Genomic DNA, 57,671 nt, shown 5'->3' with positions numbered 1-57,671 from the left:
GCCACGTTGTCCAGCGCGCTGAGGTGCGGGAACAGCAGGTAGTCCTGGAACACCACGCCCACCGGCCGCCGCTCCGGCGGCGTCCACACCCGGCGGTCCGGCCGGTCCAGGTCGGCGCCGCCGAGCGTGAGGTGACCGGCGGTGAGGGGGTGCAGCCCGGCGAGCACCCGCAGCGCTGTGGTCTTGCCGGCGCCGTTGGGGCCGAGCAGCGCCACCACCTCACCGGCGGCGATGCGCAGCCGCACGTCGAGGGTGAACCCGTCCCGCTCGGCGACCAGATGCGCGTCCAGCACACTCATGTCGTCCCGACCCATTTGTCGCGCAGGGCGGCGAGGATGACCACGGAGACGGTGAGCAGGATCAGGCTCAGCACGATCGCGGCCTGCAGGTCGGTCTCCAGCGCCAGGTAGACCGCCAGCGGCATGGTCTGGGTGCGGCCGGGATAGTTGCCGGCGAACGTGATGGTGGCCCCGAACTCCCCGAGCGCGCGAGCCCAGCACAGCACCGCCCCGGCCGCCACGCCCGGGGCGACGAGCGGCAGCGTGACCCGGGTGAAGGTGGTGAAACGCCCGGCGCCGAGCGTGGCGGCGGCCTCCTCGTACCGGGGGTCGGCGCCACGAAGCGCCCCCTCGACGGCGATGACCAGGAACGGCATGGCCACGAACGCCTCGGCCAGCACCACCCCGGCGGTGGTGAACGGCAGCGTCACCCCGAACGTCTCGTCGAGCCACGACCCGACCAGCCCGCGCCGGCCGAAGACCAGCAGCAGCGCCACGCCGCCGACCACCGGCGGCAGCACCAGCGGCACCGTGACCAGCGCCCGGACCAGCCGCCGGCCGGGGAACTCCACCCGCGCCAAGAGCCAGGCCAGGGGTACGCCGAGCGCCACGCAGAGCAGCGTGGCGACGGTGGCGGTCTCCAGCGACAGCCGCAGCGCGGTGAGCACACCCGGCTCGGCCAGCCGCTGGGGCAGCGTGGTCCAGGGCGTCCGGAGCAGCAGGCCGGCGAGCGGCAGGACGAGGAAGGTCAGGCCGAGCCCGGCGGGCACGAGCAGGGCGATCGGCACCCGCTGCCGGCGTACGGTGCGGCTCATGCGCCGGGCGGCGCCTGGAACCCGGCGGCGGTGAGCACGGCGATCCCGGCGTCGGAGCGGACGAAGTCGACGAAGGCGCGGGCGCCGGCCGGGTTCCCGGCGGCGCGCAGCACCACGATCGGGTAGTCGTTCACCGCGCGCGCCGACTCGGGGAACTCGACCGCGTCGAGCCCGGGGGCGGCGCGGACGTCGGTGCGGTAGACCAGTGCCGCGTCGACCTCGCCGAGACGCAGCTTGGCCAGCGCGCCCTTGACGTCCTGTTCGAGCGTGGCGGGGGTGAGCCGCACGCCCGCGGCGTCCAGGGCGGTACGCGCGGCGGCGCCGCAGGGCACCTGCTCGGCGCAGAGCGCCACCTTGACGCCGGGGCGGGCGAGGTCGGCCAGGCCGCCGACCCGGGCCGGGTTACCACGGGGTACGGCGACGACGAGCTGATTGCGGACCAGCACAGCAGGTTCGCCGTCGGCGTCACCGGCGTCGGTGACCGTCTTCATGGTGGCCGGGGAGGCGGCGGCGAACACGTCGGCGGGTGCGCCCTGGGTGATCTGGGTGGCGAGGCCCGAGCTGCCGCCGAAGTTGAACGTGACGCTGCTGCCCGGGTGGGCGGCCTCGTACTCCTTGCCGAGCGTGGTGAACGACTCGGTGAGCGAGGCGGCGGCGAACACGGTCACCGGGCCGGCACCGTCGGGACCGGCCGGTTCGTCCGCGCCGCCACAGGCGGTCAGGCCCAGCGCCCCCACCAGCGCGGCGGCGAGCGCGGCGCGGATCCACCGTACGGTCACGGACTTGTCCTTCCCCTGGGGGTGGTGGCGGGGGCGCGCTCGACCACGACGGTGGTCGACTTGATCACCGCGACGGCGACGGAGCCGACCTGGAGGTCGAGGTCGTCCACGGCCTCGCGGCTCATCAGCGACACCACACGGAACGGCCCGGCCTGGATGTCCACCTGGGCCATCACGGTGTCCTTGACGACGGCGGTGACGATGCCGCGCAGCCGGTTGCGGGCCGAGGACAGCTCGGGGTGGCCGGGGGCGCGGACGAACGCTGCCACGTCGGCGCCGTCGAGCACCCGGTGGCCGTGCTCGTCGCGGGTGGCCGGCAGCTTGCCGGCGTCGATCCAGCGGCGGACCGTGTCCGCGCTGACCCCGAGCAGTTCGGCTGCCTCGCCGATCCGGAACACCGTCACGCGCTCACCCTAGCGGCCCGCAGGTGCGAGCCGGAAGGGGCGTGGTGGCTCGCATCCGCGAACCGTGATGCGCCGCGGGAACCGGGACTGCGGTTCAGTCGGCCGGGGTGATCCGGACCCGCCGCAGCAGCTGGGCGTTGAGCGCCACCACGATCGTCGAGGCGGACATCAGCACCGCGCCCAGCGCCGGACTGAGCGCGATCCCCGCCCAGGCGAGGACACCGGCGGCGAGCGGGATCGCCACCACGTTGTAGCCGGCCGCCCAGGCCAGGTTCTGCCGCATCTTCCGGTACGAGGCGCGGGACAGCCGGATCACGCCGCCGACGCCGCGCGGGTCGGAGCCGGCGAGCACCACCCCGGCGGACTCGATCGCCACGTCGGTGCCCGCGCCGATGGCCAGCCCGACGTCGGCGCGGGCGAGCGCCGGTGCGTCGTTCACGCCGTCGCCGACCATCGCCACCGTCAGTCCCCGGCCGCGCAGCTCGGCCACCGCCTTGTCCTTGTCGGCCGGGAGCACCTCGGCGAAGACCTCGTCGACGCCGGGCCGGAACCCGAGGTCGGCGGCGACCGCCTCGGCGACCGGGCGCGCGTCGCCGGTGATCATCACGATCTTGCGTACGCCGAGGTCGCGCAGCTCGGCCACGGCGGCCCGCGCCTCCGGGCGGACCTGGTCCTCCAGCCCGAACGCGGCGGTCACCTCCGGCGGGCCGCCCTCGGGCAGGCGGACCAGGTGCAGCACCGCGGCGCCCCGGCCCGACCACTCCTGCGCGGCCCGGTCCAGGTCGTCCGGCACCGCGGCGTCGAGTTCGCGCAGCAGCGCCGGCCCGCCGACCGCCCAGTCCACGCCGTCCACAGTGGCGCGCACGCCCCGGCCGGTCAGTGCCCGGAAGCCGCGCGCGGCGGGACGGGCGCCGCGGGCGTCGGCGGCGGCAACCAGCGCCCGGGCCAGCGGGTGCTCGCTGTCGGCCTCCACCGCACCGGCCAGCGCCAGGGCGGCCGTCTCGTCCGTCCCGCCGGTGGTGGCCACCCCGGTCACCGTGTGCCGGCCGGTGGTGAGCGTGCCGGTCTTGTCGAACAGGACCGTGTCGACGGTGCGCATCCGCTCCAGCGCGAGCCGGTCCTTGACCAGGATGCCGGCGCGGGCCGACAGCGCTGTGGACAGCGCCACCACCAGCGGGATGGCCAGGCCGAGCGCGTGCGGGCAGGCGATCACCAGCACGGTCACGGTGCGTACCACCGCCTGGTCGGGGTCGCCGAGCAGCGCCCAGACCGCGAACGTCGCGAGGCCGGCGAACGCCGCCAGGTAGAACAGCAGCGCGGCGAACCGGTCGGCGAGCACCTGCGCTCGCCCGCCGGAGGCCTGCGCCTCGGCCACGAGCCGCCCGATGCCGGCCAGCGCGGTGTCCGCGCCGACCGCCTCCACGCGTACCCGGAGGGTGGAGTCGGTGGCGACGGTGCCGGCGACCACCCGGTCCCCGGCGGCGCGGGCCACCGGCCGCGACTCCCCCGTGATCATCGACTCGTCCAGCTCGGCGGCACCCTCGACGATCCGGCCGTCGGCCGGCACCCGCCCGCCGGGGCGCACCAGCACCAGGTCGTCCACCCGCAGCTCGCCGACCGGCACCGGATGCGGCCGCCCGGCGTCGTCCAGGCGCTCGGCGTCGTCGGGCAGCAGCGCCGCGAGGGCACCGAGCGCGCCGCGCGCCTGCCCGACCGCCCGCATCTCCTGCCAGTGCCCGAGCAGCATGATGGTGACCAGCGCGGCCAGCTCCCACCAGAAGTCGAGGTCGAACAGGCCGAGGCTGGTGGCGGCCGAGGCGAGGTACGCGACGACGATCGCCATCGAGATCAGCAGCATCATGCCCGGGGCACGTTCGCGCAGCTCACGCAGCCCGCCGGTGAGGAACGGCCAGCCGCCGTACGCGAACACCACGGTGCCGAGCACCGGGCCGACCCAGCGCACGCCCGGGAACTCGAGCGAGTAGCCGAACCAGTCCATCACCATGTGGCTGGTGGCGACGATCGGTACCGTCAGCGCCAGGCTGAGCCAGAATCGGCGGCGGAACTGCTCCGGGTCGTGCCCGGCGTGCGCGCCGTGCCCGCCGCCGTGGTCGTCCTGACCGCCGCCGTGGCCGCCGGTGTCGTGGCCTCCGTGGTGGCCGGTTCCGTGCTCCATCGGGCGTCACCTCCACCCGCCACCATACCCCCTGGGGGTAACTGCCGGCGTCCGGTCGGCGCGGTGGTCAGCGCTGGGGGCGGGCGCCGACGCTCGGCCGGTCCGCCGGAGGACGGCCCTGCCAGGGCCAGCGGCCGTCCAGCTCCACCTCCAGCGAGAAACTCAGGAACGTGCGGACCAGCACGATCAGCGCCAGCACGCCGACGCTGGTGAAGGTGGGCGACACCGCCACCGTACGGATGATGTCGCCGCCGACCAGGAACTCCAGGCCGAGCAGGATGGCCCGGCCGACCCCCTGCCGGTACGCCCGGTAGTGCGCGACCACCTGGCGGGTCCGGGCGCAGCGCACCGCGAACACCGCCGTGGCGACCGCGACGCCGACCGCGATGACGAGCACCCCGGCCAGGTCGAGCAGTGCCCCGACGTGCTGGACGATCTCCTTCGTCGGCACCCGGCACCCCCGCACCAGCCTGACCCGTCGGCCACGCCCGCGAGCGGGTTTGCCGGTCGGGCAGCCGGTGGGGGGACGTCCGGCCGGGACGGCGGGGCGGGTGCGCCGCCGTCCCGGCCGGCCCGGTCACTGCCCGATGGCGGCCTGCGGCCCGGCGTACGTGCGCAGCAGTGCGGGAACCTGCGCGGCGGGGTCGAGGCGGTAGGAGTAGAAACTCGACGGGGTGAACGCCGAGCCGCCGGTCTCCCGCTGACCGGTGCAGCCGACGCAGACGCTGCCGCTCTGGCGTAGTTCCGCGGTGTCGTCCCGGTAGTAGGGGTCCTTCACGTTCTCGTAGTAGCTGTTCTCGATCACCAGCTTGGTACGGCCCCGGGAGTAGTTGCCGTACCCCCTGATGTTCTGCAGGTAGTTGTTGAAGAAGTGGGCGTACTGGACGTTGTCGGTGCTGGGATTGCGCACGTTCGTGTCGTGGATCCAGTTGTGGTGCATGGTGATCCGGGCGGTGACGTTGTCCGTCCAGCCGATGCCGAACGCCTTGTTGCCCTCGGCGATGACGTTCCAGGACACGGTCAGGTTCGTGGTGTCCTTCCGGCTGTCGATCAGGCCGTCGTTCATCCGCGTGATCGTGTTGTGGTCGATCCAGATCCGGTTCGCGGTGTCCATCTGGATGCCGTCGTAGTCGAAGTCCTTGTCGTCCGGGTCGTCCGAGGCCACCCGGGTGTCGCGGATGGTCAGGTTGCGGATGATGACGTTGGCGGTGCCGGCGCCGAGGTGGAATCCGCCGTTGACGATCTGCCCGTTCCGCCCGACTCCGACGATCGTCTTGTTCGAGCCGACCGGGATCTCCCGGCCGTACGGGCTGACCGTGATCGCCGCGCCGACCCGGATGACGTACGGCGTGCTGGACGCCGCGTACCGCTCCAGGTCGGCCTGGCTGGTCACGGTGACCGTGGCGCCGGCCGCCCCGCCTGTGGTGCCGGCCGCGCCGGCGAACCCGTCCGGCGCGTTCGAGTACGGCACACCGGCCGGCGGCGCGGTCGGCGTCGGGGACGGCGCGCCGGTCGTCGGGGTGACCCCGCCGGTGCAGGCGGTGCCGTTGAGCGTGAACACCGTGGGCGCCGGGTTCGTGGCGCCGCGCGAGCCGGTGAAGCCGAACGAGACGCTCCCCCCGGCCGGCAGGGCGGCGTTCCAGTCGACGTTCGTCGCGGTGACGCTCGACGTCCCGGCCGTAACGGTGGCGTTCCACGACTGGGTGACCTGCTGGCCGGCCGGGAACGTCCAGGCCAGCCGCCAGCCGTTCACCGCGTCGCCCAGGTTCGTGATCGTCACGTCGGCGTTGAAGCCGCCGCTCCACTCGCTGCTGACCCGGTAGTCGACCCGGCAGCCGGCCGCCGCCTGGGCGGTGACCGCGCCGAGCGCCGCCAGCGCCGCGGTCGTGCCGAGCACCAGCGCGGTACGCCAGGGCCGGCCCTTCTTCGTGACAGTCATGCCGTTCTCCAACATCGTGATCACAACGGGTTCCACCCGTCGGTGCCGGCGAGGTATCTCTGCGGTGTGTAGGTGGCGGCCTGGGCGTCGCTGAGCTGCGGCCGGTTGCCGTTGACCGTCGCGCCGGGGCCGGTGTTGCGGTATTCGGAGAAGCGGGCGTTCTGCCAGGTGGCGTCGCCCATGTTCGTCCACGGCTGGGCGTTGCGGACCGTGCCGCTGAGCGTGGACTCCCGGTAGAGCACCTGCGCGCCCTGGCGCCACGGCCGGCCGAGGGTGGTGTTGTTGTTCCCGGTGCCGGTGATCGTCGACCGGTAGAACAGGAAGCCGTACGTCTTGGCGGCGTCCGTGCTGGCGGCGGTGACGGTGCCGCCGCTGGAACGCTTCTCGTGGATGGTGCAGGCGTGGAAGACGATCGTGCCGCCGCCGAAGATGAAGTCGGTGGTGCCCTCGACGTAGGAGTCGACCACGTACGCCCGGGTGCGGTCGTTGACCAGGAAGGTGTCCTGGTCGCCGAGGAGGCGTACGTTGCGCAGCACCGCACGGTCGGCGTTGAGGTGCAGCGCGACCGCCTGCTGGCCGCTGGTCACCGAGCCCTCGTCGAAGTCGTTGGCGATGGTCAGGTTCTCCGCCACGAAGTCGGACCCGTCGACGAACATGCTGGCGCTGCCGGAGGTGCCGCTGCTGTTCGCCGAGTTGTTGAAGACGATCACGGTGTTCGCCGGTGACGTGCCGAGTCCCCGGAAGGTGATGTGGGGTTTGTTCGACGGCACCCGCACCACCTGGCGGTAGGTGCCCGGCTTGATGGTGACGACCCGCCGTGTGGTGTTGTTCGCCGGCACCGCGTCGACGGCCTCCTGCACGGTGCGGTAGGTGCCGGTGCCGTCGGCCGCCACGGTCGCCGTGCCGGTCGGCGGCGGTGACGTCGGCGCGGCGGTGGGCGTGGGCGAGCCGGACGAGCCGGTGCAGGTGACGCCGTTGAGCGTGAACGTGGCCGGGCTCGGGTTCGTGACGCCGTTCCAGGTGCCGTTGAACCCGGCCTCGACGCTCGCGCCGGTGCCGATGGTGGCGTTCCAGTCGACGTTGGCCGCGACCACTGACGCGCCTGTCGAGCTGGTGGTGAAGCCCCACGCCTGGGTGACTGACTGCCCGGCCGGGAACGTCCAGCCGAGACGCCAGCCGGTGAGGCTGTCGCCGAGATTCCGGATGGTGACGGCGGCGGTGAAGCCGCCGGCCCACTGCGCGGTGACCCGGTAGCCGACCTGGCAGCCCGCGGCGGCCTGGGACGGGCCGGCGGTGGCGACGCCGACGGCGGCGGTCGCGGTGGTGGTGACGAGGACGGCGAACAGGGCCGCCGCCCGTCGTCGGACGAGATGTCTCACGGTTCTCCCCGGGGATCCTGGGTGTGCGGTGTGTCGGCCTCCGCCGTCACCGCCATCGCTGGCGGCGGCCCTCACGGCGGCAGCCGGTGCCCGGTGACGGATGCTGCCCGGCTACCCGTCACCACACAGACGGGGCGGTCCGGCCGCGACAACGCTTTTTCTCGCGCCGGTTTTCCGCCGGGCGCCTCAGCGGGCTGTCAGGTCGGCGCCGAGCCGGGTGCCGGTGCCCAGGTAGCCGGTGGACGGCAACCTCCCGTCGGCGCGCCGGGGCCCCTCGGCCGTCCGCGGATCGGTGGACCGCAGCCGGGCGGCGCTCCAGCCGTCGTCGTCCCACGAGTTTCCGGTGGCGGCGACGCGCTCACCGCCCCGGGCCGGCGTCCGGTTGTCCAGGGCCAGGTTCCATCGGGCCGTGCCGCCGGCGCCGGTCAGGTCGAAGCCGGCGCCACCGTTGCGGAACGCGGTGTTGCCGGTGAGGTCGATCCGGCCGGCGTTGGCCTCCACACCGAATCCGTGCCCCCGGTTGCCCCAGGCGGCGTTGTCCCGCACCCGGTGACCGGCCGGGACCGGTTCCCCGCCACCGAGCGAGAAGCCGTACCCGTTGCTGTCCCAGCCGGTCACGCCCCACCGGTTCTGCCCGTTGCCGTAGGACCAGTTCCGCTCCACGGTGACCGGGTCGGCGAAGCCGCCGAGGTCGATGCCGTCGTCGGCGTTGTGGAAGGTCCGGTTGCCGCGCAGCACGTTGCCCGCGCCGTCGCCGAACTTGACCGCGAGCCCCACGCCGGCGCCGCCCGGGTCCGCCGGGTCGTAGCTGCGGAAGAAGTCGCTGTCGAGCACCTGGTTGCCCACTGTGCCCGGGTCGCGCAGCGTCAGGCCGGAACGGGCGTTGTCGTGCACGGACAGGCGACGGAACACGGTGTGGGAGCAGGCCCGGCAGACCCAGGCGTGGCTGCGGGAGCCGCGTACCTCGATGTCCTGCACGGTCCACCAGGCGGTCCGCTGGGTGACGGCCCAGGCGTCCGCGGGCACCGCGGCGGCGTCGAGCACCGGCCGCTCGCCCCGGTATGCGCTGAGCACGATGCGCCGGTCCGCCGTGCCGTCCGTACCGATGGTCACCGGCTCGGTCATCCGGTACGTGCCACCGCGCAGGGCGATGGTCTGGCCGGGCCGGACCACCTCGGCCGCCCGGTTCAGCGTGGCGTACGGGCGGCGGAGGCTGCCGTCGCCGTCGTCGCTGCCGTCCGGGGCGACGACGATGTCGGCGTCGGTCACGCCGGTGAGCGCACGCGACGGACGCGGCGACGGGACGGCGGACGGGGAAGCGGACGGCGTTGCGGCGGCCGACGGCCCGCCCCGGACCGGGAGCGTCGGCGCGGCGGCCACCACACCGTCCGGGCCGTCCGGCTCGTGGCGCACGGCAAGGGTGAGCGCGGTGACGGCCAGGACCGCGACCGTGCCGGCGGCGACCGCCGCCTTCGACGACAACGCCCGCCGCAGGCCGCCCACCGCGGCCGGCGCCACGGGCGGGACCGCCACCACCGCCGGTTGCGCTTCGAGCGCCGCGCGCAGTCCGGCGGCCAGGCCGGGCGGCACCGCCAGCCCGGCCAGGCCGGGCAGGATCTGCTCCGGCGTGCCGCGGCGTCCGCCCGCGGCGAGGCAGGCCGGGCAGGCCAGGACATGCCGGCTCAGCCGTTTGCGCCACAGCGGCACGAGCGTGCCGTCCCACGCCCGGGCGGCGACGGCCAGGCCGGGGCAGCGCGGCCGGGCCCGCCACGCGGCCAGGACGGTGTACGCCTGCGCGAGCCGGGAGCGCATCCGCTGGATCCGGACCGCCGCGTGGGAGGCTCCGACCCCGAGTGCCTCGCCCACGTCGCCGCGGGTCAGCTCCCCGTCCAGCTCCCGCCACCACAGCGCGAGCACCTCACGGTCGTCGGCGTCGAGCCAGGCGACCGCGGAGAGCACGTCCCGTCGCCGGGCGTCCCGGTCCACCTCGGACAGGGCCGCGCCCGCGGTGTCCGCGTCCGGATCCGGCACCTCCGCGTACGGATCCAGCGGCACCTGGCGGGCCCCGGCCCGGCGGCGGGCGTGCTCGCGGACCTGGCGGATGGCGATGGTGACCAGCCAGGCGCGGAACCGGTCCGGCTCGCGCAGCGTGGGCAGCCGCTCGACGACGCGGAGCATGACCTCCTGCACCACGTCGTCGACGTCGGCGTGCCCGGCCAGCGCGCGTCCGACCACGTTGTACACCAGCGGAAGATGGGCGGCGAGAAGCGCGGTGAGCGCGGCCCGGTCACCCTGGCGTGCCGCCGTCACCAGTTCGACGTCCACCGCCGCCGCCACGGCGCACCGCCCTCCGGCTCCCGGGAGACGTGCCACCGCCGGCGATCGTGGGAGCGCGCCCACGAGGCTGACACAGGGTCACCGGGTTGTAAACCCCGCTCGTGGTCGCGTCCGGGGCGCTCAGTCCTGGGCCTGCCAGCGGTAGAAGACGGTGGCCACCGAGTCCTGCGGGCCCTGCCACCGGTCCGGCCGGTACGGCTCGATGTACGGGCCCAGGTCCTGCATCACCTTGCCGAACGCGGGCTTGTCGCCGTGCTGGTCCCGGGTGGCCTCGGCCGCCGACGACTCCTGTTCGAGCAGGTGCACGTAGACGTCGTCGATCGAGTAGAGCCAGCGCCCGGTGACCCCGAGGTCGGCCGGGAGCGACCCGGCGTCGGACTCGGCGAAGACCCGTGCCACGTCCGGCTCGGCACCCGGCTTGATCCGCCCGACGATCACGGTGAGCGTGGTGTCGGCTGGCGGCTCGCCCTCGGGCGCCCAGTGGTAGAACTCCTTCGCCACCGAGTCCGACGGGTTCTTCCAGTAGCGCGGGTAGGGCGTGACGTACGGGCCGATCTCCTCGGCGATCTTCTGGAAGGCGGGCAGGCCGCGGGTCTGCCCGGAGATCCGCGGGTCCTGCTCCCGCTCGATCACGTGGATGTAGAGGTCGTGGTGCGACAGCAGGTACCGGCCGATGACGCCCAGGTCCTGCGGCCGGGTGGCCTGGTCGTAGTGGCCGAACACGCCGCCGACGATCTGCTCGCTGCCGGGGACCATGTGACAGACGATCACGTTGCGGAAGACCATGACTGCTCCTTGGTGGGTGGGTTCGGACGGCGGCGCCGTCACGCGGTGAAGGTGACAGGCAGTTCCAGCAGGCCGCGGAACGGCGAGGCGGCGGGGAGCCGGCGCACCTCGGCGAGCGGCACGCCGAGACGCAGTCCGGGCAGCCGGCGCAGCAGCGCGCCGAGCGCGAGTTCGACCTCCATCCGGGCCAGTGAGACGCCCAGGCAGTAGTGGACGCCGTGACCGAACCCGAGGTGCGGGCCCCGCACCCGGCGCAGGTCCAGCCGGTCCGGGTCGGCGAAATGCGCCGGGTCGTGGTTGGCCGCGTTGATCGCGACACCGACGATCGCGCCGCGCGGGATGCGTACGTCCTGGTAGTCGACGTCCTCGGTGGCGATGCGCGGGCTGGCCACGGGCAGCGGCCCGTCGAAGCGCAACAGCTCCTCGATCGCGGCGGGCAGCAGACGCGGCGTGGCGCGCAGCAGTTCCATCTGCTCGGGGTGGGTCAGCAGGGCCAGTACGGCGTTGCCGAGGAAGTCGGCGGTGGTCTGGTGCCCGGCGAACAGCAGCAGGAACGTGGTGGTGACCAGTTCCGCCTCGGACAGCGTCCCGTCCTGGTCGACCGCCTTGATCAGCGCGGCGATGATGTCGTCGGCCGGGTCGTCGCGTTTGGCGCGGACCAGCCCGGCCAGGTAGTGGTGCAGCCGGAGCTGGGCCTCCTGCACCGCCGCCCGCTCCTCGGCGGGGGGCCGGCTGGTGGAGCCGGAGGTGCGGATGACCTGGGTCCAGTCGAGCACCCGGCCGTGGTCCGCCGGCGGCACGCCGAGCAGTTCGCAGATGACTGTCATCGGCAGCGGGATGGCGAAGTCGTGCATCAGGTCCGCCTCGCCGTGCGGCGCCATCTTGTCGATGAGCTGGTCGACGATCGACGCCACCCGGGGGCGCAGCGCCTCGATACGCCGGGGCGCGAACGCCTGCGACACCACCCGGCGCAGCCGGGTGTGCTCGGGCGGGTCGGAGTTGAGCATGTTGCGGTTCAGACCCTCGGAGTTCGGGCCGAAGATCTTCAGGTAGTGCTGCTCCGGCCCGTACAGGTCCTTGGACAGGCGCGGGTCGGTCAGCGCAGTGCGGGCGTCGTCGAAGCGGGTGATGAGCCAGGAGTCGAAGCGCGGCGAGCCGACCGGGCAGACCGGCCGCTCGGCGCGCAGCCGGGCCAGGGTGGGGTACGGGTCGGCCGCGAACGCGTCGGTGTAGAGCTCGCTCGCCGGCACCACGTCGTCGGTCATCGCCCCTCCCCCGGCTCGCCGGTCACGCTGTGCAGCACCTGGTAGGTGTGCCGGTCGGCGGACTCCCGCAGCTCACGGATGATGCTCAGCAGCCGGTCCCGGTGCGAGCTGCGCCCGAACGCGTCGAGCCGCTCGCGGTCCGCCCAGTCGCTGATGATCAGATAGCTGCGCGGGTCGTCGGCGTCGCGGACCAGGTCCTGGTGCAGGCAGCCGTCCAGGGTGCGGATCTGTTCGGCGGCGGTGAGCCACTCCGCCTCGAAGCGCTCCTCGCAGCCCTCCCGGGTCCGCATCGACAGCACGGTCCGGACCCGGCTCACCGGGCGCTCCCGAACACCAGGTGCAGGTGCTTGCGCAGCGCGTCGGGGTCGACCGGCGCGCCCCGGAACCCGATGTGCCCGTCCGGGCGGATCAGGTACAGGCCGGTGCCGTCCAGCCCGTACGCGGCGCGGAAGCGGCGCTCGGCGTCGCGCACCACGGGCGGGTCGAGCAGTCGCGGTTCGTCGGCGTCCGGGTCGAGCAGCAGGTACGCCTCGACTTCCCCGCCGGCGAGCCGGCGCGCGTCGGCGCACAGGCCGGTGAACGCGGCCAACTGCCCCGCGTCGGCCGTGCGGTCGGCGTAGAGCAGCAGCGTGTGCCGGGTGCCCCGGGTCAGGTCGCGCAGCCGCAGCGGGTGGCCGACGCCGCGCCGGCGCAGCCCGTCGACGTCGGGCGCGATGTCGCCGGGGCGGGGCGCGTCACCGAGCGCGGCCGGGTCGGCGACGGTCTCCCCGACCAGCGGGCTGCCGGCGTAGCTGAGCAGCATGGACATCTCCTGGAGGAACTGCCGTTCCAGGTCGGCGCGGTCCACCTCCTCGGTGCCGGCCATCCGTACCGCCCGGCCGACGATCTCCTCGCCCTCCGGCCGCCGCTCGGTCTCGTAGCTGTCGAGCAGGCCGGGCGCGGCGAGACCGCGTACCGCCAGGGCGAGCTTCCAGGCGAGGTTCCAGGTGTCCTGGATGCCGGTGTTCATGCCCTGGCCGCCGGCCGGCGGGTGCAGGTGGGCGGCGTCCCCGGCGACGAACACGCGACCGTCGCGGTAGCGGTCGACGATGCCGTGGCTGATCCGGAACACCGACGACCAGCGCAGGTTGCTCGCCCGAGTGCCGGGTGGCGCCAGGCGGTCCAGCGCGGCCTGCACGTCCTCGATCGTCGGTTCGTCGAGTTCCTCGCTGAATCCGGGCGGGGCGTCGCGCCCGCCGGTCTGGGCGAAGAACCGGGGCGGGGCGAGGGTGGCGATGCGGTAGCGGTGCTCGCCGCGCAGCGGTACGCAGACGAGCATCCCGTCCATCTGCCCGTCGGTCATGTGCAGGAACCGCAGCAGGTGCCCGTCCGGCATGTCCCAGTCCACGTCGACGTCCACCAGCATGAACAGTTGCGGGAACCGGCCGAGCCCGCCGGTGAAGGTGAGCCCGAGCCGCTCCCGTACCCGGCTGTGCGCGCCGTCGGCGCCGACCAGGTACGCCGCGCGTACCGTCTCGGTGCCGCCGTCGGCGGTGCGGACTGTGGCGGTCACGCCGTCGGCGTCCTGGGTGAAGTCGACGAGTTCGGCACCGCGCTGCGGGCGGACCCCGAGCGTGGCCAGCCGGGCGGTGAGGATCCGCTCGGTCTCGTACTGCGGCAGGCCGAGGTGGGCGTACGGCAGGCCGGGCAGTTCCCAGCTCATCCGGTGGGTCTGCTCGCCGTTGACGAAGACCGTGTTGCCGGTGAGCCAGATGCCGGCGTCCATGGCCTCGCGGACGACGCCCTGCTCCTCCCAGATCTCCATGGTGCGGCAGTGCACACCGATCGCCTTGTCGGCGTGGCCGGGCGGGGTGGCCTGCTTGTCGATCACCAGGCAGTCGCTGCCCCGCCGGGCCAGTTCGACGGCGGCGGTCAGCCCGGTGGGCCCCGCCCCGACGACGAGTACGTCTGTTGTCCTGTGCACGTCGGCCTCCCAGCCCGTGGTGGGTTGTCGGCGTCCGTCCGCGTCGGGCACGACGTGGAACAGCCGGCGCCGGATGTCGAGAAGGAACGGCGCGATCGGCCCGGCCTGCGCCGAGGCGTGGGCCGGGTCGCCGATCCAGGCGAGGAACGGCGCGGCGCCGTCCCACTCGGCGAAGATGTGGTGGATGTCCGAGCCGGGCTCCCGCAGCAGTTGTTCGCGGCGGTAGCCGGGTATCGCCGCCATCCGCCGGACCACCTCGGGGTAGCCGCTGTGGAACTCGGCGAGCCGGTCGAGCGGCACTGTCAGTTCGACGTCCACGTAGACCGGACCCGTCCCGTCCCCGGTCTCGCGCATCAGCGGGTAGCCGGGGTCGCCGTCCGGCTCGGTCAGCGGCCGGAGCAGGTCGGCCAGGCGGGCCGCCACCGGCCCCCGCCGGTACGCGCGCAGCGCCGCGTCGTCGGCCCACTCGGTGACGACGACGAAGCCGCGCGGGTCGAGGGCGTCGCGCAGCAGCTCGTGCCGCAGGTTGCCGGCCAGCGCGCCGAGCTGCCCGGCGACCGTCTCGAAGGCCGGCCCGACCGCGGGCTCGCAGCCGGTGTGCGCGCGCAGCCGGAGCATCGTCCTGATCATGCAGCCCCCTCGAACGGTGCCGTCGTCGTGCCGCGACCCTGCCGCAGCGCGCGTCACCCGCTCGTCACCGTCGACCCGCCGCACGTCCGGTCCCGGTGACGCCGCCGGGACGGCGGCGCTTATTGCAAAACTTTGGCAACAAGCCTCGACAGGTCCACCGGCGGTAACTATCGTGAGCGGCATGACTCCTTACGATTTGGATGTGCGGGCCTGGCAGGAGAGCTGGGACCGGCAGCAGGAGGCGTACCTGCCCGACCGGGAGCACCGCTTCGCGGCGATGCTCGACGCCGTCGAGGCGGTCGCCGGCGACCGGCCGCCACGCGTCCTCGACCTCGCGGGCGGCACCGGATCGATCAGCCTGCGGACGCTGGCCCGCCGGCCGGACGCCGAGGTGACGGTGCTCGACCTCGACCCGGTGCTGCTCACACTCGCCGAGGCGGCGCTGGCCGGGCGGGCCACTGTGGTGACCGCCGACCTCAACCGGCCCGACTGGGCCGCCGCGCTGCCGCACCGCGACTACGACGCCGTGCTCACCGCGACCGCCCTGCACTGGCTCGACGGCCCGCGCCTCGCGCGGTTGTACGGCGAGATCCGCGACGTGCTGCGCCCCGGCGGGGTGTTCGTCAACGCCGACCACATGCCCGACGAGGGGATGCCGACGCTGACCGACCGGCTGCACACGCGGGCCGGCGAGCAGCGGGCGGCCCGGCACCGCGCGGGCGCGGCGCTGTCCTGGTCGGACTGGTGGGAGCAGGCAGCCGACGATCCGGTGCTCGGGCCGCTGGTGGAGAAGCGGCGGCAGATCTACCCGACCGGGCACAGCCCGGAGTGGAACCCGCCCGCGGCGTGGCACCTGGACGCGCTGCGCGCGGCGGGCTTCACCGAGGCCGGCGTGCTCTGGCGCGGCGGCGCGGACGCCGCGGTGGCCGCACTGCGCTGACCCCGGCGGCGCACCCGGCCCGGCGGCGACCGGCGCCGCGCGGGCGCCCGACGGCGGCGGGCGGTCAGGACAGCAGTCGGGCCAGTTCGGTACGCGAGCGCACGCCCAGCCGGTGGAAGACGTTGCGCAGATGGTGGTCGACGGTCCGGGTGGACAGGCACATGCGGGTGGCGATCTCCCGGTTGGTCGCCCCTTCCGCGACCAGCCGGGCGATGTGCAGTTGCTGCCCGGTCAGCAACTGCTCCGGGCCGTGCCGCACCGGCCCGACCGACTCCCCCGCCGCGCGCAGCTCCTCCCCCGCCCGGTCGGCCCAGACGGCGGCGCCGAGCAGGGTGAACGCCTCCCGGGCCCGGTGCAGGTGCGCGCGGGCGTCCCGCGGCCGGCGCCGGCGGCGCAGCTCGCGGCCGAACAGCAGCTCGGTGCGGGCGCGCTCGAACCGGTCGGTGTCGGCCGGGTGCAGCCGCAGCGCCGCGTGGAACTCCCGTTCGGCCTCCGGACCACCGCGCGGCGAGAGCAGCGCCCGGCAGCGCGCGGCGAGCGCCCGCCGCGACGGGCTCGCCGTACTGCTGGCCCAGTGGTCGAACACGGCGAGCGCGGCGGCCGGCCGCCCGCCGTCGTGGGCGGCGGCCTCCACGAGGTACGGCGTGGCCATCACCTGGACCAGCACCTGCCCCCGGCCGGTGCGGGTACGGGCCAGCGCGGACAGCCGGGCCACCGCGTCGGCGTACCGGCCGTCGATCAGGTCCAGCACGCCGAGCGCCCAGCGGGCGTAGGCGTCCGGCCGGCTCCCCGGCGCGGCCCCGTCACCGATCTCGGCGATCCGGGCCAGCGCGGCGTCCCGGTCGGCGCGGACCGCGGCCAGCACGGCGAGGATGCCGAGGTGCACCTGGGCGCACACGTGCTGGCCCGTGGCGCGGGCCGCGCGCACGCCCTCGCGGGCGGTCTCCGCCGCGGCCTCGTGCCGGCCCAGCCAGTACTCGGCGACCGCCCGCAGCTCCAGCGCCCGGGGCAGCAGGGACAGCTCGCCGCGTGAGCGGGCCACCTCGGCCGCCCGGCCGGCGAGCCGGTGCGCGGGACCGTCCACTGCGACCAGCAGTGCGGCCGCGGCGGCGCAGACGAGCGCGCCGGGGGTGAGCGCGGGCCCGGTCAGCCGGCCGCCGAGGACGACGACCCGGCGCAGCGCCGGGCCGCCGCGCGCGTGGTCGCCGCGCAGCGTCGCCCCGACGCCCGAGGCGAACGTGGCCAGCAGGTCGAGCTCGGGCGGGTCGCCGGGCCGCCGCAGCGCCTCGGCCCGGCGGGCCACCTCGGCGTACCGGTACTGGTCGCCGGTGACGCAGATGGCCTCGCCGGCCCGGACCAGCGCCAGCAGCGCGGCCCGCCGGTCGGCCGGCGCGACCGCGTCGGCGGCGGCCAGCAGCGTGGCGACCGCGGCGGCGGGCGCGTCGCAGCGCAGCTGCATGTCGCCGCGGAGCAGGTCGGCCCGGCCCTCGGCGGGCGACGCGGCGGGCAGGCGTCGCAGCAGCCCTCGGGCCTGGTCCGGGTCGCCTGCTGTCCAGGCGCACCGCGCGGCCGCGACTGTCAGTTCGGCGGCGCGGCCGGGGTCGGGGCTCAGTTCGGCGGCGCGGCGCAGCACGACCGCGGCGGCGGCCCGGTCCGGCACCTCGTCGACAGCCGCGGTCAGCTCGGCGGCGAGCACGTCGGAGGGACAGTCGGCGGCGGTGGCGTGGCGCAGCGCCCGGCCCAGGGTGCCCTCGGCGAGCGTGCCGGCCAGCAGCAGGTGCGCCGCGCGCAGGTCGGCGAGCGGCGCGACGGCGGTGATCATCGTGCGGGCGAGCGGGTGCGGGAACGTCACCCCGCCCGGCCCGGTGCGCAGCAGTCCGGCGGCCTCGGCGGGGGCGAGCGCCTCGACGGTCAGCCCGGCCGCCCACGCGGCGCGGACCAGGGTGCCCGGGTCGTCTCCGGGGTCGAGCGCGGCCAGCAGCACCATCCGCCGGGTCGGCACCGGCAGCCGGTCCAGGCGGGCCCGGTACGCGGCGGCGAGCGCGCCGTCCACGGGCGGCGCGTCGGGCAGCGGCGCCTCGCCCCGCCACTGGGCCGGGGTGAGCGTGCCGGCCAGGTCGGTCAGCGCCGCCGGGCTGCCCCGGCTGAGCGCGGCCAGCGCCGTGGCCACCGCCACGGGCGGCCGCTCCCGCAGGCCGGCGAGCATCGCGTGGCACTCGTGGGCGTCCAGCGGGCGCAGCCGGTGAGGGGGTACGCCGTCGACGGTGGCCGGTGCGGTCGCGGTCAGCAGCATCGCCACCGGCAGCCGACGCAGCCGGCGCGCCACCACGGCGAGCGTCCAGGCGCTCTGCGGATCGCCGGTGTCGAGGTCGTCCACCGTGCACAGCATCGGCCGGTCCGCGGCTACGGCGGCGAGCAGGGAGCGCACCGCCGCGGCCAGGGCCAGCCGCTGCTCGGCCGGGCACCCGTCGCCGCCCAGCGCCCGGCGCAGCAGCCGGCGTTGCCGCACCGGGAGTGCGGTGTCCGCGTCCAGCACCGGGTCGAGCAGGCGGTGCAGCCCGGCGTAGGGCAGTGTCGCCTCGTCGGCCAGGCCGCCGCCGGCGAGCACCGCGCGCTGCCCGGCCCACCTGCGGGCGTACGCCAGCAGCGCGCTGCGCCCGGAGCCGGGCGGCCCGTGGAACAGCAGGGCGCCGCCGTCGTCGCGGTCGAGGAGCCGGCGGATCGCGTCGCACTCGTCGTCCCGGCCCCGCAAGGCTATATGCACTGTCGATGCAGAAACCATGCATGCAGTGTCACAGATGGGCAACCCGTCGGAAAAGAGGCGGACACGCTCCCGGGGTGGCCGCCGTGGCGACCACCCCGGGAGCGGAGGGGATCAGGAGCTGGGGCAGGTGTTGCGGTACTCCTCGATCGCCGACCCGGTCGGACCGGGGCAGAGGAACTGCTCGTAGCGGGTGTCGTCGTCGACGAACCGCTTCAGCCACGCGACCGTCTGCTTCGCCGTCGGCGTGTTCACGGTCTGCGGGAAGAAGTGGCTCGCGCCGTTCAGCTCCAGGTACGCCTTCTCCGAGGACGCCGGGATGCTGTTGTAGAACGGGATCGAGTGGCTCGCCACCGGTGCCACGCTGTCGCTCTCGCCGCCGATGATGAGCGTCGGCACCCGTACGTCGGACCAGGTCTTGTCCAGGTTCCACGGCGCGAGCGGGACGGCGGCCTGCAACGACGGCCGGGCCGCCGCGGCCTCCAGGCTGCCGCCACCACCCATCGAGTGCCCGGCCACTGCCAGCCGGGAGGAGTCGATCCGGCCCCGGACCGAGCTGCGCTGGGTCAGGTAGTCCAGCGCGGCCAGGAGCTGGCGGCCCCGGCTGTCCGGCTGGTCCAGCCGCGTGTTGGTCTCGATGCCGATCACCACGAAGCCGTGCGAGGCGATCCGCGGCCCCAGCCAGCTCAGGCTGGACCACGAGGCGGTGTAGCCGGGCGAGATGGCGACCGCGCCGAAGGTGCCCTCGGCGGTGCTGGTCGGGTAGTAGATGACGCCGCCGCCGAAGCCGGTGACGCTCAACGAGGAGACGTTGATCGAGGAGGTGGCGAACGGCCCGCGACTGGCCTCCAGGATGGCGTTCGTGGGCGCCGGGCCGCGCTCGTAGGGGCTGGCCGCGTTCGCGGCGACCGGGACGGCGAGGGCGCCGCCGGTGGCGAGCAGTGCGGCCACGGCGAGGCGGGCCAGGGCACGGACGGGGGTACGGGAACGGATGGTGGTGGGCACGTCGGTCACTCCTTGCGCCGGAATTACATCGACATGCGTCAGCATCCGCGCCCGGACCGCCGACGCGCATCGGTGAAATCACCGGTCCCCCGGCACCGACGGTGACCCGGCCGTGACATGCACGGCGGACGATTGACTCCATGCATCCGACCCGACGGCGCCTGACCCGGCGGCACCTGCTCGGCGCCACAGCGGCGGCGGGCGTCACCGGCCTGGCCACCGGCTGCGACCCGGACCGCCCGGCGGCCGGGACCGCGGTGTCCGACGACGCGCCCGCCCTGGATCCGGCCAGTTGGGACAGCGTCCGCGCCCAGTTCGCGCTCGACCGCTCCCGGGCGCACCTGGCCACGTTCGTCTTCGCCCCGCACCCGGCCCCGGTACGGGCCGCCGTGGCCACCCACCGCGCCGGCCTCGACCGGGACGCCTCCGGCTACCTGGCCGCGAACGAGGAACGGCTGGACCGGGCGGTGCTCGCCGCGGCGGCCGGGCACCTCGGCGCCCGCTCGGACCACATCGCGCTCACCGACTCCACGACCATGGGCCTCGGCCTGGTCTACAGCGCGATCCGCCTGCGACCGGGCGAGGAGGTGCTGACCACCGAGCACGACTTCTACGCCACCCATGAATCGCTGCGGTTGCGCGCCGAACGCGACGGGGTGACAGTGCGCCGGGCCCGCCTCTACCGCGACGCGGCCACGGCCGGGGCGGACGAGATGGTCGCGGGACTGACCGCGGCGCTCACCCCGCGTACCCGGGTGGTGGCGCTGACCTGGGTGCACTCCAGCACCGGCGTGAAGCTGCCGGTACGCCGGCTGGCCGAGGCGGTCCGCGAGCGCAGCCCGGAGGCGTTGCTCTGCCTCGACGCGGTGCACGGCTTCGGCGCCGACGCGTCCACACCGGAGCAGCTCGGCTGCGACGTGCTCGTCTCCGGCTGCCACAAGTGGCTGCTCGGGCCGCGCGGCACCGGCCTGGTCTGGGCCGCCGAGCGGGCGTGGGCCCGGATGACGCCGGTGATCCCCAGCTTCGACAGGCGCGGCATCGGTCGCTGGCTCGCCGGCGGCACCGGTGGGCAGCCCGTGCCACCGGGCCCGGCGCACACGCCCGGCGGCTACCACAGCTTCGAGCACCGCTGGGCGCTCGCCGACGCGTTCGCGTTCCACCGGCGCATCGGCCCGGCCCGGGTCGCCGGGCGCACCCGGGAACTCGCGGACCTCCTCAAGGAGGGGCTGGCCGGGATCCGGGGCGTCCGGCTGGTCACGCCGCGCGACGCCGACCTGTCCGCCGGGGTGGTCTGCTGCGAGGTGCCGGGCGTGCCGGCGGACCGGGCGGTGGACCGGCTGCGGTCGGCCGGCGTGATCGCCAGCAGCACGCCCTACCGGCCGTCGTACCTGCGCTTCGGCGCGACGATCGCGAACGGCGAGCAGGACGTGGAGGCGGCGCTGCGGGCGGTCCGCACGCTGGTCTGAGCCGCTCCGGCTGTCACTCGGTGAACTCGCAGAAGGACAGCACCCTGTCGAACCGCCGGGCGGCGAGGTCGTCGTGGCGGATCAGGAACCGCGCGTTGACGTACTCCTCGTCCGGTACGCCGAACTGGGCCAGCGGCACCCACTCGCGCATCACCCGCTGCTCCTCCTCGTACAGAGCCACCATCTGCTCCTGGCCGGGTAGCGACCTCGCCTGCCGCTCCCGCTCCATCATGATCACCTCGGGCGGGTCCTGCGCCGAGATGGTTTGACATCCTCTCCGCCCTAAGGGACGGAGATTCCCTCCACGCTGCGCGTGGAACACGCGGCGTCCGGGTGGGTTCCCGCTTCGTTGCGCGCCGCCGGGACGAGCCCCGGTCTTACGTGCGCTCCACGGGCGTTGAAGTCCGCCTGCCCGGCGGCCTTGACGTTCTTCGCGGCGTTCACGTCCCGATCGTGGGCTGCCCCGCAGGGGCAGTCCCACGCTCGGACGTTGAGCGCCATCTTCTCGTTGATTCGGCCACAGTCGGAGCACATGCGGGTGGACGGGAAGAACCGATCCACCCGGCCGAAGGTGCGTCCGTACCGGGCGGCCTTGTACTCCATCATGGCGGTGAAGCTGGCCCAGCCCGCGTCGTGCACGGACTTCGCGAGCCGCGTCCGGCCGAGACCGACGACGCACAGGTCCTCGACGTACACCGCTTGGTTCTCGCGGATGATCGCCGTGGACAGCTTGTGCTGCCAGTCCCGCCGCATGTCGGCCACCCGCCCGTGCGCCCGTGCGACCTTGACGACGGCCTTCTTGCGGTTGGCCGAGCCCTTCTGCTTGCGGGACAGGTCGTGTTGCAACCGCTTGAGCTTGCGCGCGGCCCGGCGCAGGAACGTCGGCGCCGCCACCTTCGTGCCGTCCGAGAGCACCGCGAAGTGGGTCAGGCCCAGGTCGATCCCGACCTCGGAGTCGACCGGCGGTAACGCCTCGTCCTCGCCCGTCTGCACGACGAACGACGCGAAGTACCGTCCGGCCGCATCCCGGATGATCGCCACCGATGACGGGCCTGAGGGCAGCGTCCGGGACCAGCGGACTGCGAGGTCGCCGATCTTCGGCAACCGCAGCCGGTCGTTGTCGAGGACCTTGAACCGGGAGTTCTTCGTGAAGCGGATGGCCTGCCGGTTGTCCTTGCGGGAGCGGAACCGGGGAGGTGCGACCTTGCGGCCCTTGCGCTTGCCCGTGATCGAGTTGAAGAAGTTGCGGTACGCGGTGTTCAGGTCCGCCAGTGCCTGCTGCAACACCACGGTGGAAACCTCTCCCAGCCACGCGCGTTCCGGCGTCGCCTTCGCCTCGGTGATCAGACGCCGGGACAGCTCCCCGTCGGAGATGTACTTCTCCCCCGCCTCCCGGGCCTGCTGACGCAGGCGCAGCCCGTCGTTGAACACAACCCGCGCGCACCCGAACGCCCGCGCCAGCTCGATCTGCTGGCCAGGCGTCGGGTACACGCGGTAGTTGTACCGGAGCTGCACACACACAAGTGTACACAAGGTTACGATGGCGACTATGAGTGACACCCGCGAAAATGAGATCAGCGTCCGCGAGCTGCGCAAGACGCTCGCCGGAGCGCTCAACGGCGTCGCCGTCTACGGCAAGACCCTTTACGTGACCAACCACGGACGCCGGATCGCTGCCATCGTGCCGGTCCCCGTGGCCGAGCAGAACGAGCGGGCGCGAGGTTAAGGCACTGCTCGGGCCTTGGCGGCCCTCCCAGCGCGGGCCTTCCCCCGCCTGAAGGCCGGAGCACTGGCCCGCACTTCGGTAGCCGCCGATGAAGACGTCCTCCGGCAGCCACGACTGCCGCTCCGGCCAGAGCTGCTCGGCCAGTGCACTCATTGAGGTGCGGCATGTCGCGCAGCAGCCGGATCTGGGTGGCGCTGAGCCACTCCTCCGAGCGGTCCAGCCAGTCCGGCAGGTCCGCCTGGACGGCGGCGTACATCTCGTGCTCGGGGGCGAGGAACGGCTCCAGGTCAGGGGCCTTCGCGTGGCCGCACCGCCGGTGACCAGGTCACGTCGTAGCGCTCGGCGGCCACCGCCTCGGCGAACGCGGTCGCCGCCGCCGGTGAACCGGCGATGCGCCAGTCCTTCTCCTTGTCCACCTCGAACCAGATCAGCCCGATGAGGCCCGGGTAGCGGGGCAGGGCGCGGAACGTGTCCCGGATCCACCGGGCCTTGTGCCCGGCGGCGTCGGCGGCGCCGGTCTCGGTGACCACGAGCAGCTTGCCGGTGACCTTGCGGATCTCCGCGATCGTCGGGCCGAAGATCTGGTCGAACGACCAGTACGTCTTGGTGAAGGCGCCGCTGCCGTAGTAGCCGGTGACACCGACCCAGTCGACGTACTCGTCGCCCGGGTAGAGGCCGGTGAGCCCGGCGGTCGTCTTGTCCCAGCGGGCGTTCGGGCTCCACACCCAGGTGACGTTCGTGGCGCCGGCCTCGGCGAAGACGTCGTGCACGTGCCGCCAGGCGCGGACGTAGTCGCCGGGGCGGTTGCCGTTGGCCCGCTCGCACCAGGGGTACCAGTCGCCGTTCATCTCGTGCGCGAAGCGGATCGCCACCGGGTAGCCCAGCGACCGGACGCCGTCGGCCCAGGAGCGCAGGTACGCGTCGAAGTCGCCGCGCGCGATCCGGGACAGCCGGTAGTCCGGCTGGGTGGCGCGCAGCCGGTCGATCTGCCTGTCGGTCAGCTCGGTGCGGCGGGCCGCCTTGTCGATCGTGTGGTCCCACGGCTCCCAGCCGAGCATCGGCATCATGCCCCGCTCGGCGATCCGGTCGAACAGGCTCCGGTCGAACGCGGCCGACGCCCAGTCCGCGCCGAAGAGCATCACCTGCGGCGACCGACCGGCCGCGTCGGCGAACCGGTCGACCGGCGCGAAGTCGTACGGTCCCTTGTCGGTCATCACCCCGAAGAACGCCTGCCCGGCCGGCGGGAACGCGCCGCCGCGCGGGCTCGGCACGACCGCCGCCGGCACGTCGGTGCTCGCCTGCGGCGTCGCCGGGGCGGGCCGCTGCACCGCGGCGTCGGTGCCCGGGTCGCGCCACGCGCCCGGCGCCACCACGAAGGCGTACGCGAGCAGCAGCACCCCGGCCAGCGCCAGGCCCATCCGGGGCAGCGTCGGCCTCAGCACGGCACACCACCCTCGGCCACGGTCCGGGGCACCACCTGGGGCTCCCGGGCCACGCCGGCGACCCGGTCCCGGCGCGCCCGCAGACTCTCCACCCAGGAGATCAACGGCGGCGCGAGCCCGGTCAGCAGCGTCAGCGCCGGCCAGACCCGCAGCAGCGGGTAGTCGTGGTCCAGCGCGAAGCTCGCCGCGAGCAGTCCGGCGGCGGCGAGCGCCCAGCACAGGTGCAGCCGGAACGTACGCGGCGACTCGACGGTGCGCAGCGCGCCCTTGGCGGTGACCACGAAGCCGAGTTTGCGGCGCAGCAGGGCGCCCACCGCCGCGGCCACGTAGACCGGTCCGGCGAACAGCGCGAGCGCCATGCCGGCCATGCCCACCTCCTCCCGCTCGTGCGGGGCGATGTTGAAGCGGCGCAGCCACAGCCAGAGCAGGAACCAGGTGCCGATGGTGGACCCCCACAGCGTCGCCCAGACCTGCGGGTCGAGGCGACCCGCGTCGACGCCGGTCAGCAGGTACAGCGCGGTGGCCGCGTTACCCAGCAGCAGGCTCACCGCCACGCTCGGGTAGTAGAACTGGAGCAGCCGGTACTGCCAGCGACGACGGGACGGCAGGTCGCGCGGTGTGCGCAGCTCGCGCCGGAGCAGGATCTCGCAGATCCCGGCCGCCCAGCGCTTCTGCTGATTGAAGTAGTCCGCCCAGGAGGTCGGTCCCTCGCCGAGCGCCACCACGTCCGGGGTGTAGACGCCCTTCCACCGGTTGCCGGTGGCCGGGTTGACGGCGGCGTGCACGCGGATGCTGGTGAGGTGGTCCTCGATGATCGAGTCCTGGTAGCCGCCGATGGTCCGCCAGGCCGCCGGCCGGTAGAGGTGCCCGGTGCCGGTCAGCAGCGGCGCGTCCAGGCCGTTGCCGCCACGGGCGATCAGCCCGTTGTAGAGGTACTGCTGCACCGAGGCGCCGTGGGCGACGAAGTTCTGGTGCATGTTGCCGTACACCTGGGGGGTCACCACGAACGCGACGTCCGGGTCGCGGAAGTAGCCGAGCGTGCGTTCCAGGAAGTTCGGCAGCGGCACGTGGTCCGGGTCGACGTTGGCGACCACGTCGTAGCGGTGCTCGTGCTCGGCCCGCCAGGCGTTGTGGTTGCCGGACTTGGTGCGGGCCCGGAACTCGCCGCCGGGCCGGTTGTACTCGGGCCGGCCCTTGCGGCTGAAGTGGCGTACGCCCAGCCGCGCGGCCATCGCCCGTACCGCCGGGTCGTCGCCCTCGTCGAGGATCCACACGTCGACGTGACCGCAGTAGACGATCTCCCGCAGCCGGCGCAGCGTCCGCTCGGCGACCTCGATCGGCTCCTTGCTCGGCACGATGGTGGTGAGCAGGGCGACCCGCAGGCCGACCGGCGGGTCGACCGGCACCGGATCCCGGGCGTGGAAGGCGAATACCCAGACCACCACGTTCTGCGCCAGGCGGATCAGCTCGACGCCGACGACGACGCAGAACGCGAGCCGGGCGGCGACTGTCTGCCAGCCGCCGAGCCCGACGACGCCGGGGCCGGGTACGTGCTGGGGCAGCAGCAGCCAGCCGACGAAGACCAGCCCAGCGGCGCTGTTGACGAGCACCAGCAGCGTCAGCACCAGCCGCGCGGCGACCGAGGCGGTGGGCCGGAACTCGACCGCCGCGTCGGGGCGCCGGGGCGGGCGCAGCGGACCGGCGGTGGCCCCGCAGCGCGCGTACGCCAGGCGGGCGCGGACGTTGCGCTGCCGGCGGTCCGGATCCGCCGGCGTCCCGGGCGGGACGGGTGCGATCGGGCGGGCGCCCGGCGGCCCGGCCGTCGTGGCGCGGGACGGGCGTGTATCGGCGGCGACGGCCACGTTTCCCCCATGGTCTGCTTCCGGCTCAGGAGCCGACCGAATGCTAAGCCGACAATCAACCGCAAAAAGGGCGAATCAGGCAGACATCGCCCGTTCGTCGACCGGTCACGCGGTCAGCCGGGAAGCTGGGCCGCCACGGCGAGCAGCGCGACGAGCACCAGCACGGCGACGACCCCGGCGGCACGCGCCCGGGACAGGGCCACCCCGCCGAGCACCGCCCAGGCCGGCACCGTGAACAGCAGGTTCACCGCCGACCAGACCGGCACTGCCTGCGCCAGCGCCAGCAGCCCGAGCGCCGGCACCAGCGCCCAGGCGGTGCAGATCGCGGCGGCGTACCGCAGCGGGAGGCTGAACAGGGCCAGCCCGGCCAGCACGCCGCCGAGCGCGGCGACGCCGAACAGGTCCCCGGGCGTGGCCGCGAGCACTGCGGCACCGGGACGGGCGCCGGACGCCAGGCGCCCGCCGTCACTCAGGCCGGAGGCGAGCAGCCCGGCGACCGGGAGCAGCCCGAGGGCCGCGGCGGCCAGCCACCGGAGAGCACAGCGGCGACGGAACGCCAGCACGACCCAGCCGTGGCCGGCGAGCAGCAGCAACGCCACCGGCTGGCACACGCCCAGCAGCAGCACCGCGCCCGCGTAGGGCACGAGCCGGCGCGCGCCCGGCCGGTCGAGCGCGGGCACCAGCAGCCAGGTGGCGAGCACGGCGGCGAACACCGCCAGGGCGTACGGCTGCGCCTCCTGCGCGTACCGGATCGAGGCCGGCAGCACCGCGAAGATCACGCCGGCGAGCAGGCCGGCGGCGGGCGTGGCGATCCGGGCGGCGAGCGCGCCGACGAGCGCCGCGGCACCGACCATGGCCAGCAGGGACGGTACGCGCAGCGCGAGGTCCGCCACGCCGAACAGCGCCGCCCAGCCGCGCATGAGCAGGTGGTACGGCCCGAGCGCGAGGTCGTCGCCGGTCAGCGTGACGCCGATCCCCGGCCAGGGCGACGTGGCCGCGCGCCGGGTCGCGAGTTCTCCGGCGCTCGCCCCGGATTCCGTGATCCGCGCGGCGCCGAGCGCACCCATCAGGACCGCCGGCACCAGCCACGCCGCGATCCGCCACCGGAGCACGCCGGTCGCGGCGCGGACGGTGACCCGGCGCGGCCGGTCCTCGCCCCACGGATCCTCGACCGTGGCGTCCCCGAGCCGGGGCAGGACCATTGTGTCCGCGTCCATCATCGTGACTCACGCATCCCTGTGGGTGCCGGCGACGGGGATCCAGCCGACCGGGCGGCGAGGCGCGATCCGCGCGTGGCGGGCGGCACCGGAAGCCCCGGGTCACGGGCTGGATGACATCCTGGAGCCTACTGAGTCAAAAACGGCATAACGCCAATATACACTGAAAGGGTCCGCCGGCCGCCCCGTGGACGACCGGCGGACCCGGCTCAGCGAAGGTCGGTCGTCGTCCAGCGGGGCGAGGCGGCGGTGATCGCGGCGGTGTCGCCGGTCAGCGTCGTCCGCGCCTGGGCGTCGCGCCGGGCGCTCGTGCCGACCCAGACGTCGACCTCCCCGGGCTCCACCACCCGGGTGAGCGTGCGGCCGGTGAACGCCAGCCGCGTGGTGGGGACGGTCAGCTCGACGGTCACCGAGGCGCCCGGCTCCAGGCGCACCCGCCGGTAGCCGAGCAGCTGCGCGACCGGCCGGGTCACCGAGGCGACCAGGTCGCGGCCGTAGAGCTGCACCACGTCGTCACCGGCGACCGGGCCGGTGTTCGTCACGCGCACCGACACCCGCAGCGCCCCGTCGGTCGGCACCTCGGCCGGCACGGTCAGATCGGTGTACGCGAACGTGCTGTAGGACAGCCCGTGCCCGAACGGCGCCACCGGAGTCGCCGGCAGGTTGGTCCCGTTCATGCCCTCCCCCAGCTCCGGGTGCAGGTACGAGTACGGCTGCGCGCCGGCCGAGCCGGGCAGGCTGACCGGCAGCCGGCCGGACGGGTTGACCCGCCCGGAGAGCACACCCGCGATCGCCCCGGCGCCCTCCTCGCCCGGGAAGAACGTCTGCACCACCGCCGCGCACCGGGACAGCGCCCAGCCGAGCGCGTACGGGCGGCCGGTGAGCAGCACGAGGACGACCGGGGTGCCGGTGTCCAGCACCGCCTCGACGAGCTGCCGCTGCACGCCGGGCAGCTCCAGGTCGTCCCGGTCGCAGCCCTCGCCGACGGTGCCGCGGCCGAACAGGCTCGCGTGGTCGCCGACCACGAGAACTGCCACGTCGGCGGCGGACGCGGCGGCGACCGCCTCGTCGAACCCGGACCGGTCCGCCGAGTCCACCTCGCAGCCGGCCGCGAAGGTGACCCGGTCGGCGCCGAACTCGGCACGCACCGCCTCCAGCACTGTCGGCACCTCGAAGCCGGTCTCCACGCCCGGGTGGTGGGCCAGCACGTGGTTGAGGAACGAGTAGCAGCCGAACAGCGCGCCCTGCCGGTCGGCGTTCGGGCCGACCACGGCCACCCGCCGGCCCGCCGGCAGCGGGAGCACGCCCCCGTTGGCGACCAGGACGACCGACTCCTCGGCGAGCCGGCGGGCGATCGCCCGGTGCTCCGGCGAGTCGAGGTCGATCGCGCCCGGCGGCTCGTCGTCGAACGTGGCGTCGAGCAGTCCGAGTTCCTGCTTCTGGCGCAGGACCCGCAGCACCGCCCGGTCGACCAGCGCCTCGTCGACCTTGCCGGCCCGCACCGTCTCGGTCAGGGTCAGGTAGGCGTCGCCGGTGGGCAGCTCGATGTCGAGGCCCGCGCTCAGCGCCTGCACGGCCGCGTCCGCGTTGTCGGCCGCGACGTGGTGCAGCAGGTTGAGGAAGGCGACCCCGTAGTAGTCGGCCACCACGGTCCCGTCGAACCCCCACCGGTCCCGCAGCAGGTCGGTGAGCATCGTCGGGTCGGCGGCGACCGGCACGCCGTCGATCTCCGCGTACGAGTGCATGACGCTGCGCGCGTCACCGTCGAGGATCGCCATCTCGAACGGAGGCAGCAGCACGTCGGCGAGTTCCCGGGGACCGGCGTGCACCGGGCCGAAGTTGCGCCCGGCCCGCGAGCCGGAGTAGCCGGCGAAGTGCTTCAGCGTCGCGAGCACGCCCTGCGACTGGAGCCCTCGCACGTACGAGGTGCCGATGGTGCCGACGAGGTACGGGTCCTCGGCGATGCACTCGTCGACCCGGCCCCAGCGGGGATCCCGGATCACGTCGAGCACCGGGGACAGTCCCTGGTGGATGCCGAGCGCGCGCATCGAGGCCCCGATCGCCGCCGCCATCTCGGCGACCAGATCGGGATCGAACGCGGCGCCCCAGGCCAGCGGCGTCGGGAAGGTGGCCGCCTTCCACGCCGACAGGCCGGTCAGGCACTCCTCGTGCACGATCGCCGGGATGCCCAGCCGGGTGCCGGTCACCAGGTCCCGCTGGAACTTCCACAGCCAGGCCGCGCGGGCCGCGGCGTCGACCGGGCGGGTGCCGTAGGCGCGGGTGAGGTGACCCAGCCCGTGCCGGGAGAAGTCCTCGAGCCGGCCGGTGTCGGCGAACTCGCCCTGCAGTGGCGCGACCGCCTCACCGTCCTCCTTCTCCCAGAACCCGACGAGCTGCGCGACCTTCTCCTCGATCGTCATGCGAGCGAGCAGTTCCCGTACGCGCGCCTCGGCGTCGTGCCCGTCCGGCCGGTCGTGGTCCGAACCTGCCTGAGCCGGTACCGGCCCGTCCACCACCGCGTGGACCTCTGTCATGGTGTGCCTTTCCACTGGTTGTGCTGGTACCGCTGCCGCTCAGCCCTTGACCGCGCCCTGGAGGCCGCCCACGATCTGCTTCTCCGCCAGGGTGAAGAACAGCAGCGCCGGCAACATCGCCAGCGACGTGAAGGCGAGGACGCCCGCGGTGTCGGTGGTGTACTGGCTGGAGAAGTTCTGCACGCCCAGCGGCAGGGTGTGCAGGTTGACGTCCCCCAGGACGAGCAGCGGCAGGAGGAACGCGTTCCAGCTCGCCACGAACGCGAGGATGCCGACGGTGACGACCGCGGGCCGCGACAGCGGCAGCACGATCCGCCAGAGGAAGCCGAGCCGGCCGGCGCCGTCGATGGCGGCCGCGTCCTCCAGCTCCCGCGGGATGGCCGACAGGAACGGCCGCAGGATGACGATCGTCAGCGGCAACGAGAAGGCCACCTGCGGGAGGATCACCGCGTAGTAGGAGTTGATCAGGTTCAGGTCGCGCAGCATGAGGTACAGCGGCAGGATCGCCGCGCCGGCCGGGAACAGCAGGCCGAGGGTGAAGAAGGTGTAGAGCCCCTCGCGGCCCCGGAACGTGTACCGGGCGAGCACGAACGCGGCGGCCATGCCGAGCACCACCACGCCGAGCGTGGTGCCGAGGGCGACCACGGCGCTGTTGAACGCCTGTTTCCAGAAGCCGCTCTGCGTCAGCACCCGGTAGTAGTTCTCCCAGACCCACGGGTCCGGCAGGCCGGCCGGGTCGTTCACGATCTGCGGCGTGGTCCGGAAACCGCCGACGACGACGTACACGACGGGTGCGATCGAGACGGCCGCGACCGCGAGCGCGAGCGCGTACGTCAGCGGCGCGCTCCACTGGACCGGCCGGCGCCCGGCCGAGGGGGCGGGTACGGAGTTCACGGCCACTGTCACTTCCCCTTCCGGGTGATGGCGCCCTCGATGTCACGGCGGAGCAGGAAACGCTGGAACAGCAGCGCCGCGACGAAGGAGATGGCGAACAGGATCACGGCCACCGCGTTGCCGTAGCCCCAGAGCCGGGCGAAGAAGCCGTTGTCCACCATGTACGTCGCCATGGTGGCCGAGGCGCCGAGCGAGCGCACGGCCGGCACCGAGGTCACCCAGACCATGTCGAAGACCTGCAACGAGCCGATCATCGACAGGAACATCCAGATCCGGATGGTGGGGCCGAGCAGCGGCAGCGTGACGTGGCGCTGGATCTGCCACCAGCTCGCGCCGTCGATCTCCGCGGCCTCGTTCAACTCCTGCGGCACGTTCGACAGGCCGGCGAGCAGCAGGATGATGGCGAAGCCGACGTACTTCCAGGTGAGGACGAACAGCAGCGTCCAGATCACCACGTCCAGGTCGGCCAGCCACGCCTGCACCAGCCCGCCGAGCCCGATCGACTGCAGCAGCGCGTCGAGCGTGCCGTTCTCGGTCAGGATCAGCTTCCACATGATGCCGACGGTGACCTCGGCCAGCACGTACGGCACGAACACCAGCAGGCGGAACGCCGAGCGCCCGCGGAAGCGGCGGTTGAGCAGGAGGGCGATGCCCAGCGCGACCGGGCCCTGGATCAGCAGCGACCCGAACACGATGATCGCGTTGTTGCGCAGCGCGTCGAGGAAGATCGGGTCCTGGAAGGCGAGCGTGTAGTTGCGGAAGCCGACGTACTCGGTGGGCGGGCCGACGCCGCGCCAGCGGAACAGGCTGTAGTAGAACGCGAAGCCCATCGGCACCAGCACGAACATCACGTAGATGACGATCGCGGGCGTGGTCAGCCCGATGATCTCGTACCACTTGCGACGGGTCTCGGCGCGGCGGGAGGCGGCCCGTGCGCCGGGCCGGAGGCCCGCCGGCGGCGCTTGCGCACCGACGGCGGGCGTACGGGTCTGCGATGCGGACGTCACTTGCTTGCGGCCGCCTTCATGGCCGAGACGACCTTCTCAGGTGTCCCGTTGCCGGCGAAGATCGCGACGATCGCGTCGTTCATCGCGGTGCCGACGGTGCTGCCGTAGGCGGTGTCCAGCCAGAGCTGCACGTAGGTGGCGTCGGACGTGGCCTGGAGGATCGACTTCAGGGCCGGGTCGGTGACGCCGTCGGCCGCGCCCTTGGCGACGGGCAGGCCGGTGCCGGTGGCGGCGTAGCCCTTCTGCACCTCGGGGCTGACGAGGTACTTGAGGAACTCGACGCACTCGGCCGGGGCGTTCTTGGAGCAGGCGAACCCGTCGCCGCCGCCGAGGGCCGCCTTCGGGTCACCGGCGGAGCCGGAGATCGCCGGCACCGGGAACCAGCCGAGGAACTTGCCCAGGGCCGCCTTGTCGGTGGCGACGGTGTCCAGGGTGCCGCGGTTCCAGTCACCCATCAGCTCCATCGCGGCCTTGCCGTTCGCGAGCAGGCCGTTGGCGCTGGTCGGGTCGTTCTGACCCGGCGTGGCGATGAAGTTGTTCTGGAACGGCTTGGTGTCGATGAAGGCCTTGAGGTCCTGGCCGGCCTTGACGAAGCACGGGTCGTCGAAGTTCCGGTCCTTGGTCGCCTTCTTCAGCGTGTCGACCGAGCAGGCACGCAGCGCGAAGTTGTACCACCAGTGCGCGGCGGGCCACTTGTCACCGGCGCCGAGGGCGATCGGGATGACGTTGATGGTCTTGAGCTTGGTGACCGCGGCGTTGAGTTCCTCGAAGGTGGTCGGCGGCGCCGTGATGCCCGCCTTCGCGAACATGTCCTTGTTGTACCAGATGCCCTCGATGCCCATCCGGTACGGCAGGCCGTACTGCTTGCCTTCGACCTGCCAGATCTCGGCGGCGTTGCCGATGTCGGCGACCTCGCCCTTCACCTGGTCGGTGATGTCCTTGAGGTAGTCGGCCTCGACCTGCTCGCGCATCTCGCCGCCGCCCCACGCCTGGAAGATGTCCGGCGGGTCGTTGCTCAGCAGCGCGGCGGGGAGCCGGGTGCGCTGGAGCTGGTTCGTCTCGATCGCCTCGATCTCGATCTTGACGGTCGGGTGGGCCGTGGAGAAGTCCTTGGCGACCTTCTCCCAGTACGTCTTGCCGGGCCCGTCCTGCGACGCGTTGTGCCACCAGGTCAAGGTCACCGGGTTCTTGTACAGCTCGCTCTCGGCGGCCTTCTCCTCGTCGCCACCACCACTGCACGCGGAGGCCAGCAGAGCACTTGTCACAAACAGTGCCAGGACGGCGCCAGCACGGCGCTTCATCACCATAGATGTCTCCTCGACCACTCAGTCGGGTTACCTGCCGGGGAGTTTTACAGGGCCGTAACGTGAAGTCAATCGGTATCGATAACGTTTTCGACATCGTCTTCGATCGACCTGGGAGAGCCCTCTATCATCGTCGGCGTGGTGTTCCAGGAGCGCGTCAAGATGTCGGACGTGGCACGTACGGCCGGCGTCTCGGTGGCAACCGTATCCAAGGTTGTCAATGGCCGGTACGGCGTCGCGCAGGCCACCGTCGAGCGCGTCCAGCAGGTCATCCACGAGCTCGGGTACGAGGCCAGCCTGGGGGCGCAGAGCCTGCGCAGCCACCGCACGAACGTGCTGGGCATCCTGGTCGCCGAGTTCGAGCCGTTCTCCACCGAGCTGCTCAAGGGCGCGTCCCGGGAGGTCGCCGGCAGCGGCTACCAGTTGCTCGCCTACTCCAGCGGTGACGGGGAGGGCGCGGCCATAGGGTGGGAGCGGCGCTCGCTGGCCCGGCTGTCCGGCACACTCATCGACGGCGCGGTGATCGTGACGCCGACAGTGGTCGAGACCAAGCACGGCTTCCACGTGGTGGCCGTCGACCCGCACACCGGCCCGTCCGGTCTGCCCACCGTCGACTCCGACAACTTCGCCGGCGCGGTGCTGGCCACCGACTACCTGCTGTCGCTCGGGCACCGGCGGATCGCGCACATCAGCGGCCGCCCCGACCTGGAGTCGGCCCGCCTGCGCGAGGCCGGGTTCCGCAAGGCGATGGCCGATGCGGGCCTGACGGTGGACGAGCGGCTCGTGCGGGTCGGCGGGTTCCGCACCGAGAGCGCCGCGAGCACGGCCGCCGAGCTGCTCGCGCTCCCCGACCGGCCCACCGCGATCTTCGCCGGCAACGACCTCTCGGCCATCTCCACTGTGGACGTCGCCCGCGGCCTCGGCCTCGGCGTACCGGACGACCTGTCGGTCATCGGCTTCGACAACATCCCGGAGTCGGCGCTCGTCGACCCTCCCCTCACCACGATCCGGCAGCCGCTGCAACGCATGGGCGCCGAGTCGCTGCGTCTGCTGATCGACCTCATCGCGGGCGTCGAGCGGGACACGCACATCCGGCTCCCCACCGAGCTGGTCGTCCGGGCCTCCTGCCGCCCGCTGCGCTGAGGCGCCACCTCACCCTCCCGGCCCGGGTGATTGACGGACGGCTATCGGCGTCCGTAATGTTTCGGGCTACTTCCGGAAGCGAGACCGGAAGTTTCGGAAGCCCGCACCGTCCGTCCACCCGGGCGCCCGCCGGTCCGTTCCACGCCGCGGCGTTCCCGGCACCGCCACCGCCGGCCTCCGGCCGCGCGCACCATCCCGAAAGGAACGACCATGAAGCTGAGACGTTGGCTCGCCGCCGGCGCCGTCGCCGTCGCGACCGCCACCGCCCTCAACGTCGTCCCCGCGACGGCCGGCCGCCCCTACGACCCGGCCGCGCAGAGCCTGCGCGAGCTGGCCAAGCGCCACGGCCTGTACGTGGGCACCGCCGTCGACATGGCCGCCCTCAACGACGCCGCCGAGCCGCGGTACCGCGAGCTGGCCGCGTCCGAGTTCTCCACCGTCACCGCCGAGAACGTCATGAAGTGGGAGAGCCTCGAACCCACCCGGGGCACATACAACTGGGGGCCGGCCGACGAGCTGATCGACTTCGCCCGCAAGAACAACCAGCGGGTCCGGGGCCACGTGCTGGTCTGGCACAACCAGTTGCCGGCGTGGCTGACCAGCGGCGTCGCGGACGGCTCGATCAGCAAGGCCGAGCTGCGCCAGATCCTGCGCAACCACATCACCGCCGTGGTCACCCACTTCAAGGGCAAGATCTGGCAGTGGGACGTGGTGAACGAGGCGGTCAGCGACCCCTGGGACACCCCGTCCACCCTGCACTACAAGGGGTTCTGGGCGCAGAACCTCGGGCCCGGCTACATCGCCGACGCGTTCCGCTGGGCCCGCGCCGCCGACCCGAAGGCGCTGCTGTTCTACAACGACTACAACATCGAGGCGTTCGGCTCCGGCAACCCGGCCGACGACAAGACGCAGTTCGTCTACGACATGGCCCGTGACCTGCGGGCCAAGGGCGTGCCGATCGACGGCGTGGGCGCACAGGGCCACCTCGGCACCCAGTACGGCAACTTCAGCACGCTCCAGGTGGCCGCGGCCCTGCGTAAGTTCGCCGGGCTCGGGCTGGCCACGGCCCTCACCGAGGTGGACGTGCGCAGCCAGATCACCGAGGGGGTGGAGGCCGGCGACTCCGCGGAGATCAACCCGCGTCTGCAGGCGTCCGCGGCGAACTTCAGCGTGCTGATGCAGGCCTGCCTGGCCGAGCGGCACTGCCTGTCGTTCACCCTCTGGGGCTTCACCGACAAGCACTCCTGGGTACCCGGCGCGTTCTCCGACCCGCCGGAGGGCCTGGCCACCGTCTACGACGAGAACTACCAGCCGAAGCGGGCGTACCACGAGCTGAAGGCCGACCTGATCTTCTCCGGTCCGCCGTACGTGCTGCCGCGCATCCCGCAGCACCCGCGCCGCTAGACGACTGGCGCACCACGGCGGGGCCGGTCCGGTGACCGGCCCCGCCGCCTGTGCCCGGCCGGCACACGCTCACGCCGCCCGACGCCGGCCCAGTTCCGACTCCAGCCGCCCGATGAGCGTCTTGCGGGCCTTGCCGCCGCGTTCCCGGCGCAGCGCCGCGTCGAGCTGACGGGTGTCGAGGTCACGGACCAGCTTGACCGCCTCGGTCACCGGCAACTCGTTGATCTGCTCGGCGGCGGTGGCGTCCCGGCGGGCCCGCTTCGCCGGGCCGGTGTTCGGCACGTACTGGCGGCCGGAGCGCGACGCGCGGCGCTTGCGGGTGTCGGTGGCGCGCCGCTCGTTCTCCGACAGCTCCTCCCACGCCTGTTTGGGCAGGTAACGGCGGGTTTCGCCGCCGTTGCGGGCGCGCGTGTCGCCGCTGCGGGTCTGCCACTTCTCGCCGCCCCAGCGTTGCAGCGAGCGCTGCCGTGCGTCCTTCGGGCCCTCGAATCCCCCGCCGGCCTTCTTGTACTCGTTCGTCAGCAGCTGCGACTTGCGGGCCGACCACTGCCCCGGCCGTCCGCCCTTGTCGGAGGCGCGGATCTCGGCCTTCAGGCGCTCCCGCAGTTCCGGCTCGGTGTACTTCGCCATGACGCAGCGTTACCCGGACCGGGAGCGGCCATGCCGGTCAGCCGAGCGCCGGCCGATAGACCAGATCCATCGTGTCGGTGCGGCCCGACCAGTCCAGCCGCAGCCGCCAGCACCCGGCGGCCGGCAGGTCGACGATGGACGGCCCGGGTCCGCCGGGCACCTCCCGGACGGCCCGGGTACCCGTCCCGTCGAGCGTCGCGGTGATCACCAGGGGGCTGAGTTGCGCCGGTTCGGACCGGCCGGGATCGGGGCGGGCCACCCAGAGGATCTTGTTGTTCGCGCCGTCCCCGCGCGCGTGCACCAGCGGGTACGCGAACAGGATCGCCACGATGTCGCCCCCGGTGCCGAAGACGTGCCGCACCCGGGTGTCGCCGGTGAACCCGGCGTCCGCCCAGTCCGGCAGCCGGCCGGTCTCCAGCCGCTCGGCGCAGGCCGACGGCGCGGCCGGGCCGGTGGCGGGCGTGGTGCCCGGGGCCGTGTCGGGCACGCCGGCCGGGCCGGTGCACCCGGCCAGCAGCAGGACCGACACCAGCAGGACTCTTCTCGGAACGGACATTTGGCCTCCCCCGTCGACGACTCTCGTCAACAGGACACCGCCCGGCGCCCCGGGGTTCCCGGCGTCCTCACTCCAACGAGGACGCGACGTCCAGCGCCTGTTCGCGGGTGAGGTCGCCCTCCAGCCGGTAGCTCACCCCGGCCCGCTCCCAGATCAGCGTGGCGGCGGACAACCGCGCGGTGGCGACCCGTTCCGTCCCGGACCGGTCCACGTACGCGAGCGCGTGCGGACCGCCGACCCAGATCGCGAACTCGCCGCCGACCTGGGTGAGCGTCACGTCCGCCCCGACCGACCGCTTGTGGAACACGATGTCGAGCGAGCCGTCGAACGCGTCCAGCCGGACCGTCCCGCCCCGGTAGAGCAGGCTGACGACCCGGTGGGCGCCGGCACCGTCCGGATCGGCGACCAGCACCCGTTCCGGCACGCCGAACCGGGCCGGGACGCGGATCGGGAAGCGGACCTGCCGCTGTGCCTCGGCGAGCGCGACCTGGTGCTGCGCGGGCAACGGCGACGGCGTACCGGCCGGCGGCGGCGCGGGTGCGGTGTCGATGACGACCCCGGAGAACCGCAGCAGCCCGGTCACCGCGTCGGCGACCGCGGCCCGCCCCGGCGGCAGCGCCGCCACCAGCAGGGCGGCGAGCGCGCCGGCCAGCACGTACCGCCACCGGCGGCGCGGCGCGGGCGCGTCGAGCCGGGCCCGGACCCGGGCGGTCAGATCCGGCGTCCGCGCCGGCTCCAGCCAGCCGGTCAGCTCCCGCAGCTCCCGTTCCAGGTCATCCACGGTGCGCCACCTCCCGGTCCAGCAGGGCCCGCAGCTTCGCCAGCGCCCGGTGGGTCCGTGACTTCACGGTGCCCCGGGCCACCCCCAGCACTGTCACCGTCTCGTCCTCGCCGAGGTCGAGCAGGTAGCGGCAGACGATCACCTCGCGGTCGCGGACGGGCAACCGCCGCAGCGCACCCACCAGCGCGGCGCGGCGCTCGGCCGCCAGCACGGCGTCGAGCCCGTCGTCGCCGGTGACCGCCGCGACCGGCTCCGCCGCCGCCGCGCGCAGCGTCAGCCCGTCCCGCCGGGTGCGGGCACGGTGCAGGTTCCGGGTCTCGTTGGCGACGATCGCGAGCAGCCAGGACCGGAACGACGCCTCGGCCCGGTAGCGGGACAGTTTCCGGTACGCCTTCACGAACGCCTCCTGGACCACGTCCTCGGCGTCCGGACCGGCGCCGAGCAGCACCGCCGTCCGGTACGCGGACGCGGTGTGCCGGGCGACCAGGGCGTCGTACGCCTCCCGGTCGCCGGCGCGTACGCGGGTGACGAGTTCGTCGTCGTCCAGGGCAGCCTCCGCCGTCGGTCCGCTTTCATGACACCGCCCGGGGCGGCCGGGTTCCATCAGGCGTTTGACCGGGTGCCGGGCCGGAAAGAGTGGCGGGATGAGCTGGGCGAGAAGAGCCGTACCCGCAGCCGTCGCCGCCGTCGCCGCGCTGGCGGCCCGGGACCTGCTGCAACGCGACCACGCGCTGCGCCGCAACTTCCCCGTGCTGGGCCGGGCGCGGTACCTGATCGAGTCGATCGGCCCGGAGCTGCGGCAGTACATCGTGGCCGGCAACGACGAGGAGCGGCCGTTCACCCGCGACCAGCGGCGCTGGGTGTACGCCTCGGCCAAGCAGGAGAACAACTACTTCGGTTTCGGCACCGACAACGACATCGAGCACACCTCCGGCTATCCGATCATCAAGCACCGTACGTTCGGCCGGGCGGTCCCGCCGTCGACGCCGACCGCCGGGCACGACGTGACGCTGCCCTGCGCCAAGGTGCTCGGCGCGGCGCGCGGCCGGGCGCAGGCTTTCCGGCCGGAGTCGGTGGTGAACATCTCCGGGATGAGCTTCGGTTCGCTGTCCGGCAACGCGGTGGAGGCGCTCAACCGGGGCGCCGCACTGGCCGGCTGCCTGCACAACACCGGCGAGGGCGGGCTGTCGCCGTACCACCGCAACGGCGGTGAGCTGGTCTTCCAGCTCGGCACCGCGTACTTCGGCTGCCGCGACGAGCAGGGCCGGTTCAGCCTGGAACGGCTCAAGGACCTGGTGGCGTCGGCGCCGGTACGCGCGCTGGAGATCAAGCTCAGTCAGGGCGCCAAGCCGAGCCTCGGCGGCCTGCTGCCGGCGGCGAAGGTCTCCGCCGAGATCGCCGCCACCCGGGGCATCCCGGCCGGGCGGGACTGCGTCAGCCCGTCCCGGCACGCCGAGTTCTCCGACTGCGACAGTCTGCTCGACTGGGTGGAGCTGCTCGCCGCCGAGACCGGCCTGCCGGTCGGCATCAAGTCCGCCGTCGGTGACCTCGGGTTCTGGGAGGAGATGGCCACGCTGATGCGCGACACCGGGCGCGGCGTGGACTTCGTGACTGTCGACGGGGGCGAGGGCGGCACCGGCGCCGCGCCGCTGATCTTCAGCGACTCGGTCTCGCTGCCGTTCCAGCAGGGCTTCTCCCGGGTCTACCGCACCTTCGCCGAACGCGACCTGCACGAGAGCGTGGTGTTCGTCGGTGCCGGCAAGCTCGGCCTGCCGGACAACGCGGTGGTGGCGTTCGCGCTCGGCGCCGACATGGTCAACGTCGGGCGGGAGGCGATGCTGGCGATCGGCTGCATCCAGGCGCAGAAGTGCCACACCGACACCTGCCCGACCGGCGTCGCCACCCAGAACGCGTGGCTGGCCCGGGGTCTGGACCCGGCCCGCAAGTCGGTGCGGGCCGCGAACTACATCCGTACGCTGCGCCGCGACCTGGTCAAGGTGGCCGAGGCGTGCGGCGTCGAGCATCCCGGGCTGATCGGCACCGACGCGGTGGAGATCCTCGACGGCCGGACCTCGTCGATCCCGCTGGACCGGGCGTTCGGCTACCGGCCGGAGTGGGGGATGCCGTCGGCAGCCGACCGGGCGGCGATCGTGCGGCTGATGACGGCCGAGGCGCCGCAGGGCGGCAGCGCGCCGCCCTCCCCCACCGCCGTCGGCTAGCCGGTTCCCTCGCCGGTGCGGTGCCGGCCCCGGCGGCGCGGCGGGCGCGGCCGGAGCACGACCGGCGCCACCACCAGGAGCGCTGCCGCACCGAGCAGTCCCCAGGGGTGGCGGCTGGTCTCGACCACGAAGGCCACCGGCCGTTCCGGCAGGTCGACGCGGCCGTGGAGTTCGTGTGCCCCGAGCACGGCGACGTCCACCGGCACCGGGATCTCGTACGTCCGGACCTGCCCTGGGCCGATGGTGCCCAGGGGCGGGGCGGCGACGATGGTGTGCGCCCGTCCGGGCCGGCCGAACAGCAGCGTGAACGTCGGGTCGACCACGTCGGCCGGGCCGGAGTTGCGCAGCGCGACGCGTACGGTGAGCGTCTCGGGCAGCCCGAACCATTCCCGCAGCGGGCGGCGGCCGGCGACGCGCAGCTCGTCGAGGTGCAGTCGCGGCGTGGCGGCCGGCGCGGGCGCCGGGGCGGCGGTCACGCCGCTGACCGGCAGCGCGGCGGTCGCCTGGACGGTGCCGGTCAGGGCATGCGCGCGCAGTACGCAGGGGCAGGCGACGGGCGGCGCCGCCAGCACGATCGGCGCCGCCGTCGTGCCCGCCGGCACCTGGACGGTGGTGGCCTGCTCGTTGGCGCAGTCGAGCGCGCCCCGGCGGGCGTCGTTGCCGCAGACCGTGAGGTGGACCGGGCCGGCCGGCCAGCCGCGCAGCGTGGCGGTGACCCGCTGCCCGACAGTCAGCGGGCCGGACGGCACGACGACAGCGGGCCGCGGCGCCCCGGAGGCCGCAGTGGACGACGGCGCGGCCGGGGCGGCGACGGCGGTGCCGTCCGGGGTGGACGGCGGCGCCGGGACCGGCACGGCCAGCGCGAGGATCGCGGCGGCGGCCGGCAGGACCGGGGTCACCGGGCACCGGCCGCCGCGCCGCCCGCCGGGGGTTCGGCCGTCCCCGCGACGGGGGCCTCGGCCGCTGCCGCCGGCCCGGCGGGAGCGGCCGAGGGCTCGGACACCGACGCCGGCCCGGGCGTGGTGGAGGGCGCGGCCGAGGTGGGACGGCGACGACGGCGACGCAGGTAGAGCCAGGCTCCGGCGGCCGCCAGTGCGGCGATCAGCAGCCAGGGCGGCGCCCACACGCTCGCGGTGCGCTGCACCGGGGGCAGCGCGGTGTCGACGGTGGTGGGTGCGAGGTCGACTGTCGCGGTCAGCCGCAGCGCGGGCGGCACCCCGGTGACCCGCTCGGTGACAGTGAACTCGGCGCCGGGCAGCAGCTCCGGCAGGTCGACCGGGCTGGTCCGGGACAGCGTCCAGCCACCGGGGCCGGCGACGACCACCGCGCCGGTGCCGCCGACGCGGACGTTGCCGCTGTTGCGGATCCGGTAGGTGACTGTGAGGTCGGCGCGGCCGATCGGGTTGAGCGGGGTGTCGTAGCCGACGCGTACCGATTCGACAGTCACGGCGGGGCGGACCTCGCCGGCCACACGGAGGTAGACCCGGGCGGCGATCCGCTGGTCGAGCCGGACCCGCTGCCCGTCGGCGGTCACGCCGTCCTGGGCGACCGCGGCGATCACGCCGCCGGTGTGGTCGCCCGGCGTGGCGTTGCGCGGCACCGTGAGGCGGAACGGGATGTCCGCGCGCCTGCCGGGCTGGACGGTCCAGCTTCGCCGCTCGACGCCGATCCAGGCGCCGACGTCGGTGGCGGCCCGGTCGGAGGGCAGCAGCGCGAAGGCGCCGTCGGTGGTGGTGTACGCGTCGGTGCCGTACACCGCGAAGGTGAGCGGCCGGTCACCGAGGTTGGTGACGCCGACGTGGTCGGTGACGCTGTCGCCGGGCGCCAGGTCGTACGTGAAGTAGTTGCGCCCGGTCGGCCCGCCGGGCCCGGACGGCTGGACCGCCCAGCGGACGGCACCGGGGTCGGCGGACGGTGCGGGCCGGGGGGCGGCCTCGCCGGCGGCCGGCGGCCCGAGCAGCACCGCGAGCAGCGCGGCGGCGAGCGCGGCGCCGAACCGCGCGGCCGGGCCGGGCGTGCGCCGCCGCGGGGTGCGGGTGGAGGGCGTGAGGAGAGGCATTCCGTGCTCCGCTGCGAGGTGGTCGCCGGGAGGCGGCTGGTGGGGCACGGGCGACGTGCCCGCGCCCCACCAGGTCCGACCCGGTCGGTGAATCAGGAGAGGGTCAGGGTGAGCGTGGCGACGTAGTCACCCGCCGCGGCGGACGCCGGCACACCGAGGTTGAGCTCGGCGCCGCAGGCGAAGACGCCGTTGCTGGTCCCGGCTCCGGCCGTGCACAGGGCACGGGCCTCACCGAGACCGGCGCCGGGAGCGGCCACCGCGCCCGGGGCGACGGCACCGGTCGTGCCGCCCAGCGGGTCGTTCACCACGCTCGCCGTCGGCGCCCAGCCGAGGTAGTTCCCGGCGATGACGCCACCGGCGGCGGAGGTGAAGTCGGAGACCTGTCCGACCAGGCTCCAGCCGGTGCCGGCGCCGCGCAGGTCGGCCACCGTGGCCGTGTTCAGCGGCGCCCGGGCGTACTCGCCCTTGCCGACCGGCGGCAGGGCGACTGTCGCGCCGGCGACGCTCAGGCTGAGCGGACCGCCGGTCACGGTGCTGGTGATCCGCTGCTGGGCCGAGTTCCCGCCCGCCCCGGTCCGGGTGAACGTGATCGGGGTGAACGTGTCCTGGCGGCGGTCGGCCGAGCCGCGGGCGGCGAACGTGATGACGTAGCACTGCACCTCGGTGCAGTCCACCTCGTCGCCGTTGCGGTCGGTGTAGACGGCGCTGATCGGCAGCGTCGTGGTGAAGCTGCCGTCGGCGGCCATCCGGTCCCGGGCGTCGGTCGGCTCGTTGGTCTTGTTGACCCACTTGGTGACCTGGAGGACGCCGGCGTTGGCCCAGTGCTCGTCGACCTTCGGTCCGAACGAGACGTAGATGCCGGCCCCGTTGTTGAAGTCCGGGTCGAAGCCGGTGCCGCGTACGGTGACAGTCGCGCCGGCGGGGTCGAGGCCCTGGGCCGGGTCGACTGTCACCGCCGGGGTGGCGGGCGCGGTGCCGCCTGCCGTGGTGAACGTGAACGACACCGGGTCCAGCGCCTCACCGGCGGCGTAGAAGCCGTTGAAGGCGCCGGCTCCCACGCTGGTGAGCGCCGCGGCGAGGTTGCTGCCGGTCACCGTGTTCCCGCTGGCGGCGGGACTGCCGGTGAGGGTGGCGACGGTGGCCTGCTTCACCGAGACCGGCTCGGTCATCGTGGTGGCCAGGTCGACGTCCGCCTTCAGCGAGGCGGTGCCGCCGGAGACGGCGACGGTCGGGTTGGCCAGCGTGATGGTCAGCAGGTGCGCCGGGTACGAGAACACCACTGTGCCGCCGTACGTGGCGTTGGTCGTACCGGCGGCGGCGTCGTGCGTGCCACCGGTCGACGGGAACGTGAACGTGCCGTCGGCGTTGACAGTGGCGCCGTTGCTGACAGCGATCGGCGGATCCCCGTTGCCGGCCTTGACGTAGTTGCGGAAGCTGGCCTTGAAACCCCAGGTCAGGCTGCCACTGGTGATCTCGGCCTCGGCCGCCGAGGCGGGTCCGGCGCCCACGAGCGCACTCGACACGCCGAGGGCGAGCACCGCCGCCCAGCGCATCGACCGGAGGGCTCCGGCTCTGGATCTGAACATGCTGTTCCTCTCGAGAGGGGAAGCGAAGACATTAGGTTAGGCAAACCTAATATGATCGGGTGATCCACGAAGCGTCCCAAGATCTTCAACCGAACGGACCCCTTGCCACCTGCGCTTTTGCCGCTTAGGCTAGCCAAACCTAAGTTGTTGCCCGGTCGGTGCACCCGGCCGGACCTGTCGTGTGAGGAGCCCGATGCGAGCACGGCGCCGCACCATCCTGACCACCGTTCTGCTCACCGCCGCCGTCGTCGCCACGCCCGCGCCGGCCCACGCCGGCACCGCCACCGGCAGCGGCGGTCAGAAGCTCACCGTCACCCCGAGCACCGGCCTGAGCCGCTCGGGCGCCACCGTGTCCGTCTCCGGGCGCGGCTACGACGTCGACAAGGGCATCTACGTCGCGTACTGCGTCGACAACGGACCGGGCGTGGCGGCGACCCCGTGCGGCGGCGGCGCCGACACCACCGGCAGCCTGGGCGCCTCGCAGTGGATCTCGTCGAACCCGCCCGCCTACGCCGAGGGCCTGCCGAAGCCGTACGGCCCGGGCGGCTCCTTCTCGGTGACGGTCAAGGTGACCCCCACCATCGGCGACGTCGACTGCACCGTCCGGCGCTGCGCGGTCGTCACCCGCGCCGACCACACCCGGGCCTCCGACCGGTCCCAGGACGTACGGGTGCCGGTCACGTTCGCCGCCGGCGCCACGAGCGCCCCGCCGAAGGCCGGTCCGGCGCCGAAGGCGACCACGCCCGCCGCCGCGCCCCGGACCACCACCGCGCAGGACGCACCGGCCCCGGCCGCCTCCGGCAGCGCGCCGGCCGCAGCGGGGGCGGCAGGGGTGACGGGCGCCGCGACCGGGGCCGGGGCGCCGTCGCAGGCCGCGGCCTCCGACCTCCACGTCACGCGGGTCAGCGACACCTCCGGGGCCGGACGCGGATGGACCGCCGGGGTGGTGGCCGCCGCGCTGGCCCTGGCCGTCCTGCTCGGCCTCGGCCGGTGGCGGCGCCGTCGCGGTGCCGGCCGGTGAGCCGCCCGCACCGGCGACCAGGCCGGGGACCGCTCGTCGCGCTGCTCGCGGTGACCATGGCGGCGACCGGCTGCGCCGCGCCGGGCCGATCGGGTACGCCGTCCGCCGCCGGCTGCGGGCCGGTCACCGCCACGGTGGACGACGCCGACGTCGACCCGGTCCGCCCGGCGCCCACACCAGCGCTGCCGGCCACCGTACGCTCCGGCGACGGCACGACGGTGACTGTGGACGACGTCAGCCGCATCCTCCCGGTGAACCTGCACGGCTCGATCGCCGAGATCGTCTTCGGCCTCGGCCTGGGCGGCAACGTCATCGGGCGGGACACCTCGACCACGTTCCCCGCCGCCGCGCACCTGCCGGTGGTCACCCCGGGCGGGCACGACCTCTCCGCCGAGGCGGTGCTCGACCTCGACCCGAGCGTCGTGCTCGTCGACGACGGCGTCGGACCGCCCGAGGTGCTGCGCCAGCTCCACGCCGCCGGTGTCCCGGTCGTCCAGGTACGCGCCGAGCCGACCCTCGACGGCGTACCGGCCCACATCCGCGCGGTCGCGGCGGCGCTCGGCGTACCCGGGGCCGGGGAGCGGCTGGTGACCCGCGTGCAGAGCGAGACCGCCGAAGCCCGGCGTACCGCCCCGGCGGGCCGGGCGCCACGGATCGCGTTCCTCTACCTGCGCGGCACCGCCGGGGTGTACCTGATCGGCGGCCGGGGCGCCGGGTCCGACGCGATGATCGAGGCGATCGGCGGCGTCGACGCCGGCAGCGCCGCCGGGCTGTCCAGGTTCCGTCCGCTGACCAGCGAGGGCCTCATCAACGCCGCGCCCGACGTGATCCTGGTGATGAGCGCCGGGCTCGCCTCCGTCGGCGGCGTCGACGGCCTGGTGAAGCTGCCCGGCGTGGCGCAGACGCCGGCCGGGGCGAACCGGCGCGTCGTCGACATGGCCGACGGCACGCTGCTCACCTTCGGCGTCCGCTCCGGCCGGGTCGTCCAGGCGCTGGCCCGCGCCGTCTACTCCTGCGAGGACCCGTCGTGACCACGCTACGGAAGCGGCCCGCGCCCGCCGCCGCCCCGGCGGCAGTCACCGGCGCGCCCCGGTCCCCCGGCCGGCGGGGCACCGTGCTGGTGGCCGGGCTCGGCGTCGCCCTCGTGCTCGTCGCCCTGCTGGCCGCCGGGCGCGGCCAGGTGGCGATCTCCCCCGCCGAGGTGCTCGGCTCCGTGCTGCACCGCCTCGGGCTGGACCTCGGTCCGCTGCCGTCGGCGGCGCAGGGCGAGAACGCGCTCTGGATCGTCCGCTTCCCCCGGGTGCTGCTGGCGGCCGTCGTCGGCGCCGCCCTCGGCTGCGCGGGCGCGGTCATGCAGGGCGTCTTCGGCAACCCGCTCGCCGAGCCCGGCGTCATCGGGGTGTCGGCCGGCGCGGCCGTCGGCGCCGCCCTGGCCATCGTCACCGGCGTCACCGTCCTGGGCGGATGGACCGTGCCGCTCGCCGCCTTCGCCGGCGGCCTCGCCACCACCTACCTGGTGTACGCGCTGGCCCGCTCCGGGGGCCGGACCGAGGTGGTGACACTGGTCCTGACCGGCGTCGCGGTCAACGCGGTCGCCGGCTCGGTGATCGGGCTGCTCATGTTCGTCACCGACCAGTCCGGCGTGCAGGCCATCGCGTTCTGGAACCTCGGCAGCCTCGCCCAGGCCAGCTGGACGGCCGTGGGTCTCGCCGCGCCGTGCCTGCTCGCCGGGCTCGCCGTCGCCTGCGCCGACGCGCGCCGCCTCGACCTGCTCGCCCTCGGCGAACCCGCCGCCCGGCACCTCGGCGTGAACGTCGAACGCCTGCGGCTGCGGCTGATCGTCGTCACCGCGCTTCTCGGCGCCGCCGCTGTCGCGTTCACCGGCATCATCAGCTTCGTCGGACTGGTCGTGCCGCACCTGATCCGGATGGTCGCCGGACCGGGCCACCGGGTGCTGCTGATCGCCAGCGCGCTCGGCGGGGCCGTCGTGGTGATCGGCGCCGACCTCGCGGCGCGTACCCTCGTCGAGCACCAGGAGCTGCCCCTCGGCGTGCTCACCGCGGTCATCGGCGGCCCGGCGTTCTTCTGGCTGCTGCGCCGCACCCGCGACCGGGCCGGAGGCTGGGGATGAGCCTCCCACGTACGCCGCGCCGGTTCGCCGCCGCCCGGCCGCCGCGCCCGGCGCCCGCCGGGCACCTCCGGATCCGGGTGGCCGGGCTGCGCGTCGAGCGCGCCGGCCGGACCGTGCTCGACGGGATCGACCTTCAGGTACGCGCCGGCGAGGTGCACGCCCTGGTCGGGCCGAACGGCGCCGGGAAGTCGACGCTGCTCGGCGCGATCAGCGGTGACGTGCCGGCCGCCGCCGGCCGGATCGAGGTCGACGGGCTGCCCCGCGAGTCGTGGAGCCCGGTGGAGCTGGCCTGGCGCCGCGCCGTGCTCACCCAGCGCAACACGCTGAGCTTCCCGTTCACGGTCGGGGAGGTGGTGCGGATGGGCCGGGCGCCGTGGGCGGGGCGGCCGGAGCGGGAACAGGACGACGCCGTCGTCGCCGACGTGCTCGAACGCTGCGACGTCGCCCGTTTCGCGGCCCGGCCGTACCCCGCGCTGTCCGGTGGCGAGCAGGCCCGCGCCGCGCTGGCCCGGGTCCTGGCGCAGCGGGCCACCACGCTGCTGCTCGACGAGCCGACCGCCGCGCTCGACCTGCGGCACCAGGAACTGGTCATGCGCATCGCCCGGGAGCGGGCCCGCGCCGGGGACGCCGTGGTCGTGGTGCTGCACGACCTGACGCTGACCGGGGCGTACGCGGACACCGTGACCCTGCTCGGCGACGGACGCGTCCGCGCCGCCGGGACACCGCGCGAGGTGCTCACCGCCCCGCTGCTCAGCGAGGTCTACCGGTACGACATCGACGTCGTCCCCCACCCCCGTGACGAGCTGCCGCTGATCGTGCCCCGACGCGGCCGGCCCGCAGGACCGTCAGCCGACGAGGAGAGACAGCAGATGGATACACAGACGTTCGCGGCCCGGCTGCGCGCCGAGACACGCGACGCGCACCGGAGCGCCGAGTCCCAGCGGTACGTCTCCGCGCTCACCGCCGGTGAACTCGACGTCGCCGGCTACACCGCGCTCGTCGTCGCGCACCACGGCATCTACGCGGCGCTGGAGGGCGTGGCGGACACGATGCGCGACGACCCGCTGGCCGGCCCGTTCGTCGACGACGCGCTGACCCGGCTGCCCGCGCTCGCCGCCGACCTGCGGTTCCTGCTCGGCCCGCGCTGGCGCGAGGTGATGGAGCCTGTTCCGGCCGCTGTCGCGTACGCCGCCCGGATCACCTCGGCCTGCGCCGGATCGCCCGAGCGGTTCATCGCGCACCACTACATCCGCTATCTCGGCGACCTGTCCGGCGGGCGGCACATCGGGCGCTGCGTGGCCCGGTACTACGGGGTGACCGAGGAGGCCGGGGCGTCGTTCTACACGTTCCCGGGGATCAGCGACCCGAAGTCGTACAAGGACGCCTACCGGGCGAGGCTGGACGCGCTCGCGCTGGACGAGGCCGGCCGGGCCGCGCTGCGCGACGAGGTGCTGGTGGCGTACGAGCACAACATCGCGGTCTTCACCGACCTGGGTCGCCTGGTGGCGGCGAGCGGCCGGGAGGGCGCCGCGTGAGCGCCGGTTTCCCGCCGGAGGTGGTCGCCGCCGTCAGCCGGCACATGAACGACGACCACGCCGGGGACGCGCTGCTGATCTGCCGTACGCTCGGCGGCCGGCCGGACGCCACCGCGGCCCGCACCACCGGCCTGGACGCCGACGGCATCGACTTCGCCGTCACAGTCGGCGGCACGGAGGTCCCGGTGCGCGTCCCGTTCGCCCACCGGCTCACCGAACGGGCGCAGATCCGCCGGGAGGTGGTGCGCATGTACCGGGAGGCCTGCGACCGGGCCGGCGTACCGCCCCGGCCGGCCGGCTGAGCACCGGGACCGTCCGGGCTGCGGAAACCCGGTCGGCTGCCGCACCGCCGCGGCGTACAGTCCGCCGCATGGCTGTGGACACGAGGCCGGCGGTGCGCGCCGGCCGATTCCGGCTGCTCCCGCTGGGCGTGGTCTTCCTGACCGTCGGTCTGTCCACCGCCGTGGTGCTGCCGTTCCTGTCGCTGTTCCTCGACCGCGAGGTCCACGCCAGTCCGTTACGGGTGACCGTGTTCCTGGTCGTCGCCCCGCTGTCCGGGGTGGTCGCCTCCGCGCTGATCGGCCGGCTGTCGGACCGCCTGCCGATCCGGCGCGCGCTGCTGGTCGGCGCCGCATTGGCCGGTGTGGTGGGCGCGGGGACGACCGCGTACGTCCGGGACTACTGGATCCTGCTGGGGCTGACCGCGACAGCCACCGCGCTGGCGAACTCGCTGTTCCCGCAGTCGTTCGCGTACACCCGGGCGCTGTTCGACAGGGACGATCCGGGGCGGGCCGCGTTCGGCGTCAGCCTCATGCGTACCGTGTTCTCGCTGGCCTGGGTGGCCGGGCCGGCGCTGGCCGCGGTGCTGCTCGACGTCGGCGGCTTCCGCCTGGTCTACGGCATGGCCGCCGTCATGTACGCGCTGGCCGCGCTGGTGGCCGCGTTCCGGCTGGAGGAGCTGCCGCTGCCGGCGCGGCCGGTCCCCGGCGATCCGGACGGCGCGGTGCCCGCCCCGCCCGGCGCGTCCCGGCTGCGGCTGGCGCTGACGGCGCTCGCGTTCGTCCTGCTCCAGTGCCCGCTGACGCTCGCCGTGCAGGCGCTGCCGCTGTTCATCGACGCCGAACTGAACGACGACCCCTCCCGCGCCGGGCTGGTGCTGGGCCTGTGCGCGGCGCTGGAGATCCCGCTGATGCTCGGGCTGGGCGCACTGACCGCGCGGGTCCGGCTGCGGCCGCTGATCCTGGTCGGCGGCGCCTGCGGGGTCGCCTACTACGCGACCGCCGCGACGGCGCCGGGCGTGGCGGTCCTGTTGCTCGCGCAGCCGGTGAACGCGCTGTTCATCGCCGCGGTGTCCGGTGTCGGCATCGCCTACGTGCAGGATCTGCTGCCGGGCGAGCCGGGCCGGGCCACCACGCTGTTCACCAACACGTTCCCGATCGGCGCCATGCTCGCCGGGCCGCTGCTCGGGCTCTCCGCGCAGGTCGGCTACCGGTGGGCGTACGGAATGAGCACCGCGCTGTGCGCGGCCGGGCTGCTGGTGCTGCTGCTGACCCGGCCGCACGCGCGGGCCTGACCGGCCCGGCGGTCAGCGGCGCCGCACCAGCACCACGTGGTCGATCAGCTCGCCGGTCCGGCCGTCCGGGCCGGTGGCGGTACGGCGCGCCGCGCCGAGCCGCTCGGTGTCCCAGCCGTCCGGGTCGAGGTTCATCGCGGCCAGGATCTCCTCCGGGCTGGCGAACCGGTGGTGGCCGGTGTCGGGCCCGGCCCAGGGCGGCGGCGCGCCGTGCTCGACGACGAGCAGCCGGCCGCCGGGCGCGACCGCCTCGGCCGCCGGGGGCAGCACCTTCTCCCGGGGCAGGACCAGCGGCGACTGGAAGAACTGCGCGGACACCAGGTCGTACCGGCCGGGCGGGAAGCCCTGGGTCAGGTCGTGCCGGACGGTGGTGATCCGGTCCGCCACCCCGGCCCGCTCGGCCTCGACGGTGAGCCGGTCCAGCGCGACGGACGAGATGTCCACGGCGGTGACCCGCCATCCCTTCGACGCGAGCCACACCGCGTCGCCGCCCTCACCGGAGCCCAGGTCGAGCACGGTGCCGGGCGGCAGCGCGCCGGCGACCTCGGCGAGGACCGGGTTCACCCGGCCGCTCCAGATCCGGTCCCGCTGGCCGTACCGCTCGTCCCAGAACCGGGCCGGGTCGGTGTCCGCCGCCGGCTGCTCGTGGTGGTGCCCCGTCATGTCTGCCTCCTCGCCGCCGGCCGTCTCCCGTCCGGTCACGCCATCGTGCGCCGCCGCCGACCGGACAGCAAGGAACCTTGCCGTTCCGGCAAACGAGCACACCGGACGAGCGGGGGGGTGGCGGGCGGCCGGACGCTGCGCTACCGTCGAGAGCAGATACCCCCGGGGGTATATGGATCCGGAAGGAGAACGCCCATGCACGAGGTCGACGTGACCACGTTCGCCACCGCCCACGCCGACGGGGCGACTGTCATCGACGTCCGGGAGACCGCCGAGTACCTCGGCGGACACGTCCCGGGTGCCCGTTGTGTGCCGCTGGGCCACCTGGCCACCCAGATGGCGCAGGTGCCGCGCACCGGCCCCGTCTACGTGATCTGCGAGGCCGGCGGGCGGAGCCGGGTCGGCGCCGAGCTGCTGGAACGCGCCGGCATCACCGCCCTGTCGGTGGCCGGCGGCACCTCCGCCTGGGTGCGCTCGGGCCGCCCGGTCACCGCTGGCAGCCGGCCGTGACCGGCCGGCCGGAGACGGCAGCCGCTCCGCGCACCGGCTTCCTCCGCCGCCTGCTCGGCCCCCGCGTCGCCCGGGTCACCCCGGCGGAGGCGGCGGCGCTGTCCGGCGCGGGCGCGCTGCTGCTCGACGTCCGCGAGCCGGCCGAGTGGCGGGCCGGACACGCCCCCGGCGCCCGGCACATCCCGCTCGGCCAGCTCGCGGGCCGGCTGTCCGAGGTGCCGGCGGACCGGCCCGTGGTGACCGTCTGCCGCTCCGGCGCGCGGTCGCGACGGGCAGCCAAGCTGCTCGCCGCGGCAGGCCACGAGGTGCACGACCTGACCGGCGGCATGCGGGCGTGGACGAACGCCGGGCTGGCGGTACGAGCCAAGGGCGGCAGGCCGGGCCACGTGGCCTGAGCAGACGCCCGTCCATCACCAGGAGAAGGAGCACGGCCGATGTTGTTCACCCAGTACTACCTCGACTGCCTGTCCCAGGCCTCGTACCTGATCGCCGACGACCGCACCGGCCGGGCCGTGCTCGTCGACCCGCGCCGGGACATCGACGAGTACCTCACCGACGCCAAGGCGCACGGCCTGACGATCGAGGGGGTCGTCAACACCCACTTCCACGCCGACTTCCTCGCCGGGCACCTGGAGGTGGCCGCCGCGACCGGCGCGTGGATCGGCTACGGGAGCCGGGCCGAGACCGAGTACCCGAGCCGCAAGCTCGCCGACGGCGAACGGATCAGCCTCGGCGACGTGACGCTGGAGATCATGGAGACCCCGGGCCACACGCCCGAGTCGATCAGCATCCTGGTCTACGAGCGCGCCGACGACCCGGTCCCGTACGGCGTGCTGACCGGCGACGCGCTGTTCATCGGCGACGTGGGCCGGCCCGACCTGCTCGCCTCGTTCGGCGTGACCGCCGAGGAACTCGGCCGCATGCTCTACGACAGCGTGCAGCACAAGCTGATGGGCCTGCCCGACGAGGTGCGCGTCTTCCCCGCCCACGGCGCCGGCTCGGCCTGCGGCAAGAACCTGTCCACCGAGCGGCAGTCCACCATCGGCGAGCAGCGCCGCACCAACTACGCCTGCGCGCCGATGAGCGAGGAGCGCTTCCTCGCCCTGGTCACCGGCGGGCAGCCGGCCGCGCCGGGTTACTTCGCCTTCGACGCGGTGCTCAACCGCAAGGCGCGTGAGCTGTTCGACCACGCCCGGCCGGCCCGCCCACTCACCCCGGCCGAGTTCCTGGCCGCCCGGGCCGACGGCGCCGTCGTGGTCGACGCCCGCGACCCGCAGGAGTACGCGACCGGGCACCTGCGCGGCGCGCTCAACGTCCCGGCCGACGGCCGGTTCGCCGAGACCGCCGGCAGTGTCGTGGCGCCCGACCGGCCGGTGCTCGTGGTGGCCCCGCAGGACCGGGAGGAGGAGATCGTCGTCCGCCTCGCCCGGATCGGCTTCGACCGGGTGATCGGCTACCTGCGCGAACCCGAGGGCGCCTTCCTGGAGATGGTCGCCGAGATGACCCGGGCCAGCCGGGTCACCGCCACCGAGCTGCGCGCGGCCCTCGACGGTCCGGACGCGCCGGTGGTGCTGGACGTCCGCAACGCCGGCGAGCGGGAGCAGGGAGCGGTGGACGGCTCCCGGCACATCCCGCTCGCCGAGCTGACCCACCGCCTCGGCGAGGTGCCCACCGACCGCCCCGTCGTCGTGCACTGCGCCGGCGGCTACCGCTCCTCGGTGGCCGCCAGCCTGCTGCGCAACGCCGGTCACGCCGACGTGTCCGACCTGCTCGGCGGCTACGGCGCCTGGCAGGGCCTGCACGCCGCCGCGTGACCCACCGGTCCGGCCCGGGTCGGGGCCCCTCCCCCGCCCGGCCCGGACCGTCGATCGCGCCGCCAGGATTAGCACTCCCCTCGCATGGGCAGACATTTGTCATCGGACACGCGAACGAGGGAGCTGACGGCATGGCGAAGGGCGACATCGACACCTACCAGCAGGACGGGCAGTGGAAGAACCGCCCGGAGGGCAACGAGCGCGCGACCAGCCGCCACGACACCAAGGCGGAGGCCGAGGCGGCCGGCCGGGAGATGGCGGCCGAGCGCGGCGCCGAGCACGTGATCAAGAAGCAGGACGGCACGATCGGCGAGAAGAACACGTACCCCCGCAGCCGCGACCCCCGGGAGATCCCGGGCTGAGCACGCAGCGCAGGCGATGTACGGCGCCGGACCCGAGCGGGTCCGGCGCCGTATCGCATACCGGCGGGTAGTGAGTGGCTGGCTAAAAACTTTTGTTCGGTTCCTACAACGGTCCCCGCTCAGGCTTCGGCCGTTACGACATGGCGCCGCCCGCGCATAGGCGGAAAGGTGAGGCGAGCCGGGGGCATCGCCGCGCCCGGCGCGCCACCGTGGGTCAACCGAAGGGGACGGTCACGTGTTCACCCGTGTCGCCATCGTCAACCGTGGTGAGGCCGCGATGCGGCTCATCCACGCGGTCCGGGAACTGGCCGCGGAGACCGGCAGCCGGATCGAGACCGTCGCGCTGTACACCGACGTCGACCGTACCGCCACCTTCGTCCGCGAGGCGGACGTCGCCTACGACCTGGGCCCCGCGTCGGCCCGCCCGTACCTCGACCTCAAGGCCCTGGAGCGCGCGCTGGTCGAGACCGGCGCGGACGCCGCGTGGGTGGGCTGGGGTTTCGTGGCCGAGGACCCGGCGTTCGCCGAACTGTGCGAGAAGATCGGCGTGACGTTCGTCGGACCGAGCCCGGACGCCATGCGCAAGCTCGGCGACAAGATCGGCGCGAAGCTGATCGCCGAGGAGGTCGGCGTGCCGGTCGCGCCGTGGAGCCGCGGCGCGGTGGAGAGCCTGGACGACGCGCTGCGCGCGGCGGCCTCGATCGGCTACCCGCTGATGCTCAAGGCGACCGCCGGTGGCGGCGGGCGCGGCATCCGGGTGATCCGCAGCGACGCCGAGCTGGCCGACGCCTACGAGCGCACCAGCCAGGAGGCGGCTCGCGCGTTCGGCAGCGGCGTGGTGTTCCTGGAGCGCCTGGTCACCGGCGCCCGGCACGTCGAGGTCCAGGTGATCGCCGACGGCCAGGGCACCGCGTGGGCGCTCGGCGTACGGGACTGCTCGGTGCAGCGGCGCAACCAGAAGGTGATCGAGGAGTCCGCGTCGCCGGTGCTCAGCCCGGAGCAGACCGCGGAGCTGAAGGCGTCGGCGGAGCGGCTGGCGGTCGCCGTCGGCTACCGGGGCGCGGCCACAGTCGAGTTCCTCTACCACCCGGGCGACCGGCTTTTCGCGTTCCTGGAGGTCAACACGCGCCTGCAGGTCGAGCACCCGATCACCGAATCCACCACCGGGTTCGACCTGGTCAAGGCGCAGCTGCACGTGGCCGGCGGCGGCCGGCTCACCGGCGAGCCGCCGGTCGAGCGCGGCCACGCGATCGAGGCCCGGCTCAACGCCGAGGACCCGGACCGCGACTTCGCGCCCTCCCCCGGCCGGATCACCCGGCTCGACCTGCCCGCCGGGCCGGGTATCCGGGTCGACACCGGGGTCAGCGAGGGCGACACCATCCCGGCCGACTTCGACTCCATGATCGCGAAGATCATCGCGTACGGCCGGGACCGGGACGAGGCGCTGGGCCGCCTGCGCCGGGCGATGGCGAACACCATTGTGGTCATCGCCGGCGGCGCGACGAACAAGAGCTTCGTGCTCGACCTGCTCGACCAGCCCGAGGTGATCGACGCCAGCGCGGACACCGGCTGGATCGACCGGGTACGCGGCGAGGGCCGCCTGGTCGCGCACCGGCACTCCGCCGTCGCGCTGGCGGCAGCCGCGATCGAGGCGTACGAGGAGGACGAGACCGCCGAACGGCAGCGGCTGCTGTCCACCGCGGCCGGTGGACGCCCGCAGGTGCAGCACCGCAGCGGCCGGCCGCTGGACCTGAAGCTGCGCGGCGTGACCTACCGGATGCGGGTGGCCCGGGTCGGCGCGCACCGGTTCCGGGTCGGTGTCGAGGCCGGTGGCGACGTGCGCACCGCCGACGTCGAGCTGGACCGCTTCGACCGGCACACCGGTCAGATCGCCGTCAACGGCGCCCGGTTCCGCCTGCTCACCGACACCCACGGCCCGGTGCACCTGGTCGAGGTGGACGGCGTGACGCACCGGGTCAGCCGCGACGAGGGCGGCGTGCTGCGCTCCCCCATGCCGGCGCTGGTGGTCGCCACGCCGCTTCAGGTCGGCGCGGAGGTCGAGGCCGGCGCGCCGGTGCTGGTGCTGGAGGCGATGAAGATGGAGACGGTGCTGCGGGCGCCGTTCCGGGCCCGCCTCAAGGAGTCGTCGGTCGCGGTGGGCACCCAGGTGGAGGCCGGGGCGCCGCTGCTGCGCCTGGAGCCGGTCGCGGAGGACGACGCCGAGGCGGCCGCCGGGCCGGCCGGACCGGCTGTCGAGCTGGACCTGCCCACCGCGCCCGCCGAGGTGCCCGCGCGGTCCCGCGCCGAACGCGGCCAGGAGGACCTCTGCTCGCTGCTGCTCGGCTACGACGTGGACCCGCACGACGAGCGCCGGGTGCTCGACGACTACCTGGACGCGCGGCGGGCGGCCACGGAGGCCGGGCACCGGCCGCTGGCCGAGGAACTGGAACTGGTGAACGTCTTCGCCGACCTGGCCGAGCTGAGCCGTAACCGGCCCGGCGGCGACGACGGGCCGGGCGGGCACGTGCACAGCGCCCGCGAGTACTTCCACACCTACCTGCAGAGCCTCGACGTCGAGCGGGCCGGTTCCCCGGAGTCGTTCCGGGCCCGCCTGGCCAAGGCGCTCGCCCACTACGGCGTCACCGAACTGGACCGCTCGCCCGAGCTGGAGGCCGCGGTCTTCCGGATCTTCCTGGCCCAGCAGCGGGCCGCCGCGGACGCCGCGGTGATCGCCGCGCTGCTGCGCTCCTGGCTGCGCGAGCCGCCGCCGGACGAGGCGCTGCGCGAGCCGGCCGGTCTCACGCTGGAACGCCTCGTCGCGGCCACCCAGGTCCGCTTCCCGGTGGTCGCCGACCTGGCCCGGGGCGTGGTGTTCGCCTGGTTCGCCCAGCCGCTGCTGCGCCGCAACCGGGCCCGGGTCTACGCCCAGGTCCGCACCCACCTGCGGCACCTCGACGCGCAGCCGGACGCGCCGGACCGCGCCGAGCGGATCGCCGAGATGGTCCGCAGCACCGAACCGCTGGTCCGGCTGCTCGGTCAGCGCCTGGTCCGCAACGACCTGGACAACGCGGCCATGCTGGAGGTGCTGACCCGCCGGTACTACGGCAACAAGGCGCTCACCGAGGTCCGCACCCGCACCGCCGGTGGCTGCACGTTCGTGGTGGCCGGGCGGGACGGGTCGAGTGTCGTCTCGGCCGCCGTCCGCTTCGACGCGCTCGGCGACGCGCTGCGCGGCCTGGCCGAGGTGGCCCGGGACTGCGAGGCCGTCGACGCGGACGTCTACCTGGCCTGGGAGAACCAGCCCGAGGACCTGGACGCCGCCGCCGCCGCGCTGCTGGACGTGGTGAACGCACACCCGCTGCCGCAGCAGGTACGCCGCCTCACCACCACAGTCGCCGGGCGCGGCGGCGCGGTGATGCACCACCACGTCACGTTCCGTCCGGCCGAGGGCGGCGGGATGGCCGAGGAGCGGCTGATCCGCGGCCTGCACCCGTACATCGCGCAGCGGATGCAACTGGAACGGCTGCGCGAGTTCGACCTGACCCGGCTGCCCTCGCTGGACGAGGAGGTCTACCTGTTCCAGGCGGTCGCCCGGCAGAACCCGTCCGACCAGCGGCTGGTCGCGTTCGCGCAGGTACGTGACCTGACCGAGCTGCGGGATCAGGACGGCCGCCTGGTGGCGCTGCCGACCACCGAGGACACGGTGGCGGCCTGCATCGACTCGATCCGCCGGGCGCAGTCGCGGCGGCCGTCGAAGTCGCGGTTCCCGACCAACCGGATCGTCGTCTACGTGTGGCCGCCGAGCGAGCTGACCCGCGAGGAGATGGAGCTGATCGCCGGCCGGGTACGCCCGACCACCGTGGGCGCCGAGCTGGAGGAGATCCTGTTCATCGCCCGGCAGCGCGACCGCCGTACCGGCGAGCTGACGAAGGTCGGCGTGCGGATCACGTTCGACGTCACAGGGCACGCGCAGCTGACGGTGGGCGAGCCGCCGGCCGAGCCGGTCGAGCCGCTTGACGACTACCGGTTGAAGGTGCTGCGGGCGGCCGGCCGCAACACGGTGTACCCGTACGAGCTGACCGGCCTGCTGGGCGACTTCGTCGAGCACGACCTGGACGCCGGTCACGCGCTGGTGCCGGTGGACCGGCCGAAGGGCCGCAACACCGCGGCGATCGTGGCCGGTGTGGTGACCACGCCGACACCGCGGCACCCGCAGGGCGTGACCCGGGTGGTGCTGCTCGGCGACCCGACCAAGTCCCTCGGCGCGCTGTCCGAGCCGGAGTGCCGGCGGGTGATCGCCGCGCTGGACCTCGCGCAGCGGATGGGCGTGCCGCTGGAGTGGTACGCGTTGAGCGCCGGCGCCCGCATCTCGATGACCTCCGGCACCGAGAACATGGACTGGGTGGCCGCGGCGCTCAAGCGCATCGTCGAGTTCACCCAGGACGGCGGTGAGATCAACATCGTGGTGGCGGGCATCAACGTCGGCGCCCAGCCGTACTGGAACGCCGAGGCGACGATGCTCATGCACACCAAGGGCGTGCTGGTCATGACGCCGGACTCGGCGATGGTGCTCACCGGCAAGCAGTCGCTCGACTTCTCCGGCGGTGTCTCGGCCGAGGACAACTTCGGCATCGGCGGCTACGACCGGGTGATGGGCCCGAACGGGCAGGCGCAGTACTGGGCGCCGAGCCTGCCGGCCGCGCGGGACGTGCTGATGGCGCACTACGACCACACGTACGTCGCGCCGGGCGAGGACGCGCCGCGCCGGGCCGTCA

At 74.1% G+C, this 57,671-nt stretch carries 49 protein-coding genes (2 of these 49 running past the window's edge); 17 read left to right on the top strand and 32 right to left on the bottom strand.

All coding sequences use genetic code 11. The features are described from left to right. From ML5_RS23805 to ML5_RS23745, 13 genes are all read right to left on the bottom strand, one after another. Positions 1-299, bottom strand: the beginning of a protein-coding gene (locus ML5_RS23805) for an ABC transporter ATP-binding protein (protein WP_013476479.1). It extends 754 nt beyond the left edge of the window; 299 of the gene's 1,053 nt are visible here — the first part of the coding sequence; its start codon is at positions 297-299; its stop codon lies off the left edge, out of view. Next, entirely contained in the window at positions 296-1,093 is a 798-nt protein-coding gene (locus ML5_RS23800; protein ID WP_013476478.1) for an ABC transporter permease, read from the bottom strand. The genes ML5_RS23805 and ML5_RS23800 overlap by 4 nt, the downstream gene beginning before the upstream one ends. Then, positions 1,090-1,872 (bottom strand): molybdate ABC transporter substrate-binding protein, encoded by a 783-nt coding sequence (gene modA, locus ML5_RS23795; RefSeq protein ID WP_013476477.1) that lies wholly within the window; start codon positions 1,870-1,872, stop codon positions 1,090-1,092. The genes ML5_RS23800 and modA overlap by 4 nt, the downstream gene beginning before the upstream one ends. After that, positions 1,869-2,276, bottom strand: a complete 408-nt coding sequence (locus ML5_RS23790; protein WP_013286770.1) for a molybdopterin-binding protein — start codon at positions 2,274-2,276, stop codon at positions 1,869-1,871. The genes modA and ML5_RS23790 overlap by 4 nt, the downstream gene beginning before the upstream one ends. A gap of 94 nt (positions 2,277-2,370) precedes the next feature. Beyond that, a complete protein-coding gene (locus ML5_RS23785) occupies positions 2,371-4,452 on the bottom strand; it encodes a heavy metal translocating P-type ATPase (protein ID WP_013476476.1) in 2,082 nt (693 codons plus the stop codon). Between the two features lie 67 nt (positions 4,453-4,519). After that, on the bottom strand, positions 4,520-4,903 hold the full coding sequence (locus tag ML5_RS23780; RefSeq protein WP_013286772.1) for a DUF1622 domain-containing protein: 384 nt from the start codon (positions 4,901-4,903) through the stop codon (positions 4,520-4,522). A 126-nt stretch (positions 4,904-5,029) separates the two neighbouring features. After that, complete coding sequence (locus ML5_RS23775; RefSeq protein WP_013476475.1) at positions 5,030-6,391, bottom strand: cellulose binding domain-containing protein; 1,362 nt, start codon at positions 6,389-6,391, stop codon at positions 5,030-5,032. A gap of 20 nt (positions 6,392-6,411) precedes the next feature. Beyond that, the gene (locus ML5_RS23770) at positions 6,412-7,770 is read right to left on the bottom strand and encodes a pectinesterase family protein (RefSeq protein WP_013286774.1); all 1,359 of its coding nucleotides are present in this window, start codon (positions 7,768-7,770) and stop codon (positions 6,412-6,414) included. A 186-nt stretch (positions 7,771-7,956) separates the two neighbouring features. Then, positions 7,957-10,143: a sigma-70 family RNA polymerase sigma factor gene (locus ML5_RS23765; RefSeq protein ID WP_236619280.1), complete on the bottom strand. Its 2,187-nt coding sequence runs from the start codon at positions 10,141-10,143 to the stop codon at positions 7,957-7,959. 84 nt (positions 10,144-10,227) lie between these two features. Continuing rightward, positions 10,228-10,893: a TcmI family type II polyketide cyclase gene (locus tag ML5_RS23760; RefSeq protein ID WP_013286776.1), complete on the bottom strand. Its 666-nt coding sequence runs from the start codon at positions 10,891-10,893 to the stop codon at positions 10,228-10,230. Between the two features lie 38 nt (positions 10,894-10,931). Then, on the bottom strand, positions 10,932-12,158 hold the full coding sequence (locus ML5_RS23755; RefSeq protein ID WP_013476473.1) for a cytochrome P450: 1,227 nt from the start codon (positions 12,156-12,158) through the stop codon (positions 10,932-10,934). Next, positions 12,155-12,475, bottom strand: a complete 321-nt coding sequence (locus ML5_RS23750) for a putative quinol monooxygenase (RefSeq protein ID WP_013286778.1) — start codon at positions 12,473-12,475, stop codon at positions 12,155-12,157. Before ML5_RS23750 ends, ML5_RS23755 begins: the two co-directional genes overlap by 4 nt. Next, positions 12,472-14,751, bottom strand: a complete 2,280-nt coding sequence (locus ML5_RS23745) for an FAD-dependent oxidoreductase (protein ID WP_013476472.1) — start codon at positions 14,749-14,751, stop codon at positions 12,472-12,474. The genes ML5_RS23750 and ML5_RS23745 overlap by 4 nt, the downstream gene beginning before the upstream one ends. Before the next feature lie 181 nt (positions 14,752-14,932). Here ML5_RS23745 and ML5_RS23740 point away from each other — a divergent pair, with 181 nt between their 5' ends. Then, entirely contained in the window at positions 14,933-15,691 is a 759-nt protein-coding gene (locus ML5_RS23740; RefSeq protein WP_013476471.1) for a class I SAM-dependent methyltransferase, read from the top strand. A 64-nt stretch (positions 15,692-15,755) separates the two neighbouring features. Here the strand turns inward: ML5_RS23740 and ML5_RS23735 are convergent, their stop codons facing one another. Further along, positions 15,756-18,443 (bottom strand): LuxR family transcriptional regulator, encoded by a 2,688-nt coding sequence (locus tag ML5_RS23735; protein WP_236619279.1) that lies wholly within the window; start codon positions 18,441-18,443, stop codon positions 15,756-15,758. A 123-nt stretch (positions 18,444-18,566) separates the two neighbouring features. After that, the gene (locus ML5_RS23730; protein WP_013476469.1) at positions 18,567-19,457 is read right to left on the bottom strand and encodes a lipase; all 891 of its coding nucleotides are present in this window, start codon (positions 19,455-19,457) and stop codon (positions 18,567-18,569) included. 140 nt (positions 19,458-19,597) lie between these two features. Here ML5_RS23730 and ML5_RS23725 point away from each other — a divergent pair, with 140 nt between their 5' ends. Next, positions 19,598-20,923: an aminotransferase class V-fold PLP-dependent enzyme gene (locus tag ML5_RS23725; RefSeq protein ID WP_013476468.1), complete on the top strand. Its 1,326-nt coding sequence runs from the start codon at positions 19,598-19,600 to the stop codon at positions 20,921-20,923. A 13-nt stretch (positions 20,924-20,936) separates the two neighbouring features. Here ML5_RS23725 and ML5_RS23720 read toward each other — a convergent pair whose 3' ends face one another. Together ML5_RS23720 and ML5_RS23715 are read right to left on the bottom strand one after the other, a co-directional pair. Continuing rightward, the gene (locus tag ML5_RS23720; RefSeq protein ID WP_013476467.1) at positions 20,937-21,155 is read right to left on the bottom strand and encodes a hypothetical protein; all 219 of its coding nucleotides are present in this window, start codon (positions 21,153-21,155) and stop codon (positions 20,937-20,939) included. 50 nt (positions 21,156-21,205) lie between these two features. Further along, a complete protein-coding gene (locus ML5_RS23715) occupies positions 21,206-22,438 on the bottom strand; it encodes an RNA-guided endonuclease TnpB family protein (RefSeq protein ID WP_143766955.1) in 1,233 nt (410 codons plus the stop codon). Between the two features lie 34 nt (positions 22,439-22,472). On the opposite strand from ML5_RS23715, the gene ML5_RS23710 reads away from it, so the two are divergent. Then, positions 22,473-22,649 (top strand): hypothetical protein, encoded by a 177-nt coding sequence (locus ML5_RS23710; protein WP_225319553.1) that lies wholly within the window; start codon positions 22,473-22,475, stop codon positions 22,647-22,649. 287 nt (positions 22,650-22,936) lie between these two features. On the opposite strand, the gene ML5_RS23705 is transcribed toward ML5_RS23710, so the two are convergent. From ML5_RS23705 to ML5_RS23675, 7 genes are all read right to left on the bottom strand, one after another. Beyond that, a complete protein-coding gene (locus ML5_RS23705) occupies positions 22,937-24,091 on the bottom strand; it encodes a glycoside hydrolase family 26 protein (RefSeq protein ID WP_013476465.1) in 1,155 nt (384 codons plus the stop codon). Then, positions 24,085-25,953 (bottom strand): glycosyltransferase family 2 protein, encoded by a 1,869-nt coding sequence (locus ML5_RS23700; RefSeq protein ID WP_013476464.1) that lies wholly within the window; start codon positions 25,951-25,953, stop codon positions 24,085-24,087. The genes ML5_RS23705 and ML5_RS23700 overlap by 7 nt, the downstream gene beginning before the upstream one ends. A gap of 113 nt (positions 25,954-26,066) precedes the next feature. Further along, positions 26,067-27,173, bottom strand: coding sequence for a glycosyltransferase family 39 protein (locus ML5_RS23695; protein ID WP_013476463.1), 1,107 nt, complete (start codon positions 27,171-27,173; stop codon positions 26,067-26,069). Positions 27,174-27,379: 206 nt separating this feature from the next. Continuing rightward, positions 27,380-29,704, bottom strand: coding sequence for a glycoside hydrolase family 3 N-terminal domain-containing protein (locus ML5_RS23690; protein ID WP_013476462.1), 2,325 nt, complete (start codon positions 29,702-29,704; stop codon positions 27,380-27,382). 39 nt (positions 29,705-29,743) lie between these two features. Further along, positions 29,744-30,610 carry a carbohydrate ABC transporter permease gene (locus ML5_RS23685; RefSeq protein ID WP_013286791.1) on the bottom strand — a complete coding sequence of 289 codons (867 nt, stop codon included), beginning with the start codon at positions 30,608-30,610 and terminating at the stop codon, positions 29,744-29,746. Further along, complete coding sequence (locus ML5_RS23680; RefSeq protein WP_013286792.1) at positions 30,607-31,605, bottom strand: carbohydrate ABC transporter permease; 999 nt, start codon at positions 31,603-31,605, stop codon at positions 30,607-30,609. The genes ML5_RS23685 and ML5_RS23680 overlap by 4 nt, the downstream gene beginning before the upstream one ends. After that, positions 31,602-32,870, bottom strand: coding sequence for an ABC transporter substrate-binding protein (locus tag ML5_RS23675; RefSeq protein WP_225319500.1), 1,269 nt, complete (start codon positions 32,868-32,870; stop codon positions 31,602-31,604). Before ML5_RS23675 ends, ML5_RS23680 begins: the two co-directional genes overlap by 4 nt. 177 nt (positions 32,871-33,047) lie before the next feature. Here ML5_RS23675 and ML5_RS23670 point away from each other — a divergent pair, with 177 nt between their 5' ends. Together ML5_RS23670 and ML5_RS23665 are read left to right on the top strand one after the other, a co-directional pair. Continuing rightward, positions 33,048-34,052: a LacI family DNA-binding transcriptional regulator gene (locus ML5_RS23670; protein WP_013286794.1), complete on the top strand. Its 1,005-nt coding sequence runs from the start codon at positions 33,048-33,050 to the stop codon at positions 34,050-34,052. 210 nt (positions 34,053-34,262) lie between these two features. Next, positions 34,263-35,456, top strand: a complete 1,194-nt coding sequence (locus ML5_RS23665; RefSeq protein ID WP_013286795.1) for an endo-1,4-beta-xylanase — start codon at positions 34,263-34,265, stop codon at positions 35,454-35,456. A gap of 69 nt (positions 35,457-35,525) precedes the next feature. On the opposite strand, the gene ML5_RS23660 is transcribed toward ML5_RS23665, so the two are convergent. The 4 genes from ML5_RS23660 to ML5_RS23645 all read right to left on the bottom strand — a co-directional run bounded on the left by ML5_RS23660 (position 35,526) and on the right by ML5_RS23645 (position 38,027). After that, a complete protein-coding gene (locus ML5_RS23660; RefSeq protein ID WP_013286796.1) occupies positions 35,526-36,086 on the bottom strand; it encodes a DUF5872 domain-containing protein in 561 nt (186 codons plus the stop codon). Positions 36,087-36,123: 37 nt separating this feature from the next. Then, positions 36,124-36,642, bottom strand: coding sequence for a hypothetical protein (locus ML5_RS23655; protein WP_013476459.1), 519 nt, complete (start codon positions 36,640-36,642; stop codon positions 36,124-36,126). A gap of 67 nt (positions 36,643-36,709) precedes the next feature. After that, positions 36,710-37,423 carry a hypothetical protein gene (locus tag ML5_RS23650; RefSeq protein WP_013476458.1) on the bottom strand — a complete coding sequence of 238 codons (714 nt, stop codon included), beginning with the start codon at positions 37,421-37,423 and terminating at the stop codon, positions 36,710-36,712. After that, the gene (locus ML5_RS23645; protein WP_013476457.1) at positions 37,416-38,027 is read right to left on the bottom strand and encodes an RNA polymerase sigma factor; all 612 of its coding nucleotides are present in this window, start codon (positions 38,025-38,027) and stop codon (positions 37,416-37,418) included. The genes ML5_RS23650 and ML5_RS23645 overlap by 8 nt, the downstream gene beginning before the upstream one ends. 40 nt (positions 38,028-38,067) lie before the next feature. On the opposite strand from ML5_RS23645, the gene ML5_RS23640 reads away from it, so the two are divergent. After that, positions 38,068-39,642, top strand: a complete 1,575-nt coding sequence (locus ML5_RS23640) for an FMN-binding glutamate synthase family protein (protein ID WP_013476456.1) — start codon at positions 38,068-38,070, stop codon at positions 39,640-39,642. Here the strand turns inward: ML5_RS23640 and ML5_RS23635 are convergent. From ML5_RS23635 to ML5_RS23625, 3 genes are all read right to left on the bottom strand, one after another. After that, positions 39,639-40,541, bottom strand: a complete 903-nt coding sequence (locus tag ML5_RS23635) for a hypothetical protein (RefSeq protein WP_013476455.1) — start codon at positions 40,539-40,541, stop codon at positions 39,639-39,641. The two genes, ML5_RS23640 and ML5_RS23635, sit on opposite strands and share 4 nt — an antisense overlap. Beyond that, the gene (locus ML5_RS23630) at positions 40,538-41,701 is read right to left on the bottom strand and encodes a WxL protein peptidoglycan domain-containing protein (RefSeq protein ID WP_013476454.1); all 1,164 of its coding nucleotides are present in this window, start codon (positions 41,699-41,701) and stop codon (positions 40,538-40,540) included. The genes ML5_RS23635 and ML5_RS23630 overlap by 4 nt, the downstream gene beginning before the upstream one ends. 92 nt (positions 41,702-41,793) lie before the next feature. Continuing rightward, positions 41,794-43,287, bottom strand: a complete 1,494-nt coding sequence (locus ML5_RS23625) for an HtaA domain-containing protein (RefSeq protein ID WP_013476453.1) — start codon at positions 43,285-43,287, stop codon at positions 41,794-41,796. 193 nt (positions 43,288-43,480) lie between these two features. On the opposite strand from ML5_RS23625, the gene ML5_RS23620 reads away from it, so the two are divergent. From ML5_RS23620 to ML5_RS23595, 6 genes are all read left to right on the top strand, one after another. Next, entirely contained in the window at positions 43,481-44,308 is an 828-nt protein-coding gene (locus ML5_RS23620) for a neocarzinostatin apoprotein domain-containing protein (RefSeq protein WP_013476452.1), read from the top strand. Next, positions 44,305-45,339, top strand: a complete 1,035-nt coding sequence (locus tag ML5_RS23615) for a hemin ABC transporter substrate-binding protein (protein ID WP_236619278.1) — start codon at positions 44,305-44,307, stop codon at positions 45,337-45,339. The genes ML5_RS23620 and ML5_RS23615 overlap by 4 nt, the downstream gene beginning before the upstream one ends. After that, entirely contained in the window at positions 45,336-46,439 is a 1,104-nt protein-coding gene (locus ML5_RS23610) for an iron ABC transporter permease (protein WP_013476450.1), read from the top strand. Before ML5_RS23615 ends, ML5_RS23610 begins: the two co-directional genes overlap by 4 nt. Beyond that, the gene (locus ML5_RS23605; RefSeq protein ID WP_013476449.1) at positions 46,436-47,974 is read left to right on the top strand and encodes a heme ABC transporter ATP-binding protein; all 1,539 of its coding nucleotides are present in this window, start codon (positions 46,436-46,438) and stop codon (positions 47,972-47,974) included. Before ML5_RS23610 ends, ML5_RS23605 begins: the two co-directional genes overlap by 4 nt. Next, entirely contained in the window at positions 47,971-48,276 is a 306-nt protein-coding gene (locus ML5_RS23600) for a DUF2470 domain-containing protein (protein WP_013286808.1), read from the top strand. The genes ML5_RS23605 and ML5_RS23600 overlap by 4 nt, the downstream gene beginning before the upstream one ends. 68 nt (positions 48,277-48,344) lie before the next feature. Continuing rightward, complete coding sequence (locus tag ML5_RS23595) at positions 48,345-49,547, top strand: sugar efflux transporter (RefSeq protein WP_221488058.1); 1,203 nt, start codon at positions 48,345-48,347, stop codon at positions 49,545-49,547. A gap of 12 nt (positions 49,548-49,559) precedes the next feature. Here ML5_RS23595 and ML5_RS23590 read toward each other — a convergent pair whose 3' ends face one another. Then, positions 49,560-50,210 carry a bifunctional 2-polyprenyl-6-hydroxyphenol methylase/3-demethylubiquinol 3-O-methyltransferase UbiG gene (locus ML5_RS23590; protein WP_013476448.1) on the bottom strand — a complete coding sequence of 217 codons (651 nt, stop codon included), beginning with the start codon at positions 50,208-50,210 and terminating at the stop codon, positions 49,560-49,562. A gap of 195 nt (positions 50,211-50,405) precedes the next feature. On the opposite strand from ML5_RS23590, the gene ML5_RS23585 reads away from it, so the two are divergent. The 5 genes from ML5_RS23585 to ML5_RS23565 form a co-directional block, all read left to right on the top strand. Continuing rightward, positions 50,406-50,720, top strand: a complete 315-nt coding sequence (locus ML5_RS23585) for a rhodanese-like domain-containing protein (protein ID WP_013286811.1) — start codon at positions 50,406-50,408, stop codon at positions 50,718-50,720. A 50-nt stretch (positions 50,721-50,770) separates the two neighbouring features. Further along, positions 50,771-51,115 (top strand): rhodanese-like domain-containing protein, encoded by a 345-nt coding sequence (locus ML5_RS23580; RefSeq protein WP_047890381.1) that lies wholly within the window; start codon positions 50,771-50,773, stop codon positions 51,113-51,115. Positions 51,116-51,154: 39 nt separating this feature from the next. After that, entirely contained in the window at positions 51,155-52,534 is a 1,380-nt protein-coding gene (locus ML5_RS23575) for a rhodanese-like domain-containing protein (protein WP_013286813.1), read from the top strand. A gap of 131 nt (positions 52,535-52,665) precedes the next feature. After that, the gene (locus tag ML5_RS23570; protein ID WP_013286814.1) at positions 52,666-52,896 is read left to right on the top strand and encodes a DUF2188 domain-containing protein; all 231 of its coding nucleotides are present in this window, start codon (positions 52,666-52,668) and stop codon (positions 52,894-52,896) included. A 235-nt stretch (positions 52,897-53,131) separates the two neighbouring features. Continuing rightward, positions 53,132-57,671, top strand: the 5' portion of a protein-coding gene (locus ML5_RS23565) for a carboxyl transferase domain-containing protein (RefSeq protein ID WP_013476446.1). It continues 926 nt past the right edge of the window; the window shows 4,540 of its 5,466 coding nt (coding positions 1-4,540); its start codon is at positions 53,132-53,134; its stop codon lies off the right edge, out of view.

Source organism: Micromonospora sp. L5, assembly GCF_000177655.2.
GTDB classification, from domain to species: domain Bacteria; phylum Actinomycetota; class Actinomycetes; order Mycobacteriales; family Micromonosporaceae; genus Micromonospora; species Micromonospora aurantiaca.
This window is presented reverse-complemented; position numbering and strand designations above follow the sequence as displayed.

Excerpts from the sequence above, each read along its gene's own strand:
- ML5_RS23800 (WP_013476478.1), bottom strand. The coding sequence starts at position 1,093 with ATGAGCCGCACCGTACGCCGGCAGCGGGTGCCGATCGCCCTGCTCGTG.
- ML5_RS23785 (WP_013476476.1), bottom strand. The coding sequence starts at position 4,452 with ATGGAGCACGGAACCGGCCACCACGGAGGCCACGACACCGGCGGCCAC.
- ML5_RS23775 (WP_013476475.1), bottom strand. The coding sequence starts at position 6,391 with ATGACTGTCACGAAGAAGGGCCGGCCCTGGCGTACCGCGCTGGTGCTC.
- ML5_RS23760 (WP_013286776.1), bottom strand. The coding sequence starts at position 10,893 with ATGGTCTTCCGCAACGTGATCGTCTGTCACATGGTCCCCGGCAGCGAG.
- ML5_RS23755 (WP_013476473.1), bottom strand. The coding sequence starts at position 12,158 with ATGACCGACGACGTGGTGCCGGCGAGCGAGCTCTACACCGACGCGTTC.
- ML5_RS23745 (WP_013476472.1), bottom strand. The coding sequence starts at position 14,751 with ATGATCAGGACGATGCTCCGGCTGCGCGCGCACACCGGCTGCGAGCCC.
- ML5_RS23740 (WP_013476471.1), top strand. The coding sequence starts at position 14,933 with ATGACTCCTTACGATTTGGATGTGCGGGCCTGGCAGGAGAGCTGGGAC.
- ML5_RS23725 (WP_013476468.1), top strand. The coding sequence starts at position 19,598 with ATGCATCCGACCCGACGGCGCCTGACCCGGCGGCACCTGCTCGGCGCC.
- ML5_RS23720 (WP_013476467.1), bottom strand. The coding sequence starts at position 21,155 with ATGATGGAGCGGGAGCGGCAGGCGAGGTCGCTACCCGGCCAGGAGCAG.
- ML5_RS23710 (WP_225319553.1), top strand. The coding sequence starts at position 22,473 with ATGAGTGACACCCGCGAAAATGAGATCAGCGTCCGCGAGCTGCGCAAG.
- ML5_RS23695 (WP_013476463.1), bottom strand. The coding sequence starts at position 27,173 with ATGATGGACGCGGACACAATGGTCCTGCCCCGGCTCGGGGACGCCACG.
- ML5_RS23690 (WP_013476462.1), bottom strand. The coding sequence starts at position 29,704 with ATGACAGAGGTCCACGCGGTGGTGGACGGGCCGGTACCGGCTCAGGCA.
- ML5_RS23665 (WP_013286795.1), top strand. The coding sequence starts at position 34,263 with ATGAAGCTGAGACGTTGGCTCGCCGCCGGCGCCGTCGCCGTCGCGACC.
- ML5_RS23660 (WP_013286796.1), bottom strand. The coding sequence starts at position 36,086 with ATGGCGAAGTACACCGAGCCGGAACTGCGGGAGCGCCTGAAGGCCGAG.
- ML5_RS23655 (WP_013476459.1), bottom strand. The coding sequence starts at position 36,642 with ATGTCCGTTCCGAGAAGAGTCCTGCTGGTGTCGGTCCTGCTGCTGGCC.
- ML5_RS23645 (WP_013476457.1), bottom strand. The coding sequence starts at position 38,027 with ATGGAACCCGGCCGCCCCGGGCGGTGTCATGAAAGCGGACCGACGGCG.
- ML5_RS23640 (WP_013476456.1), top strand. The coding sequence starts at position 38,068 with ATGAGCTGGGCGAGAAGAGCCGTACCCGCAGCCGTCGCCGCCGTCGCC.
- ML5_RS23630 (WP_013476454.1), bottom strand. The coding sequence starts at position 41,701 with ATGCCTCTCCTCACGCCCTCCACCCGCACCCCGCGGCGGCGCACGCCC.
- ML5_RS23625 (WP_013476453.1), bottom strand. The coding sequence starts at position 43,287 with ATGTTCAGATCCAGAGCCGGAGCCCTCCGGTCGATGCGCTGGGCGGCG.
- ML5_RS23620 (WP_013476452.1), top strand. The coding sequence starts at position 43,481 with ATGCGAGCACGGCGCCGCACCATCCTGACCACCGTTCTGCTCACCGCC.
- ML5_RS23605 (WP_013476449.1), top strand. The coding sequence starts at position 46,436 with ATGAGCCTCCCACGTACGCCGCGCCGGTTCGCCGCCGCCCGGCCGCCG.
- ML5_RS23595 (WP_221488058.1), top strand. The coding sequence starts at position 48,345 with ATGGCTGTGGACACGAGGCCGGCGGTGCGCGCCGGCCGATTCCGGCTG.
- ML5_RS23590 (WP_013476448.1), bottom strand. The coding sequence starts at position 50,210 with ATGACGGGGCACCACCACGAGCAGCCGGCGGCGGACACCGACCCGGCC.
- ML5_RS23585 (WP_013286811.1), top strand. The coding sequence starts at position 50,406 with ATGCACGAGGTCGACGTGACCACGTTCGCCACCGCCCACGCCGACGGG.
- ML5_RS23575 (WP_013286813.1), top strand. The coding sequence starts at position 51,155 with ATGTTGTTCACCCAGTACTACCTCGACTGCCTGTCCCAGGCCTCGTAC.
- ML5_RS23570 (WP_013286814.1), top strand. The coding sequence starts at position 52,666 with ATGGCGAAGGGCGACATCGACACCTACCAGCAGGACGGGCAGTGGAAG.